50 protein-coding genes, 1 tRNA gene, 4 pseudogenes and 1 riboswitch (1 of these 56 running past the window's edge) are annotated in these 56456 nt (G+C 70.9%); of the genes and pseudogenes, 33 read left to right on the forward strand and 22 right to left on the reverse strand.

The features are described 5' to 3' along the window. The 5 genes from ACFVW8_RS09400 to ACFVW8_RS09420 all read left to right on the forward strand — a co-directional run. A partial coding sequence (locus ACFVW8_RS09400) for a flavodoxin-dependent (E)-4-hydroxy-3-methylbut-2-enyl-diphosphate synthase (protein ID WP_389687786.1) occupies positions 1-348 on the forward strand: 348 nt, incomplete at its 5' end. 26 nt (positions 349-374) lie between these two features. Continuing rightward, positions 375-2336 (forward strand): 1-deoxy-D-xylulose-5-phosphate synthase, encoded by a 1962-nt coding sequence (gene dxs / locus ACFVW8_RS09405; RefSeq protein WP_389687787.1) that lies wholly within the window; start codon positions 375-377, stop codon positions 2334-2336. Next, positions 2333-3727 (forward strand): aspartate aminotransferase family protein, encoded by a 1395-nt coding sequence (locus ACFVW8_RS09410; protein WP_389687788.1) that lies wholly within the window; start codon positions 2333-2335, stop codon positions 3725-3727. Before dxs ends, ACFVW8_RS09410 begins: the two co-directional genes overlap by 4 nt. Before the next feature lie 67 nt (positions 3728-3794). Next, entirely contained in the window at positions 3795-4403 is a 609-nt protein-coding gene (locus ACFVW8_RS09415) for a helix-turn-helix domain-containing protein (RefSeq protein WP_389687789.1), read from the forward strand. Positions 4404-4450: 47 nt separating this feature from the next. Next, positions 4451-4627 carry a DUF6126 family protein gene (locus ACFVW8_RS09420; RefSeq protein ID WP_389687791.1) on the forward strand — a complete coding sequence of 59 codons (177 nt, stop codon included), beginning with the start codon at positions 4451-4453 and terminating at the stop codon, positions 4625-4627. A 21-nt stretch (positions 4628-4648) separates the two neighbouring features. Here the strand turns inward: ACFVW8_RS09420 and ACFVW8_RS09425 are convergent, their stop codons facing one another. After that, positions 4649-5461 carry a tyrosine-protein phosphatase gene (locus tag ACFVW8_RS09425; RefSeq protein ID WP_389687792.1) on the reverse strand — a complete coding sequence of 271 codons (813 nt, stop codon included), beginning with the start codon at positions 5459-5461 and terminating at the stop codon, positions 4649-4651. A gap of 460 nt (positions 5462-5921) precedes the next feature. After that, a riboswitch (cyclic di-AMP (ydaO/yuaA leader) is annotated at positions 5922-6111 on the forward strand. Positions 6112-6114: 3 nt separating this feature from the next. Here ACFVW8_RS09425 and ACFVW8_RS09430 point away from each other — a divergent pair. After that, a complete protein-coding gene (locus ACFVW8_RS09430; RefSeq protein WP_389687793.1) occupies positions 6115-7062 on the forward strand; it encodes a peptidoglycan DD-metalloendopeptidase family protein in 948 nt (315 codons plus the stop codon). 217 nt (positions 7063-7279) lie between these two features. Next, entirely contained in the window at positions 7280-8122 is an 843-nt protein-coding gene (locus ACFVW8_RS09435) for an SGNH/GDSL hydrolase family protein (protein ID WP_389687794.1), read from the forward strand. Positions 8123-8223: 101 nt separating this feature from the next. Here ACFVW8_RS09435 and ACFVW8_RS09440 read toward each other — a convergent pair. Further along, positions 8224-8853 (reverse strand): annotated as a pseudogene (locus tag ACFVW8_RS09440) (STM4011 family radical SAM protein); the annotation flags it as partial. Between the two features lie 40 nt (positions 8854-8893). Between ACFVW8_RS09440 and ACFVW8_RS09445 the strand changes: the two are divergent. Then, positions 8894-9382 (forward strand): annotated as a pseudogene (locus ACFVW8_RS09445) (DUF6745 domain-containing protein); the annotation flags it as partial. A gap of 46 nt (positions 9383-9428) precedes the next feature. Here the strand turns inward: ACFVW8_RS09445 and ACFVW8_RS09450 are convergent. Further along, entirely contained in the window at positions 9429-10019 is a 591-nt protein-coding gene (locus ACFVW8_RS09450; RefSeq protein WP_389687796.1) for a TetR/AcrR family transcriptional regulator, read from the reverse strand. 99 nt (positions 10020-10118) lie between these two features. Beyond that, positions 10119-11327: a Glu/Leu/Phe/Val dehydrogenase dimerization domain-containing protein gene (locus ACFVW8_RS09455; protein WP_389687798.1), complete on the reverse strand. Its 1209-nt coding sequence runs from the start codon at positions 11325-11327 to the stop codon at positions 10119-10121. A gap of 301 nt (positions 11328-11628) precedes the next feature. Between ACFVW8_RS09455 and ACFVW8_RS09460 the strand changes: the two genes are divergently transcribed. Next, positions 11629-12069, forward strand: coding sequence for a PPOX class F420-dependent oxidoreductase (locus tag ACFVW8_RS09460; protein WP_389687800.1), 441 nt, complete (start codon positions 11629-11631; stop codon positions 12067-12069). Between the two features lie 99 nt (positions 12070-12168). Continuing rightward, positions 12169-13425 carry an MBL fold metallo-hydrolase gene (locus tag ACFVW8_RS09465; protein WP_389687802.1) on the forward strand — a complete coding sequence of 419 codons (1257 nt, stop codon included), beginning with the start codon at positions 12169-12171 and terminating at the stop codon, positions 13423-13425. Between the two features lie 80 nt (positions 13426-13505). On the opposite strand, the pseudogene ACFVW8_RS09470 reads toward ACFVW8_RS09465, so the two are convergent. Both ACFVW8_RS09470 and ACFVW8_RS09475 read right to left on the reverse strand, forming a co-directional pair. Then, a pseudogene (locus ACFVW8_RS09470) lies at positions 13506-13811 on the reverse strand (hypothetical protein); the annotation flags it as partial. After that, the gene (locus ACFVW8_RS09475) at positions 13771-14349 is read right to left on the reverse strand and encodes a helix-turn-helix domain-containing protein (protein ID WP_389687804.1); all 579 of its coding nucleotides are present in this window, start codon (positions 14347-14349) and stop codon (positions 13771-13773) included. The gene ACFVW8_RS09475 and the pseudogene ACFVW8_RS09470, both read right to left, overlap by 41 nt. Before the next feature lie 47 nt (positions 14350-14396). On the opposite strand from ACFVW8_RS09475, the gene ACFVW8_RS09480 reads away from it, so the two are divergent. The 9 genes from ACFVW8_RS09480 to ACFVW8_RS09520 all read left to right on the forward strand — a co-directional run bounded on the left by ACFVW8_RS09480 (position 14397) and on the right by ACFVW8_RS09520 (position 22835). Beyond that, positions 14397-15242 carry a class I SAM-dependent methyltransferase gene (locus tag ACFVW8_RS09480; RefSeq protein WP_389687806.1) on the forward strand — a complete coding sequence of 282 codons (846 nt, stop codon included), beginning with the start codon at positions 14397-14399 and terminating at the stop codon, positions 15240-15242. A gap of 240 nt (positions 15243-15482) precedes the next feature. Further along, positions 15483-16475, forward strand: coding sequence for an ArsR/SmtB family transcription factor (locus ACFVW8_RS09485; protein WP_389687808.1), 993 nt, complete (start codon positions 15483-15485; stop codon positions 16473-16475). Positions 16476-16662: 187 nt separating this feature from the next. Further along, complete coding sequence (locus ACFVW8_RS09490; RefSeq protein WP_389687810.1) at positions 16663-17376, forward strand: C39 family peptidase; 714 nt, start codon at positions 16663-16665, stop codon at positions 17374-17376. A gap of 43 nt (positions 17377-17419) precedes the next feature. Next, a complete protein-coding gene (locus tag ACFVW8_RS09495; RefSeq protein ID WP_389687812.1) occupies positions 17420-18409 on the forward strand; it encodes an alpha/beta hydrolase in 990 nt (329 codons plus the stop codon). 334 nt (positions 18410-18743) lie between these two features. Beyond that, positions 18744-20681 (forward strand): sensor histidine kinase, encoded by a 1938-nt coding sequence (locus ACFVW8_RS09500; protein WP_389687814.1) that lies wholly within the window; start codon positions 18744-18746, stop codon positions 20679-20681. Positions 20682-20688: 7 nt separating this feature from the next. Continuing rightward, a complete protein-coding gene (locus ACFVW8_RS09505; protein ID WP_389687816.1) occupies positions 20689-21123 on the forward strand; it encodes a roadblock/LC7 domain-containing protein in 435 nt (144 codons plus the stop codon). A 2-nt stretch (positions 21124-21125) separates the two neighbouring features. After that, entirely contained in the window at positions 21126-21497 is a 372-nt protein-coding gene (locus tag ACFVW8_RS09510; RefSeq protein WP_389687818.1) for a DUF742 domain-containing protein, read from the forward strand. Continuing rightward, complete coding sequence (locus ACFVW8_RS09515; RefSeq protein ID WP_389687820.1) at positions 21475-22251, forward strand: ATP/GTP-binding protein; 777 nt, start codon at positions 21475-21477, stop codon at positions 22249-22251. Before ACFVW8_RS09510 ends, ACFVW8_RS09515 begins: the two co-directional genes overlap by 23 nt. 20 nt (positions 22252-22271) lie before the next feature. Further along, entirely contained in the window at positions 22272-22835 is a 564-nt protein-coding gene (locus tag ACFVW8_RS09520; RefSeq protein ID WP_389687903.1) for a GAF domain-containing protein, read from the forward strand. A 40-nt stretch (positions 22836-22875) separates the two neighbouring features. Here ACFVW8_RS09520 and ACFVW8_RS09525 read toward each other — a convergent pair whose 3' ends face one another. The 5 genes from ACFVW8_RS09525 to ACFVW8_RS09545 form a co-directional block, all read right to left on the reverse strand. After that, on the reverse strand, positions 22876-24807 hold the full coding sequence (locus tag ACFVW8_RS09525) for a DUF2264 domain-containing protein (RefSeq protein WP_389687822.1): 1932 nt from the start codon (positions 24805-24807) through the stop codon (positions 22876-22878). 39 nt (positions 24808-24846) lie between these two features. Further along, positions 24847-27255, reverse strand: coding sequence for a polysaccharide lyase 8 family protein (locus tag ACFVW8_RS09530; protein ID WP_389687824.1), 2409 nt, complete (start codon positions 27253-27255; stop codon positions 24847-24849). Between the two features lie 56 nt (positions 27256-27311). Further along, on the reverse strand, positions 27312-28676 hold the full coding sequence (locus ACFVW8_RS09535) for a M60 family metallopeptidase (protein WP_389687826.1): 1365 nt from the start codon (positions 28674-28676) through the stop codon (positions 27312-27314). A gap of 158 nt (positions 28677-28834) precedes the next feature. Further along, on the reverse strand, positions 28835-29929 hold the full coding sequence (locus ACFVW8_RS09540; protein ID WP_389687905.1) for a LacI family DNA-binding transcriptional regulator: 1095 nt from the start codon (positions 29927-29929) through the stop codon (positions 28835-28837). A 62-nt stretch (positions 29930-29991) separates the two neighbouring features. After that, positions 29992-30978, reverse strand: coding sequence for a hydroxyacid dehydrogenase (locus ACFVW8_RS09545; protein ID WP_389687827.1), 987 nt, complete (start codon positions 30976-30978; stop codon positions 29992-29994). A gap of 339 nt (positions 30979-31317) precedes the next feature. Between ACFVW8_RS09545 and ACFVW8_RS09550 the strand changes: the two genes are divergently transcribed. The 5 genes from ACFVW8_RS09550 to ACFVW8_RS09570 all read left to right on the forward strand — a co-directional run bounded on the left by ACFVW8_RS09550 (position 31318) and on the right by ACFVW8_RS09570 (position 38684). Next, the gene (locus ACFVW8_RS09550) at positions 31318-32331 is read left to right on the forward strand and encodes an ABC transporter permease (protein ID WP_389687828.1); all 1014 of its coding nucleotides are present in this window, start codon (positions 31318-31320) and stop codon (positions 32329-32331) included. 82 nt (positions 32332-32413) lie between these two features. Further along, positions 32414-33274: a carbohydrate ABC transporter permease gene (locus ACFVW8_RS09555; RefSeq protein WP_389687907.1), complete on the forward strand. Its 861-nt coding sequence runs from the start codon at positions 32414-32416 to the stop codon at positions 33272-33274. 51 nt (positions 33275-33325) lie between these two features. Further along, entirely contained in the window at positions 33326-34999 is a 1674-nt protein-coding gene (locus ACFVW8_RS09560; protein WP_389687830.1) for an extracellular solute-binding protein, read from the forward strand. Continuing rightward, the gene (locus ACFVW8_RS09565; protein WP_389687831.1) at positions 34999-36474 is read left to right on the forward strand and encodes a M1 family metallopeptidase; all 1476 of its coding nucleotides are present in this window, start codon (positions 34999-35001) and stop codon (positions 36472-36474) included. The genes ACFVW8_RS09560 and ACFVW8_RS09565 overlap by 1 nt, the downstream gene beginning before the upstream one ends. Further along, positions 36471-38684, forward strand: coding sequence for a right-handed parallel beta-helix repeat-containing protein (locus tag ACFVW8_RS09570; protein ID WP_389687833.1), 2214 nt, complete (start codon positions 36471-36473; stop codon positions 38682-38684). The genes ACFVW8_RS09565 and ACFVW8_RS09570 overlap by 4 nt, the downstream gene beginning before the upstream one ends. 87 nt (positions 38685-38771) lie before the next feature. Here the strand turns inward: ACFVW8_RS09570 and ACFVW8_RS09575 are convergent, their stop codons facing one another. Next, complete coding sequence (locus tag ACFVW8_RS09575) at positions 38772-39491, reverse strand: TetR/AcrR family transcriptional regulator (RefSeq protein ID WP_389687835.1); 720 nt, start codon at positions 39489-39491, stop codon at positions 38772-38774. Between the two features lie 165 nt (positions 39492-39656). Between ACFVW8_RS09575 and ACFVW8_RS09580 the strand changes: the two genes are divergently transcribed. Then, positions 39657-40604 (forward strand): NAD-dependent epimerase/dehydratase family protein, encoded by a 948-nt coding sequence (locus tag ACFVW8_RS09580; protein ID WP_389687837.1) that lies wholly within the window; start codon positions 39657-39659, stop codon positions 40602-40604. 340 nt (positions 40605-40944) lie between these two features. Here the strand turns inward: ACFVW8_RS09580 and ACFVW8_RS09585 are convergent, their stop codons facing one another. Continuing rightward, positions 40945-41847, reverse strand: coding sequence for a transketolase family protein (locus ACFVW8_RS09585; RefSeq protein WP_389687839.1), 903 nt, complete (start codon positions 41845-41847; stop codon positions 40945-40947). A 56-nt stretch (positions 41848-41903) separates the two neighbouring features. Continuing rightward, entirely contained in the window at positions 41904-42605 is a 702-nt protein-coding gene (locus tag ACFVW8_RS09590) for a transketolase (protein ID WP_389687841.1), read from the reverse strand. Positions 42606-42733: 128 nt separating this feature from the next. Between ACFVW8_RS09590 and ACFVW8_RS09595 the strand changes: the two genes are divergently transcribed. Continuing rightward, positions 42734-42807, forward strand: a tRNA-Pro gene (locus ACFVW8_RS09595). Between the two features lie 116 nt (positions 42808-42923). On the opposite strand, the gene ACFVW8_RS09600 is transcribed toward ACFVW8_RS09595, so the two are convergent. Continuing rightward, on the reverse strand, positions 42924-43310 hold the full coding sequence (locus ACFVW8_RS09600; RefSeq protein WP_389687843.1) for a VOC family protein: 387 nt from the start codon (positions 43308-43310) through the stop codon (positions 42924-42926). After that, on the reverse strand, positions 43307-43600 hold the full coding sequence (locus ACFVW8_RS09605) for an ArsR/SmtB family transcription factor (protein ID WP_389687845.1): 294 nt from the start codon (positions 43598-43600) through the stop codon (positions 43307-43309). The genes ACFVW8_RS09600 and ACFVW8_RS09605 overlap by 4 nt, the downstream gene beginning before the upstream one ends. Before the next feature lie 211 nt (positions 43601-43811). Between ACFVW8_RS09605 and ACFVW8_RS09610 the strand changes: the two are divergent. Next, positions 43812-44220, forward strand: a pseudogene (locus ACFVW8_RS09610) (YciI family protein). 8 nt (positions 44221-44228) lie between these two features. Further along, positions 44229-45374, forward strand: coding sequence for an RNA polymerase sigma factor (locus tag ACFVW8_RS09615; RefSeq protein WP_389687909.1), 1146 nt, complete (start codon positions 44229-44231; stop codon positions 45372-45374). Positions 45375-45399: 25 nt separating this feature from the next. Here ACFVW8_RS09615 and ACFVW8_RS09620 read toward each other — a convergent pair whose 3' ends face one another. Continuing rightward, positions 45400-46125: an alpha/beta fold hydrolase gene (locus tag ACFVW8_RS09620; protein ID WP_389687847.1), complete on the reverse strand. Its 726-nt coding sequence runs from the start codon at positions 46123-46125 to the stop codon at positions 45400-45402. A gap of 232 nt (positions 46126-46357) precedes the next feature. Between ACFVW8_RS09620 and ACFVW8_RS09625 the strand changes: the two genes are divergently transcribed. Further along, positions 46358-46948, forward strand: coding sequence for a TetR/AcrR family transcriptional regulator (locus ACFVW8_RS09625; protein ID WP_389687849.1), 591 nt, complete (start codon positions 46358-46360; stop codon positions 46946-46948). 36 nt (positions 46949-46984) lie between these two features. Here the strand turns inward: ACFVW8_RS09625 and ACFVW8_RS09630 are convergent, their stop codons facing one another. Both ACFVW8_RS09630 and ACFVW8_RS09635 read right to left on the reverse strand, forming a co-directional pair. After that, positions 46985-47728, reverse strand: coding sequence for a GntR family transcriptional regulator (locus ACFVW8_RS09630; RefSeq protein ID WP_389687911.1), 744 nt, complete (start codon positions 47726-47728; stop codon positions 46985-46987). Positions 47729-47861: 133 nt separating this feature from the next. Then, positions 47862-48785, reverse strand: coding sequence for an LLM class F420-dependent oxidoreductase (locus ACFVW8_RS09635; protein WP_389687851.1), 924 nt, complete (start codon positions 48783-48785; stop codon positions 47862-47864). Positions 48786-48957: 172 nt separating this feature from the next. Here ACFVW8_RS09635 and ACFVW8_RS09640 point away from each other — a divergent pair, with 172 nt between their 5' ends. After that, the gene (locus tag ACFVW8_RS09640; RefSeq protein WP_389687853.1) at positions 48958-50403 is read left to right on the forward strand and encodes a glyceraldehyde-3-phosphate dehydrogenase; all 1446 of its coding nucleotides are present in this window, start codon (positions 48958-48960) and stop codon (positions 50401-50403) included. Positions 50404-50457: 54 nt separating this feature from the next. Here ACFVW8_RS09640 and fusA read toward each other — a convergent pair whose 3' ends face one another. The 3 genes from fusA to ACFVW8_RS09655 all read right to left on the reverse strand — a co-directional run bounded on the left by fusA (position 50458) and on the right by ACFVW8_RS09655 (position 54303). Then, positions 50458-52545 (reverse strand): elongation factor G, encoded by a 2088-nt coding sequence (gene fusA, locus ACFVW8_RS09645; protein WP_389687855.1) that lies wholly within the window; start codon positions 52543-52545, stop codon positions 50458-50460. Positions 52546-52955: 410 nt separating this feature from the next. After that, complete coding sequence (locus ACFVW8_RS09650) at positions 52956-53276, reverse strand: hypothetical protein (RefSeq protein ID WP_389687857.1); 321 nt, start codon at positions 53274-53276, stop codon at positions 52956-52958. 124 nt (positions 53277-53400) lie between these two features. Beyond that, a complete protein-coding gene (locus ACFVW8_RS09655) occupies positions 53401-54303 on the reverse strand; it encodes a DUF2510 domain-containing protein (protein ID WP_389687859.1) in 903 nt (300 codons plus the stop codon). A gap of 187 nt (positions 54304-54490) precedes the next feature. Here ACFVW8_RS09655 and ACFVW8_RS09660 point away from each other — a divergent pair, with 187 nt between their 5' ends. The 3 genes from ACFVW8_RS09660 to ACFVW8_RS09670 all read left to right on the forward strand — a co-directional run. Then, on the forward strand, positions 54491-55231 hold the full coding sequence (locus ACFVW8_RS09660) for a class I SAM-dependent methyltransferase (protein WP_389687861.1): 741 nt from the start codon (positions 54491-54493) through the stop codon (positions 55229-55231). A 99-nt stretch (positions 55232-55330) separates the two neighbouring features. Next, positions 55331-55708 carry a DUF4440 domain-containing protein gene (locus ACFVW8_RS09665; RefSeq protein WP_389687863.1) on the forward strand — a complete coding sequence of 126 codons (378 nt, stop codon included), beginning with the start codon at positions 55331-55333 and terminating at the stop codon, positions 55706-55708. 60 nt (positions 55709-55768) lie between these two features. Further along, on the forward strand, positions 55769-56456 hold the 5' portion of the coding sequence (locus ACFVW8_RS09670) for a S66 peptidase family protein (RefSeq protein WP_389687865.1). It continues 356 nt past the right edge of the window; only the first 688 of its 1044 coding nucleotides appear in the window; it begins with the start codon at positions 55769-55771; the stop codon falls past the right edge of the window.

Consider the following 56456-nt stretch of genomic DNA (forward strand, 5'->3'; position numbering starts at 1 on the left):
CTGAAGCAGCGCCGGCTGGAGATCGTGTCCTGCCCGTCGTGCGGTCGTGCGCAGGTGGATGTGTACAAGCTCGCGGACCAGGTCAGCGCCGGTCTTGAGGGCATGGAGGTGCCGTTGCGGGTGGCCGTGATGGGCTGTGTCGTCAACGGCCCGGGCGAGGCGCGCGAGGCCGACCTGGGTGTGGCGTCGGGTAATGGCAAGGGTCAGATCTTCGTCAAGGGCGAGATCATCAAGACGGTGCCCGAGTCGAAGATCGTCGAGACCCTCATCGAGGAAGCCCTGAAGATCGCCGAGGGCATGGACGACGCCGGGACACCATCGGGGGTCCCCGCCGTCACCGTGAGCTGAAACAGGACCAGAGAGGGGGCCCGGGCATGACGCTTCTGCAGAGCATCCGGGGGCCGCAGGATCTCAAGGCGCTCAACGAACCACAACTCGGCGAACTCGCCGAGGACATCAGGAAGTTCCTGGTCCAGGCCGTGGCCAGGACCGGCGGACATCTGGGGCCGAACCTCGGTGTGGTGGAACTCTCCATCGCTCTGCACCGGGTCTTCGACTCGCCCGTGGACCGCATTCTGTGGGACACCGGTCACCAGAGCTACGTACACAAACTCCTGACCGGGCGGCAGGACTTCTCGAAGCTGCGCGGCAAGGGGGGCCTCTCCGGCTACCCCTCCCGCGAGGAGTCCGAGCACGACGTCATCGAGAACTCGCACGCCTCCACGGTGCTCGGCTGGGCCGACGGCCTCGCCAAGGCCAACGAGGTGCTGGGCCGCCCCGACCACGTCGTCGCGGTCATCGGCGACGGAGCGCTCACCGGCGGCATGGCCTGGGAGGCGCTGAACAACATCGCCGCCGCCAGGGACCGGCCACTGATCATCGTCGTCAACGACAACGAGCGCTCCTACGCGCCGACGATCGGCGGCCTGGCCAACCACCTCGCCACGCTCCGCACCACCGACGGCTACGAACGCTTCCTCTCCTGGGGCAAGGGCGTCCTCCAGCAGACGCCCGTCATCGGACAGCCGCTCTACGAGTCCCTGCACGGTGCCAAGAAGGGGTTCAAGGACGCCTTCGCCCCGCAGGGCATGTTCGAGGACCTCGGACTGAAGTACGTCGGACCGATCGACGGGCACGACACCGCCGCCGTCGAGTCGGCGCTGCACCGGGCGAAGCGCTTCCACGGCCCGGTGCTCGTGCACTGCCTCACCGAGAAGGGCCGTGGCTATCAGCCGGCCCTCCAGGACGAGGCCGACCGCTTTCACACCGTCGGCGCCATGGACCCACTGACCTGCGCCCCGCTCGCCCCGGCTGCCGGTCCCTCCTGGACGTCGGTCTTCGGGGACGAGATCGCCGCGATCGGGGCGGAGCGGCCGGACGTCGTCGCCATCACGGCCGCGATGCTCCACCCGGTGGGGCTGACGAAGTTCGCCGAAGCGTTCCCCGACCGGGTCTGGGACGTCGGGATCGCGGAGCAGCACGCGACGGTCTCCGCGGCGGGGCTGGCGACCGGCGGGCTGCATCCCGTCGTGGCTGTCTACGCCACCTTCCTCAACCGGGCCTTCGACCAGCTGCTGATGGATGTCGCGCTGCACCGGTGCGGTGTGACCTTCGTCCTCGACCGGGCCGGGGTCACCGGTCCCGACGGGGCGTCCCACAACGGCATGTGGGACATGTCCATGCTCCAGGTCGTACCGGGCCTCCGGATCGCGGCACCGCGTGACGCGGGGCAGCTGCGGGCCCAGCTGCGCGAGGCCGTCGCCGTCGACGACGCGCCGACCATGATCCGGTTCCCCAAGGAGTCGGTGGGCGAACCCCTCCCCGCCATCGGCCGGATCGGCGGCATGGACGTACTGCACCGCGCCGAGGACGCCGATGTGCTGCTGGTCGCGGTCGGCGTCATGGCTCCCGTCTGCCTGCAGGCCGCAGAACTGCTCGCGGGCGCCGGTATCCGCTGCACCGTGGTCGACCCGCGCTGGGTCAAGCCGGTCGACGAGGAGCTGGCCCCGCTCGCCGCACGGCACCGGCTCGTAGCCGTCGTCGAGGACAACAGCAGGGCGGGCGGCGTCGGTTCGGCGGTCGGGCAGGCCCTGCGGGACGCCGGGACCGACGTACCGCTGCGGACGTTCGGCATTCCCGAGCAGTTCCTCGCTCACGGGAAGCGCGCCGAGGTGCTGGCCGACATCGGACTCACACCGGTCGAGATCGCGGGCCGGATCAGCACCACCCTCGCCGCGCGGGCGAAGTCCGCGGGCGACGGGCACGGACCGGCCGTCGACGACGTACACAACGAGCGCAACGCCCTGGGCAACGGGCACAAGGAGAGCGGGGCATGAAGGACGACGGGCCCAAGGCCTTCGATCTGGCGCAGCTCCTCGCGGAGCGCGGCGCCGAACGCTACGAGCTGCACACGAAGTACCTCAACCACCAGCTCCCGCGCATGCTGCACACCATCGGCTTCGACAAGGTCTACGAACGGGCCGAAGGCGCGCACTTCTGGGACGCGGAGGGCAACGACTACCTGGACATGCTCGCCGGGTTCGGGGTGATGGGGCTCGGGCGGCACCACCCCGTCGTACGCAAGGCGCTGCACGACGTGCTGGACGCCTCGCTCGCCGACCTCACCCGGTTCGACTGCCAGCCGCTGCCGGGTCTGCTCGCCGAGAAGCTGCTCACGCACAGCCCGCACCTGGACCGGGTGTTCTTCGGCAACAGCGGTACGGAGGCCGTCGAGACGGCGCTCAAATTCGCCCGGTACGCCACGGGGAAGCCGAGGATCCTGTACTGCACGCACGCCTTCCACGGGCTGACCACCGGTTCGCTCTCGGTCAACGGCGAGGACGGCTTCCGGGACGGCTTCGCCCCGCTGCTGCCCGACACGGCCATCGAACTCGGCGACCTCGACGCGCTGCGGCGCGAGCTGAAGCGCGGCGATGTGGCCGGCCTGGTCGTCGAGCCGATCCAGGGCAAGGGTGTGCACGCCGCACCGCCAGGCTTCCTGCGCGCCGCGCAGGAGCTGCTGCACAAACACAAGGCCCTGCTCATCGCCGACGAGGTGCAGACCGGTCTGGGCCGCACCGGTGACTTCTACGCCTACCAGCACGAGGAGGGCGTCGAACCGGATCTGGTCTGCGTGGCCAAGGCGCTCTCCGGCGGCTATGTGCCCGTCGGGGCGACGCTCGGCAAGGACTGGATCTTCAAACGGGTCTACTCGTCGATGGACCGGGTGCTGGTCCACTCGGCCAGCTTCGGCTCCAACGCCCAGGCGATGGCGGCCGGACTCTCGGTCCTCGCTGTGATGGAGGACGAGGAGACCGTGGCGAACGCCCGCCGCACCGGTGATCTGCTGCGCGAACGGCTGGCCGCACTGGTCGACCGCTACGAGCTGCTGCACGAGGTGCGGGGGCGCGGGCTGATGATCGGTATCGAGTTCGGCCGGCCGTCCTCGCTGAAGCTGCGCAGCCGCTGGACCATGCTCCAGGCGGCCCGCAAGGGGCTCTTCGCACAGATGGTGGTCGTACCGCTGCTCCAGAAGCACCGGATCCTCACCCAGGTCTCCGGGGACCACCTCGAAGTGATCAAGCTGATTCCGCCGCTCGTCATCGACGAGGCGGATGTCGACCGGTTCGTGACCGCGTTCACTGCGGTGATGGACGACGCGCACAACGGCGGACTCATGTGGGACTTCGGCCGGACCCTGGTGAAGCAGGCCGTGGCCAACCGCTGATCAGCAGGGGTTTTGCCTCGGAGGCAAGAAATTTGCCTCCGAGGAAAGATCCTGGCCCAATGGAGACATGAATCCTCCAGAGGGAGGGGTGGCCGACGAGCTGCCCGGTGTCGCACCGCGCCTGCGCGATCTGCGCCGCGGCCGCGGGCTCACCCTGGAGACCGCCGCCCAACGCGCCGGGCTCTCGCCCGCCCATCTGTCCAGGCTCGAAACGGGCCGGCGGCAGCCTTCGCTGCCGATGCTGCTCGGACTTGCCAGGATCTACGGTACGACGGTCTCCGAGCTGCTCGGCGAGATCCCGCCGGAACGTGACGCGATCGTCCGTGGCCGGAAGTTCGAGGGGGCCGAGGCGGACGGCTGGATGTACCAGCAGGCCGGCGGTTCCGGCCGGGCGATGCAGGCGCTGCGTGTCCGGGTCCCGTACGGCGCCCAGGGCGATCTGGTGCGCGTCCATCCCGGTGAGGAATGGCTGTACGTCCTGGCCGGGCGGCTCCGGGTGACGCTCGGGGAGATCGTGCACGACCTGGCTCCCGGCGACAGCGCGCACTTCGACTCGCTCACCCCGCACCGGATCGAGGCACCGGACCGCGAGGGCGCCGAACTGCTCTTCGTCCACACCCTGCTGCAGAGCCCCGCCGCCGAGCTGTGCCTCGGCAGCGGGATCCACCGTCGCTGAGACGTTTTCCCCGCCGCCGGCCCGTCCGGTCGCCAGAGAGGACTGTCATGTCCGATTCCGAGAACTACGACCCGCTCACCCCGGCCAGGCGCAAGAAGTCCGACTCGCAGGAGAGCAGGATGCCGCGCGGGCTCGTCATCAGGCTGTTCGCCTATCTGGTGGCCGGGCACGTCATCGCCGGTTTTCTCTACCTGCTGTTCGCGGTGGGGATGCACAACCAGTAGCCGGCGGCGTCCCCGGGCCCGTCACGCGTCGTCGAGGAGCCGCTCGCGCAGCCGCTCCCGCGTCTCGGGCGTGATCTTCAGCCCTTCCGAGAGGTAGCGGTCGGTGCCGCCCCACGTCTCGTCGATCGTGGCGAAGGCCGCGGCGAGATATTCGCTGTGGGCGCCGAAGAGCGGGCTGAGCAGCTCCATCACCTCCGGCGACATCCCGGCCGCCGAGGTGTCGCTGCGGCGCACCCGGTAGCGGCGGTGGGCGTCGTTGGACTTGAGGTAGTCGGCCTCGATGGTCTCGCGCCCGACGCCGACCGCGAGCAGTGAGACCGCGATCGAGAGTCCCGCCCGGTCCTTGCCGGCCGCGCAGTGCATCAGGGCGGGAACGCTGTCCTCGGCCAGGGCGTGCAGCACGCGGCTGTGCTCGGCCGTGCGCTCCAGGATGATCGTGCGGTAGGAGGCGACCATGCGATGGGTCCCCTTGCCGTCGGCGAGAAGGCTGCGCAGCTCGTCCATGTTGCCGTCGCGCACCATCCGCCAGAACTCGCTGCCGTCGGCGGGGTCGGTGAGCGGGATGTTCACATTGCGCACTCCGGGCAGTTCCACGTCCAGCCCGTCCAGCTTGAGGTCGGCGGCGTTGCGGAAGTCGAAGACGGTGTGCAGACCGAGCCCGCCGAGGAACGCGGCGTCCTCGGCCGTGGCGCCGGCGAGGTGACCGCTGCGGAAGAGCCGCCCGTACCGCACGCGGCGGCCGTCCGAGGTGGGCAGCCCGCCCACATCACGGAAATTTCGGACTCCCGCCAGCTCCGGTTCCGTCGACGGGGTCTGCGGCAGCTGCTGCGTCACGGTCACTCCTGGAGGCTCTGCCGCCGACGCGTGTCGCCGGCGGGTCCACTCTCGGACGATACGACATCGATGACCCGGGCAATCATCTCGGTGACCACCCCTGTGCGGGCCGCCGGACCACCACGGTTCGGGGCCGTGGCGGCACGGGCTGCGACGGCGGTGGTCACGCGGGACGGCAAGGCCCCCCGGTGTGAACGACGGACATGACATGTCCGTATTGAGGCTTTTAGTCGAACATGCCCTGCTTATGCGGGAGATGGTCACCCGCTCGTGAGCGGGATCATATCCGTGACGGTGTGTGGCGGCGGCCCGGCCGGGTAATCCGTACGCCGCGCGGAAAGCCAAGATCCGTAATCCACGGAGTGTGACCGGAATTCCAGGTCGAATTTCCGGTGCGGAATCCGGTGTGGAACCTGTGGCTTGTTTCCGCCGTCCCGGCTCGCTTACGTTCCATGTCAATCCGGATGGAACGCCTAATCCTGCCGCCGTCCGGAATTCGCACCCACTCACCGTGTGGCAGGAGCGGGGGAACCAGGTAAGCCGCCGACCGGAGTGATCCGGCCGGCTCGGGGTGAAGTCGCGCCAGGCGCGGCCGGGCATCTCCAGCCCGAACCCGACAGCTCACCTCGTAGGCGCCGGAGAGGAAATTCTTCATGCCCACACCGGGTAAGCACCGCCGTCCGAAGTCCAGCACCATTGCCCGTGGCGTCGTCGTCGCGAGTGCCGGCGGAGCCGTCATCGCGCTTCCGCTGCTCGGCGCCACCGGTGCCAACGCCGCGGAGCAGGCCGCTCCCGCCACCGCGAAGTCGGCCGCCGCCACGCACGCCTCCCCGGCCAAGCCGGTCGCCGACAAGCAGTCCGGCACCAAGACGTACTCCGTGGTCTCCGGCGACTACCTGTCGAAGATCGCCGCCCAGCACAAGCTCAAGGGTGGCTGGGAGAAGCTGTACCAGGACAACCGCAAGGTCGTCGGCGACGACCCGAGCCTGATCTTCCCGGGCATGAAGCTGACGCTCGGCGGCAAGGCCACCGGCGACGCCCCGACCACCGGCTCGCACACCTCCGCGGGTGCCACCACCCCGTCGAAGGCCCCGTCCAAGGCTCCTGCCAAGACCGAGTCGAAGGCCTCCACGGCCTCCAACTCCTCCTCCGACACCCAGTCGTCCGACGAGTCCTCGGCGGACCAGAGCGCCGCCTCCGGCTACGTCCACCCGGTGCCCGGCAACCACACCACGGCCTACCGCGCCTCCGGCGCCAGCTGGTCCAGCGGCAGCCACACCGGCATCGACTTCCCGGTCTCCACCGGCACCAGCGTGAAGGCGGTCACCTCCGGCACCGTCGTCACCGCCGGATGGGGCGGCGCGTACGGCAACGAGGTCGTCATCAAGCACGCCGACGGTCACTACTCCCAGTACGGCCACATGTCCTCGCTCTCCGTCTCGGCGGGCCAGGCCGTGACCGCGGGCCAGCAGGTCGGCCTCTCGGGCGCGACCGGCAACGCGACCGGCCCGCACCTGCACTTCGAGGTCCGCACGGGCCCGGCGTACGGCTCGGACATCGACCCGATCGCCTACCTGGCGTCGCACGGGATCAACGTCTGATCCAGCAACACCGGTCCGGTAACCAGGACCTGAGCAATGCATAGAGGGACGGTGTGCGGCGGCGCACCGTCCCTCTGCTGTGAAGTGCGCCCGGCATCTGGTGCCGGGCGCACTTATTCCCCCTTTACCAAAACCTGACCAGGTGGTCTATCTCACCACCCGTCAACCCCGTATTACGGTCGCGTAGGTCACATTCGAAGGTGCAGGATATGCCCTTGTGGCAGACGATTCGAGAAACATCCGACAGGGCGTCATCAACCGACAGGGCGCCATCGAGTCGTACGCGGCGATTGGCGACAGCTTCACCGAGGGAGTCGGCGACCTCGGCCCGGACGGAACATTCGTCGGCTGGGCGGACCGGTTCGCGGTACTCCTCGCCGACCAGCTCCCGGACCCCGGTACGGAGGGCATCACAGGTGCCGCGCACGGGAACTTCAGATACGCCAATCTCGCCGTACGAGGACGCCTCCTCGACCAGATAGTCGAGGAGCAGGTGCCCCGCGCCAAGGAACTCGCCCCCGACCTGGTGAGCTTCTGCGCGGGCGGCAACGACATCATCCGGCCGGGCACCGACCCCGACGACGTGGCCGAGCGCTTCGAGCGCGCGGTCGCGGAGCTGACCGAATCGGTCGGCACCGTCATGGTCACCACCGGCTTCGACACCCGCGGCGTTCCCGTGCTGCGCCATCTGCGCGGCAAGATCGCCACCTACACCGCCCATGTGCGTTCCATCGCGGACCGCTACGGCTGCCCGGTGCTCGACCTCTGGTCGCTGCGCTCCGTGCAGGACCGGCGTGCGTGGGACGGCGACCGGCTGCACCTGTCGCCCGAAGGGCACACCCGGGTCGCGCTGCGCGCCGCCCAGGTCCTCGGCCTCGACGTGCCGGCGGACCCGGACCAGGAATGGCCGCCGCAGGCCCACCGGGGAACGCTGGAGGTCAGGCGCGACGACATCCACTGGGCGCGCGAGTACCTGGTGCCGTGGATCGGGCGCCGGCTGCGCGGTGAATCCTCGGGAGACCATGTGGAAGCGAAGCGGCCGGACCTGCTGCCGCTCTGAGGCCGGGGGCTCCCGGCGCCCGGGAGCCCGGTCGGAGTTCGCGGAACGGGTGCCGCTCGGCGAACTCCGGGGCGGTGTCGGCCGGCGACTCGTCCGGGGGGTTACGCGCGTCTCCGTCCGATGTCGTACAGCGGCCGGGCCGGTACGCGTTCCAGCACGCCGCCCGCGAAGACGTCGTACAGCGGCAGTGTCTCCAGGTGGACGTAGCCGATGTGGCAGTCGCAGACGGCGAGCGGGCAGGACCGCGGGCCCAACGCCCGCCGGTAGCTGCCGTCGTACAGATTGCCGAGCTCGGCCTTGACGAAGTGGCAGCGGCGCACCGTGCCGTCCCCGTCGACCGAGACCACCGACTCACCGGTGCGGCAGGGCAGCCCGGCCGACCGGTGCGGATGGCGGCTGTACGGGAACAACGGGTCGATCTCCGTCCACCGGCCGGCCTCCTCGTCCGTATAGCTGTGCCCCTCCGCGGCGTTGCCCCAGAGGCAGACCTCTTCTGGGAGCGCGGCCCGCAGCCGCCGCGCCTCGTCGAGGTGGTCGCCGAGACCGACCACACCGACGCTGTGGCGGATGCCGAGCGACGCCAGCTCTCCGCACCGGGCGAGGAAGCGCTCGGACGGCGTCTGCCCCGGGTGGCACGTGCACCAGAGCGCGATCTTGTCCCGGCCCGCGGTGCCCGCCGCGGCCAGCCACTGTGTACGGCCGCTGAGGTTCGTCTGGATCGCGACCCGGCGGCTCACTGACAACGGGACGACCGGGCCCGGTCGCCACGCGCTCGACGGACCGGCGGCGGTGGCCAGGAACGCCGGCTGGTGTTGGCCCTACGAGCGCACCGTGGTGATCAGCGAGCGCCCCGAGGTGCTGCACCGTGACGCGGCGGGCCGGCTGGACAGCGGCGACGGGCCCGCGCTCGCCTACCGGGACGGGTTCGGGCTGTACGCCTGGCGCGGCATGGCGGTGCCCGCGGACTTCCTCGCGGAGCCGCGCCGAGTGATGCTGGAGTTCTACGGATACGACCGCTGCCTCAGCGAGTCGGGTGCCGAACCGGTCCACCCGGACGGGACGGGCGTCCTCCGGCGGATCGCGCTCGACGGTGACGAGGACGTGGTGATGGTCGGGGTGGTCAACTCCACCCCGGAGCCGGACGGTACGCACCGCACGTACTGGCTGCGTGTACCGCCCGCGACGCGGACGGCGAAGGCCGGCTTCGCCTGGACCTTCGGTCTGCGGAGCGAGTCCTGCCGGCCCGTGCGCCAGACCTGACGGGGTGGTGGGAAAGGGAGGGAACGGAGGCGGTGGGGCGGGGCAGTCAGGCCGTCAGCGTCGCGTGGTCGACGCCGAGTTCACGGGCGAGGGCCTGTTCGACCCACTCCAGCATCGTGGCCCGGGACAGCGGACCCGCGTACGACGTCATCTGCACCGCCAGCCCGTCGAGCAGCGCGGTCAGCCGCCAGGCCACGGACATCGGGTCGTCGCAGTGGAACTCGCCCGCGGCCGCGCCCTCTTCGATGACCTCGGCCAGCTCGGCCTTCCACTGCTGGTCGAGATCGCCCGCCACATTGCGCAGCGCAGGATCACGCAGCGAGGCCGTCCAGCCCTCGATCCACAGCCGCCAGCCCTTGGCCTGGCCCGTCGGGGCGTACCAGCGGACGGCGGCGCGCAGCCTGCGCACCGCGGTGGTGCGGCGGCTCAACAGCTTGCGCAGGTGGGCGAGATCGGCCTCGGCCGCATGGGCGAAGGCGGCTGCGACCAGCTTCTCCTTGGTGGAGAAGTGGTAGAGCACGAGTGCGTTGCTCACACCGAGGACGGAGGCCACGTCGGCGATCCGTACCGCCGCGACACCTCGCACCTCGATCTGCTCGACGGCGGCGCGCAACAGCTCCTCGCGTCGCTCCGCCACACTCAACCGGACTCTTCCCACGGCGTCACCCTAACCAATGACCGTTCCGGGCCAGGCCGTGGGCGGGCCCGGGTCTGCTGACCGGGCGTCACCGTCCGGTCAGCGGTACCAGCCGAAGCGTTCGGCCATCACCGGCAGCCGGTCGGCGACGACGGCGTGTGCCGCCGCCCGCGGGGTGCAGCCGTCCGCCGTGGCCCGGGTCAGCACGAGGTCGATGAGGGCGCGCATCGAGCTCCGGGTGTGCGCGAAGGCCTCGTCCGCATCGGCGCCGATATCGCCGAACAGGGTCCACCACCACCAGGCGTTGGTGCCCGAGTTGACGACCACATCGGGCAGCACCGTGATCCCGCGTTCCGCGAGCAGCGCCTCGGCCGCGGCGAGCACCGGCATATTGGCCGCCTCGACCACCCAACGTGCTCTGATCCGGGCCTGGTTCGTCGCGTCGATCGCGTAGGAGACGGCCGCCGGTACGAGCATCTCCACATCCTGGGCCAGCCAGGCCTCGGCGGGCAGCTCCCGGTCGGCCTCGCGCAGCGCGCCGCGGTCCACCGTTCCGTAGGCGTCCCGGGCGGACAGCAGGGCGTCGACGTCGAGGCCGTCCGGGTTGGCGATCGTGCCCTTGACATCGGCGACGGCGACGACCCGCAGTCCGGCCCGTGCCAGGAACCGGGCGCTCGCCCCGCCCATGGTGCCGAGTCCCTGGACCGCGACCCGTGTCCCCTCGTACGGGACCCCGGCCCGGTCCAGTGCGGCCAGCGCCGACTCGGCGACCCCGCAGCCGCCGACCAGTTCGTCGAGACCGATGCCGTCGACCTCGACGGCGAAGGCGGCCGCCAGCCGCCGGCGGGCCGCATCCTCGTCGTCGACCAGCGGGTAGACGGCCTGGACGCAGGAGACGAGTCCGGCTTCCGCGGCTGCGCGGTCGACCAGGTCCTGGCTGAGTCCCAGGTCCTCACCGGTGGTCCAGATGTTCTCGACGTATGGGCGCATGGCCCGCAGATAGCGCACCAGGACGCCGTACGCGGCGGGGTCGCGCGGGTCGCAGTCGATGCCGCCCTTGGCGCCGCCGAGCGGGACGTAGCGGGCCCCGGGACGGTCCGCGTCGAAGTGGAGGGCTTCCTTCATCGTCATGCCGCGCGCCAGTCCGGCGACCTCGTCGAGCGTGCAGCCCGCCCGCATCCGCAGCCCGCCGCTGGACACTCCGCGCACCAGCCGGTCCACGACCAGGTGTCCCCGGCGGCCGGTGACGTGGTCCGTCCAGGTCAGTGAGATCAGCGGGGCGGGCAGGGGCACCGGGGGCGTCGTCATCGGGGTTCTCCTCGGTCGCTGTCGTCGGGCCGGCCCGGGGCGAGGCCGTGGAACCCTGTGCGCGACCGGGCGCCCCCGTCCTCCCGGCGATCTCGCTTGAGATCCTTTACTGAATCGCGAGTCAGTATCGAGAAACGGGGGAGCCGATGTCAATGCGGCCGGTGGCCCGTGACGGGCGAGTGGCCGGAGCGCGCCGGTCGGCGGCAGCGGGCGGGGCGGGTCCTGTGGGGCTCCCGATACGGCAGGGGAAGCGGTGGGCCGGGTGCGGAATCCTGTGCGGGGTCCGGACGTTGGATTCGGCATGACGGGATTCGATGTACAGCAGGACGCGCTTCTTCGCCTGTTCTCCGAAGGCAACAGCGGCGTACTGGTCACGCTCAAGCGGGACGGCAGGCCGCAGCTGTCCAATGTCAATCACTTCTACTACCCCGATGAGCGCATCATCCGCGTCTCGGTCACCGAGGACCGTGCCAAGACCCGGAACCTGCGCCGGGACTCCCGGGCGAGCTACCACGTCACCAGCGAGGACCGCTGGGCCTGGACGGTCGCGGACGGCACCGCCGATCTCACTCCGGTGGCGGCGGCCCCCGCGGACGCCACCGTGGCAGAGCTTGTCACGCTCTACCGCGACGTCCAGGGCGAGCACCCCGACTGGGACGACTACCGCCGGGCCATGGTCAGGGACCGCCGGGTCGTGCTGCGGCTCCACGTCGAGCACGTGTACGGGCAGCCGCGTGGCTGAGGCCGGGAGCGCGGTCGGCCATCCCGTTGGGTGTTCCGGTCTCGCACTGTCGTGCCCCCCGACCATAATGAGACGATCCCGACTCCCTCAGGAGATCTTGTGACCGGCGCTGACTCGAAGCTTCCGCTCCGCTCCCGGCTGCGTGCGCTGCGGCCCGCCGACTTCGGGGCGGACCCGGCCGGCGCCCGCATGGAGCGCATTCGCCGTTCCCCCAACTTCGTCGACGGAGTGTTCCAGAACCCGGTGGGTGCACGGATCAGACCGTCCGGCTCCGCTCTGGAGTTCGCGAAGACGTACTTCCGCAAGGAGGAGCGGGCGCTCAGATCGCCGACCGGTGATGTGCCCGTCCATGCCACCACCCTGGCCGACCTTGCCCAGCCGCCCGTCTCGGGGCTGCGGCTCACCTGGATGGGGCATTCCAGTGTGCTCGCCGAGATCGACGGCCGGCGGGTGCTGTTCGACCCGGTCTGGGGGGACCGCTGCTCACCCTTCGCGTTCGCCGGACCCAAGCGTCTGCATCCCGCGCCGCTGCCGCTCGGCGCGCTCGGACCGGTCGATGTGGTGGTGATCTCCCACGACCACTACGACCACCTCGACCTGCCGACCATCCGGGCCCTGGCGGGCACGGACACGGCCTTCGCGGTGCCGCTCGGCGTCGGGGCGCACCTGGAGCGCTGGGGCGTGCCCCCGGACCGGATCCGTGAGCTCGACTGGAACGAGGCCACCGAGGTCGCCGGGATCAGGCTCACGGCGACCCCTGCCCGGCACTTCTGCGGCCGGGGCCTGCGCAACCAGCAGCACACCCTCTGGGCCTCATGGGCTGTCGCTGGACCCGAGCACCGGATCTACCACAGCGGTGACACGGGCTATTTCCCCGGCTTCAAGGAGATCGGCGCCGAGCACGGGCCGTTCGACGCCACCATGATCCAGATCGGTGCGTACAGCCAGTACTGGCCCAGGGACCACACGAACGGCAGACCCGAGCCCGGTGCGTGGCCGGACATCCACATGAGCCCCGACGAGGGGGTCCAGGCCCATCTCGACCTTCAGGGCGGCGACCCGGCTGCGGGCATCATGCTCCCGATCCACTGGGGGACGTTCAACCTCGCGCTGCACCCGTGGGCCGAACCCGCCGAGTGGTCGATGCGCGCCACGCAGTTCGCCGGGGTGACGATGGCGGCCCCGCACCCTGGCCGGCCGTTCGAGCCCGCCGATCCGCCGGCGGTCGAACCGTGGTGGCGCGCGGTGGCTGCCGAGCCCGCACCCGGATGGGGCAACTGGCCCCCGGTGCACGTACAGCTTCCCGGCGGCGCCGTAACGCCCGTACCCGAACGGGACCGGGCCGCCCAGGCCTGACCCGCGGGCTGGGTGGGTCCAGCCGGGTCTTCCCGGTGTTTCAGGGAAGGAAGGCGCGGCGCACGGCCGGTGCGGCGGCGGTCGTGGTCGGCGTCCGGGTCGGCCGTCGCCGCCGTGCAGGTGAGACTGCCCGGTGACCAGGTCATGGCCATGGAGATCACCATGGAGTGCACATCGGCCGCCGGCAGGACCGGATCGATGTGCCCGGAGTCCTGTGCCCCGTTGACGGCCTCCGTCTTGGGGCTCTCGTCGGCCTCGGAGAACAGATGGCCGGTGGAAGTGCCCTCCAGCCGCCCCCGCTCCGTGGGTGCGGCCGACGCGGGTGCGGGCGGCCGGCGAGGGGCGTCACGCCGGGGGATGGAGATGGGCGCGCTGTCCGTCGTGATCGAGGATGCACAGGATCTCCGCCGGCCCGCCGTGCGCCTTGATGGCGTGCGGGACCATGGTGGAGAACTCCGCCGCCTGGCCCGTCTCGACCCGGACGGCGCGCTCGCCGAGGATCAGCGTGACGGTTCCCGACAGGACGGTGAACCAGTCCTTGCCGGGGTGGACCCCGAGCCGGTCGGCTCCCGGGCCGCGCGCCTCCTCGGTGATGCGCATCTTGGCGACGGTGGCGCCGGCCGGTCCGGACCCGCGGTTCAGCACCCAGGTGGTCAGCCCCCGCTGTTCGTCGCGCTGCGGTCTGATCACGACGTCGTCGTCGTTGACCGATTCCACCAGCTGGTCGAGCGAGATTCCCAGGGCGCGGGCCAGGGCCGAGAGCTGATCGAGGCTGATGCGCCGGTGACCGGTCTCGATGCGGCTCAGGGTGGAGGGGCTCAGGAAGGCGCGCTCGGCGAGGCTGTCGAGTGACCAGCCGTGCGCCTGCCGCAGACTCCTGATGCGCATGCGCACGGCACTGTCCACGTCGCTTTCTTGCGTCATGCGCAAGAGAGTACTCGTCAAGCGCAAGGCCGGATTATCGTCGGGGTATGAACACCGCAGACACCGACGTCTCCCGCCCGAACCACACCGGGGCCGATGCCGGCACCGCCGCCATGGCCGAGATCCTGGAGCTCGACGCCGAGGTCCTGCACAGCCATCTGTCGGAGCTGACCGCGTGGCTGGGTGAACTTTCGGACCGGGAACCCGGCCGCATCGTCGACCTGGGAAGCGGCACCGGCACCGGCGCCGTCGCCCTGGCCAGCCGCTTCCCGCGTGCCGAGGTCACGGCCCTGGACCTCTCCCCGCAGATGCTCCACCGGCTGGCGGAGAAGGCGGCCGCACTCGGCCTCGCCGACCGGGTCCGCGGCGTCCGGGCCGATCTGGACGAGGGCCGGCCGGTGATCCACACCAGCGACCTGGTCTGGGCGGCCGCTTCCCTGCATCACATGGGGGACCCCGACCGGGTGCTGTCCGACGTGTTCGGCGCCCTGCGGCCGGGCGCCCTCCTGGCCGTCACCGAGATGGACTTCTTCCCCCGCTTCCTGCCCGACGACATCGGCGTGGGCCGGCCGGGTCTGGAGGCCCGACTGCACGCCGCCCTCAACGGGGAGCCGGCCGCCGACTGGACGGAGCACCTGATCCGCGCGGGTTTCGTGGCGGAAGCCGTTCGCCCCTTCGTGATCGACCTGCCCGCACCGCTGCCGGCCGCCACCGCCCGCTACGCGCAGGCGTGTCTGCGCAAGCTGCGCTCGCACCTCGACGGGCAGCTGTCCGCCGAGGACCTGGCCGCCCTCGACGCCGTGACCGACGGCGAAGGCCCCGGCAGCATCCTGCGGCGCGACGATCTGACGGTCCGGACCACCCGGACCACCTGGGTGGGCCGCCGCCCCTGACCGGGCAGCAGGCAGCCGGTCCGTTCGGCCCCGGTGGCACGCGCACGTGGCACGCGCCGGTGCCGGGCCGACGGGTCCAGGAACACGCACGGCTCGACAGGTGCACGGCGGTACGCTGCCGGGAGGAAGCAGGTGCGGCGGTGCGGCGGCTTCCGGGTGCAACTCCCTTCCACCGGCCCGCGATCCGATGGTCGCGGCCGCGGTCCGGAGCGGTACATCTTCATGTTCGGGGGAGCGGCCATGCTGCGGGTGCACTTCACGTCCGAGGACCTGGCGCGGGTCCGGGTGGCCCCCGGGCCCGACTTCCTCTGGGAGATCAGCAACAGCGTCCAGACCCTGCAACGACGTGACGGCGAGAGGGTGTTCGGCGACTGGCGCCGCTGGGTGCGGCCGCGGCTCTCCGCGAGCCCACGGCTGCTCTCCGCTCTGCTGCCCCCACGTGGGTACTCACCGGACTTCCTCACCCCCACCTCCGGTGACCGGGCCACCCTGCAGGCAGCCGTCGACACCCTGATGAGCACCCCGCGCCCACGGCTGCGGACCGATCTGACCCAGCTTGCCGCGTCGCTCCAACTTCCCGGCTGGGTACGGTCATTGGCCGGAGGTGACGCCGAGACCCTCCAGCAGCTGGGCGAGGCCCTGCGCACCTATCAGCTGGAGGCGCTCGCCCCGTACTGGCAACGGGTCCACGCCCATATAGACGCCGACCGCGCCCTTCGCCTGCGCAGTCTCCTCGACGGTGGCACCGAGGGGCTGCTGGCCGGCCTCGGACCGCAGTTCCGCTGGAGACCGCCCGTACTGGAGGTGACGTACCCCGTCGACCAGCAACTGCGGCTGCGCGGCCGGGGGCTCGTGCTGCAGCCGTCGTTCTTCTGCTGGCCCACGCCGATCACGCTGGCCGACGGAGATCTGCCGCCCGTGCTCGTGTACCCCATCCACCACACCACGGACTGGGCCGGCCCCGCACCCGCCCGGCCGGCGGAGGGGGCCGGACCGCTGGGACCGCTGCTCGGTCATACCCGCGCCGGCCTTCTGCGTGCGACCCGCACCGGCTGCTCCACCGTCGAGGCCGCACGCCTCCTGGACGTGACCCACCCCGCCGTCAGCCAGCACCTGAACGTGCTGCGAGCGGCGGGTCTGGTCACCACCGTTCGCAAGGCCGGGCGGTCCTTCCATGTCGCGACCGCCGAAGGGCGGGCACTGCTCGCGGCCGAGGAGCGGGCGCGACGGTAGCCGGAGCTCGCGGGCCCCGCCGACTCCACCGGTAAGCCTGAGCTTTCGTTCCTTGCGCCCCTCGCGGACGAGGAACCACGCTGACTTCCGCATCCGGTCGTGCGCGCAGCGTCGTGGCGCTCACGGCCGGGTGCTGCCCGAAGGCGTTTCTTCACGCAAGGCCCGTCCCCCACCCTCAGGAGCCTTTATGCGCAGGAGACTTGTGTCCTCAGCGATAGCCGTCGCCACCGTCGGGGTGCTTCTCCACCCCGGCATGGCACAGGCCTCGCCCGCACCGCACGTTCCGTCCGTGTCCGTGCTCGCCCACGGAACGAAGGCGGGTACGGCCGTCGTCAGCGGGCACAGCCGCCCCGGCACCCGGCTGAAGGTCGACGCGGGCAGCACCAGCAGCGGGCACTGGCTGGAGATCGACTACCAGGTCCAGGAGACCGGATACTGGTGCGGTCCGGCCGCCACCCGCATCGCGCTCTCCGCCCGGATCGCCCCGCCCAGCCAGGGCGCCCTCGCCGGGCAGCTCGGCACGACCGAGGCCGGCACCGACCACATCGGCCAGGTCACCGGCGTGCTCAACGCCAACCTCGGCGGGGGCTGGTACGAGACCAAGGAGATGCCGAACGACCCGCCCACCCAGGCCCAGCGGGACCTGCTGTGGAACGACATCGTCTTCGACATCGACCGCAACTACCCCTTGGTCACCAACATCGTGGCGCCGCCCGGCAATCAGCCGCCCGGCTACCCCTCGGACCAGACGATCTACCACTACTTCACCGTCTTCGGCTACGACGACGTGGACCGGACCGTGCTCATAGCCGACCCCGCCTCCTTCAGCGGCAACCAGATCTACTGGATCTCCTTCGACCAGCTCGCGACGCTGATCCCGCCGAAGGGCTACTCGGCATGACGCGTCCCGTCCGTACCTGTCCCGTCCCCGCCAGGAGGCCGTGTTGAGCAGCTACCGTCCCACCCGCAGAAACGTCATCAAGGCCGCAGGCGGCATCTCCGCCGCACTGGCTCTGGGCGCCGGGGGCGTCCTCGCGGCCGCGTCGCCCGCCGGCGCGGCGGGCGACGGCTTCGGGCTGAGCATCGTGGACCGGGGCGAGACCGATCCGCGTATGTGGTTCTACCGGTTCGCGACCGACGCGATCGGCTGGAACCCCGGCGTCAACGTCCTGCTCCCCGACGACTACCACACCGGCGGACGCACCTACCCGGTCCTCTACCTCTTCCACGGAGGCGGCACGGACCAGGACTTCATCACCTTCGACCGCGCGGGCATCCGCGACTGGACTGCGGGCAAGCCGGTCATCGTCGTGATGCCCGACGGCGGGCACGCGGGCTGGTACTCCAATCCGGTCAGCTCCAACACCGGTGCCCGGAACTGGGAGACCTTCCACATCAACCAGCTGATTCCCTGGGTCGACGCCAATTTCCGTACCTACGCCGAGTACGACGGCCGTGCCGTGTCCGGATTCTCGATGGGCGGCTTCGGCGCCCTGAAGTACGCGGCCAAGTACTACGGCCACTTCGCCTCGGTGAGCGCCCACTCGGGCCCGGCAAGCCTGCGCCGCGACTCCGGGCTGGTCGCCCACTGGGCCAACGCGTCATCGGCCGCGCTGGACCTGGGCGGCGGCACGGTCTACGGCGTCCCGCTGTGGGACGAGGCCAGGGTCAGCGCCGACAATCCGGTCGAGCGGATCGAGAGCTTCCGGAACAAGCGCGTCTTCCTCGTCGCCGGCACCAGCCCGGATCCGGTCAACTGGTTCGACACGGTCAACGAGAACCAGGTGCTGGCCGGCCAGCGGGAGTTCCGGGCCCGCCTCGGTGACGCCGGCATCGCGCACGAATGGTACGAGGAGCCCGGCGGTCACATGATCCGCCCCGCCATGGTCCGCCGCGACCTCGACGGCATCATCGCCCGGCTCCGCAAGGCGTAGCCCGAGGACAACGAGACACCACGGCAAGCCCCCTCGACGGAATCGAGGGGGCTTGTCGTGTGCCGGGCGCCGTCCGGCAGCCGGCGCCGCTCTCTGCCGGACGCCCTTATTCGGTCGCCCGTGCGAGGACTCATACCAGAGCGGGACGGATGGCGGGCAACTTCCACAACTGCCCGCCGCGGCCTCGCCCGGGGCGACTACCGTGTGTGTCCGGTGATCAACGGTGGGCTCATGTTTCCCGGGCCCGCCCGGCCGATGATCCGAGAACGACCGACCACCGTAGGTGCCACCACATGAATACCGATTCCTGGGGCCCCACGTACCGAGGACGCTGATGTCTCAACTTCGCGCACCCGACGCGCGACCGGAACGCCGAGAGGGCGGGCGGCACGGCCGACCGGGTGCCCGTTCCCACTCGGCCGCGGCCAGGCCGCGCGCTGCCCAGCCGTCCCCCGAGGCCCGTATACGCCCCCAACTCCTGCGCACCGCGGTGCTGCCGGCCGTCGCTGTCCTGCTGACCGGCGCAGCGGCCGTCATCCTCACGGTCCGCGCCACCGGCACCGCACCGTCCGCCCAGCTCTGGACGGCGCTCGGCGCGGCCGGGGCACTGGCGGCCGCCGCCGTGGCAGCGGCCTTCCTCGCGGCCAACCGCGCCGCCACCACCGTTCTCGGCCGCTGCCTCGCGCTGCGCAGGGCCAGCGCCCAGGGCCAGGCCGAACTGCAACGGGTGGTGGAACAGCTCCGCAACGGCGAACCCGTGTCCGCGCGTCGGCCCCCGCAGCCCACCGCCCCCGGCAGCGACGCCTTCGAGCTGCTGGCACAGGAGCTCGGCCGTCAACAGGAGGCCGCCGTGGCCGCCGTCGTCCAGGCGTCGCGGCTCTCCGAGCACACCGGCGAGGACCAGAAGGTCGAGGTCTTCGTCAATCTCGCCCGCCGGCTGCAGTCGCTCGTGCACCGCGAGATCCAGCTGCTCGACGAGCTGGAACACGAGGTCGAGGACCCCGATCTGCTCAAGGGCCTCTTCCACGTCGACCACCTGGCCACCCGCATCCGCCGCCACGCCGAGAACCTCGCCGTCCTCGGCGGGGCCGTCTCCCGGCGCCAGTGGAGCAACCCGGTCACCATGACGGAGGTGCTGCGCTCGGCGATCGCCGAGGTCGAACAGTATCCGCGGGTCAAGCTCGTGCCCCCGATCGACGGCACCCTGCGCGGGCACGCCGTGGCCGACGTCATCCACCTCCTGGCCGAACTGGTCGAGAACGCCACGGTGTTCTCCGCCCCGCACACCCAGGTGCTGCTGCGGGCCCAGCACGTGACCGCCGGTCTCGCGCTGGAGGTGGAGGACCGTGGTCTCGGCATGCCGGGCGACGAGCAGAAGCGGATGAACGCCCTGCTCGCCGACCCGGACCAGGTCAACGTGGCCCGGCTGCTCCAGGACGGCAGGATCGGGCTGTTCGTGGTGGCCTCGCTGGCCCGCAGACACGGCATCGCCGTACGGCTGCAGAGCAACATCTACGGCGGTACGCAGGCAGTGCTCGTGCTTCCGCAGTCCCTGCTCGGCGTCGAGGGCGAGGCCCCCGCCGAGGCAGGCGGCGCACCGGCCCCGCCGCCCGGGCCCGTACACCGTCCGCCGCCCCTGGACGAGGCCACCGCACGCCGGGACCTCGACCGGGGCCCGGCCCCCGCCCCCGAGCCGGAGCCGGAGCGCCGGCCGTACGTACCGAACCAGCAGTTGCGGATGCACCAGCCGCCCCAGCAGACACGGCGTCAGGGCGAGGCCCCGCCGCTCCCGCTGCGTGCCGAACGGCTCGACCGGCCCGCACCCGCCGAGGCTCACCCCGGCAGCCGGACCGCGGACGAAGCGGTACCTGCACCGGCACCGGCACTTACCCCGGAGCCAGGAGTCGTGCGCGGCACGATGGGCCGACCGCAGCTTCCCCGGCGCGCCAATCAGGAGCACCTCGTCCCACAACTCAGGGACGCTCCCGCCCCGCGCATCGACGAGGAGCCCGCCCTGCACGACCCGGGGCTGGTGGCGGCCTTCCGGCGCGGCATCGACCTCGCCGAGGCGCGTGCCGAATCGGAGTCCGAGCCGGGGACGGATACCGGACAGGGTTCCGGGTCCGGGACGGATCCCGCGGCCGTCAAGGCTGCCCGGACGCCGCTGGATCCGCTCCCGGTCCGCGGTGCCACCGCCTCGGGGGAACTCCTCCGGGCCGGCTCGTACCACAGCGATCAAGAACCACTCGAAGCGAACACCTCCAAGGAGTAGATGCACCATGGCGACCGATATGCCGTCCGGTCAGGTCTCGGACCTCGACTGGCTGCTGAGCGGGCTGGTACAGCGCGTGCCCTACACGCGCAGCGCGGTCCTGCTCTCCGCCGACGGGCTGGTGAAATCCCTCCATGGCATGGACGCCGACAGCGCCGACCACATGGCGGCGCTGGCCGCCGGCCTGTACTCCCTCGGCCGCAGCGCCGGAGCACGGTTCGGGGACAACGGGGAGGTCCGCCAGGTGGTGGTGGAGCTCGACTCGACGCTGCTCTTCGTCGCCACCGCCGGTTCCGGCACCTGTCTGGCCGTACTCGCCGGGCGGAGCGCCGATGCCGCCGTGCTGGGCTACGAGATGACCATGCTGGTCAAGAGTGTGCGGCCCTATCTGATGACCCCGACCAGACAAGCGGCCGGGGTGCCGGGCGCCACGGGGCTGTGAGCGTGTCGGCCACGCGGGACGCGCCGTTGCTCGACGATGCGGCAGGCCGCCTCATCCGCCCGTACACGGTGAGCAACGGCCGCACCCGGCCCACGACCGTGCTGGACCTGCTGTCCCTGGTGATGGCCACCGGAACCGTTCCGCAGGTCCACCTCGGTCCCGAGCACTCGGTGGCACTGGGACTGTGCGGCGGCCCCACCTCGGTCGCCGAGATCGCGGCACATCTGCGGCTGCCCGCGGTCGTCACCAAGGTGCTCCTCTCCGATCTGGTCGACTGCGGCGCGGTCACCGCACACCCGCCCGCCTTCCACGACATGCCCACCGACCGATCCCTGCTGGAGGCAGTGCTCGATGGCTTACGACGACAGCTCTGACGGTTTCGACAGCTCCGCCCCGTACGCGGGGACCGCGAGCCCCGGAAACGTCGGCTATGCGGAGGGCCCCGGGAGCGGCGGGTACGAGGAGCCGCCGGGGCACATCGGGTACGCGGACGCCCCCGTCAGCACCGGCTACGAGGAGCCGGCCGCCACCCCGGAGGGCTTCCCCGTCGCGCTCAAGGTACTGGTGGCGGGCGGGTTCGGCGTCGGCAAGACGACCTTCGTCGGAGCGGTCAGCGAGATCGCGCCGCTGAGCACGGAGGAGCTGCTGACCCAGGTCAGCGCCGCGACCGACAGCCTCGAAGGCATCGAGTCCAAGACCTCCACCACGGTCGCCATGGACTTCGGCCGCATCACACTGGACGAGCAGCATGTGCTCTACCTGTTCGGCACACCCGGACAGGAACGCTTCTGGTTCATGTGGGACGAACTCTCCCAGGGCGCACTGGGAGCGGTGGTCATCGCCGACACCCGCAGACTCGAGGAGTGCTTCGCGGCCGTCGACTTCTTCGAGCGGCGGGGCATCGGATTCATCGTCGCCGTCAACGAGTTCGACGGCGCCTTCCGCTACGGCCCCGACGAGGTGCGGGCCGCGCTCGACCTGACACCCGAGGTACCGGTCGTCCTGTGCGACGCCCGGATCGCCAGCTCGGGCACCGGGGCGCTGGTCACCCTCGTCCAGCACCTCATCAACGCCACCGCGGAACCGGCCCCGCTCTCCGCCCACGGAAGTCTCGGAGTCCCCACGTGATCCCGCACGCCATCGGCCGGATGCTGCTGACCCCCGTCGACAGCGACGCCCCCGTCCGGACCCAGCGGCTGCGCAGCCTCGGCCTGGGGGAGCGGTCCGACGCCTCCTTCGACAACTTCGACGCCTTCGCCGACCGGGTGGCCGAAGTGACCGAAGTGCCCTTCTCCATGGTCAACTTCATCGACGGGAACCGGCAGTTCTACGCCGGGCTGCACACCCCGGCAGGCACCCGCAAGGGCGCCGACCTGGGCGCCACGGCGGCCGGCAGCGGCCGAAGCGGCCGGTATGTGGCCCTCGATCACGGCTACTGCCCGCACGTCGTGGTCCGGCGCAGGGCACTGGTCCTGGAGGACGTCTGCGACTACCCGCGGTTCGCCGGCAACCCGGTCGTCGACGACATAGGCATCCGCTCCTACCTCGGGGCACCGCTCATCGACCGTACGGGGATCGCCCTGGGCGCCGTCTGCGCCGTGGACACCGTGCCCCGGCCGTGGGGCCGGGCCGGGCTCGACACGATCAAGTCCCTGGCTCAGGAACTGGTCGGCCACATCCACCGGCGGGAGGACAACACCCTCGGCATCTGAGTCCCGGCCCGCCGTCCGGGCCAGGGAGCCCTGCGCCGGATCAGACCTCGACCCGGGTCCCGTCCAGGAAGGTCAGCACCACGGCGTCGCCGTTCACCCGCACGCGCACCGCCGTACGGAGCGCCTCCGGATGGACACGGTCCCGGGAGAGCACCACGAGCGAGACATGAACGCCCGTGCCGCCCGGACGGGGCGCGCTGCGCAGATACGGGACCGCCGAGTGAGGTCCGTACGCGTTGGACTCGACATCGCGCGCCACCGCGGCCCCGTCGGCGCCGCCGTCCCACCCGTACAGCGCGACCACCGCGCTGGTCAGCCCGTCGGCCGTGCGGGCGAGCGCCCAGTCAGGCCCCGTCGAGGCGAACGGGCTCGTCCCGTCGGCTACCGCGTGGCCGCCCTCCCGGACCACCGCGCCCTCGGGGGACTCGACCCGGTGAACCCGGATCTCCCACGGACCGTGCAGCACGCTCGTCGTCCCGATCCGGTACCCGCGTTCGTCGCCGGGCAGCCGCGCCACCGACCAGGAGGCGGCGATCCGGCCCTCACAGCGCAGCGGATGGATCCGGCGGCGCCGGGACGGGGTGCCGTCCGGGGCGATCAGCGCCAGATGGCTGTCCATGTTGCGCGCCAGGGCGTGCGGCGCGGATTCCGGTGCGGTCGCCGTCGAGTACGCGAGCTTCGCGTAGTGCGGATCGTCCTCGCCCGCACCCCGGTCCGGATCGGCGTCGGACGCGTCGGATTCAGGGGCCGGCGGGTTGTGGTCGCTGCCGTGGTTGACCAGCCGCACGATCCCGTCGTGCCGCGTGCCGTGCAGCAGCCAACCCGGGGCGGGCAGTGCACTGTAGGTGTCCGACTCATCGACGGGAAGCGGGAGTTCACGCGCTGTCCACACCGCGTGGTCCGCCGGGAGCAGCAGCCCGAGGAAGCCCTTGCTCGCCCAGTACGGGGAGGCCGGACCGGAGTACGGCTGGGTCGACGGCAGGAAGGTGTCGTACCAGCCGAGCGTCAGCAGTCCCCGCTCGTCCGGCACTCCGCGCTCCACGAAGTGCCGCAGCGTACCCGAGGCGAGCCGGCGGGTGAGGCCGGGCGCAAGCGGTGTGCAGTCGGCGAGCGCGCCCATCCAGACCGGTGCGAGCGCGGCGAAGCGGTACGTGAGCGAACGGCCCTGGTGGACCGGTGTGCCGTCCGCCCCGAAGAAGTGCGGGTAGTCCTCCAGGAACCGGCTGAGCCGCTGACGGTAGATGGTGGACCGGCCGCCGTCGCCGTCCGGCCCGGCGATCCGCGCCCACAGCAGCGGGTACAGATGCATGGCCCAGCCGATGTAGTAGTCGAAATTGCGCCCGTCCCCGTCGGTGTACCAGCCGTCGCCGACGTACCAGTCCTCGATCCTGTCCAGCCCGCCCTCGATGTCGGAGCGGCTGTACGGGGCACCCACCGATGCGAGGAACTGCTCCGAAACCACCTGGAAGAGGCGCCAGTTGTTGTCCCAGGTGCGTCCGCCGACGAACCCGGAGAACCAGTCGACGACCCGCTCCTGCACTCCGGCGTCCAGCCGGTCCCAGATCCACGGCCGGGTCTCGTGCAGCGCGACCGCGATCGACGCCGCCTCCACCATCTGCTGCGAACAGTCCGTCAGACGCGGCCAAGACTCCCCGCTCCGGGGGTCGGTGCCGGCCGCGAGACCCACCGCGTAGCGCTCCGTCAGCGCGGGGTCGACCGCCCCGCCCGCTCCCGCGATCCGGCAGGCGGCGAGCAGGAACGAACGGGCGAAGCCCTCCAGCCCGTCCGAGACGACCCCCGACCAACTGCCGCGACCGGGCAGCCGGTACTGGGCGAAGCCCGGGGTCGCGTACGGGGTCAGCGCGTCCAGCATCCGGTCGGCGGTCGCCTCCCAGTGCGCCCGGGTCCAGCCGGTGCGTGACGACAGGACCCGGTCGGTCGGCGGCAGTTGCAGATGCGGGGCGACGGACATGGTGGCGCTGCTCCTCGGATTCGAAGCCAGGGGGTCGGGTTACTGAACGAGTTCGGCGTGGTGGGTATGGCCCCGGGAGCCGCCCACCTCGACGGTGAGGACGGTCCTGCTGCCCGGAACGACAGTCACGGTGTCATCGGCTTCCGCCACCGACCGCACCCGGAAGGGGAGTTCGACCGTGAGGGAGGTCTGTGTCCGGCCCGGATCTGCGACCGCGACGCCGACGTGCGGGCCCCGCCGCGTGACCAGCACCGAAGCCGGGCCGGAGGAGGTGATCCCGGCAGCTGAGCCGGCGCCCCAGAAGTGCACGGCGGTCAGTCCGGTCCGGCGGTCCTCGACGGCCTGCGCGGTGGAGTCGTTCGCGATGATCCGCACCGGCCGGGAGTGCGACCAGACCGAGGTGGCGGCGGCCGAAGCGCCGGGCAGCAGCACATACGCGTAGCCGCCGTCGGTGGGTGAGATCCCGTGATCCACCCAGAGCGTGAGATAGCGACGGGTGACGGGATCGGTGCTGCCGGCGGTGTCGGCCCCCGTGTCGATGGCACGCCAGGTGCCGGTGCGCTCTTCACGCAGGGCGTGCAGCGCTGCGCCCTCGGGGAACACATAGCCGCCGACACCGTCCAGATGGGCCCACCGGGCCCGGCCGAACGCACCGGCCCTGCCCTGGTCGACGGGCTGCGGAATCCCGTCGACCAGCAGCCGGCCCTGCCCCCGTGCGCCGAGGTTGCGGTTCTCGACGATCGTCTCGACGGGCCGGCCGTCGGTCGCGGTGATGCCGGCGCCGAGCGCCACCACCGCGTTGTTCAGCAGGAACCACGCTTTCCTCGTCCGGAGCGTGCTGCCCGGGGCGCCTGTCACCTCCATCGCGGCCACCGCGAAGCGGTCGTCCAGGACAGCCCCGCCGGCGACGGTGTTCGCCGGCCGATAGGTGGACGTACCGGCGTCGGAGCCGAGATCGTCACGGCGCCGGGTGTCGACCGTGGTGCCGGGGAGCCGGTAGGGATCGACGGTCGGCCAGAAGCCGTCGTTGAACTGCCCCAGGTCGTCTCCGGAGTACAGATACGTCATGCCGTCGCCGGTGTACCAGCCGTGCAGATTCTCCCCGTTGCCCGCCTCGTAGGCGGAGATCCGCTTCGACGACAGCGACAGTGCGAGGGCCCAGCCGGGGCGACGGTGCACCACCCGGTCCATGCCGGCGAGGACGAAGCTGCCTGTCGTGCGCGCCCCGGCGTGCACGGTCCGGTCGTTCAGCACGCCCTTGGCCAGAGCGAGTTGGGGAAGCGTGGCGAGGGCGGCGAACGGTGTGGTGCGGTTGCGCGTCAGCCAGCCCTTGGCCAGTGCCCGCCAGCGGTCCGCGTAGGAGGCGGGTGCGCCGGACGCGAGAAGGAGGATCGCCGCGACGGCCGCCGCACCGTCCCGGTGGTCACCCGCGCGTTCCCGGGAGACGGCCCGCCCGCGCACCGCGTCCATGATCAGCCCGTCGAAGACCACCGGTGCGAAACTCCGCTCCACGGCCTCGTACATCACCGAGACCAACGGATCGTCGACCGCCCATGGCGAGCCGGCGAGGAGCGCGAGCAGCCAGGCCGCACCGCCGAGCAGCACCGTGCCGTACGAGCCGGTGTACGCGACCACGTCGTGCTGGACGAACGAGCCGTCCTCGTAGAAACCGTCACCCGAACTCGTGTACTGGAAAAGGCTGTTGCGCCCCGAGTCACGCACATCAAAGAGCGCGTCACGGGCGGACGCCACCTTGGCGGCGTCCTTGCCCAGCAGTCCGCGCAGCGCCACGATCACGGCCTTGTCCGTGCGGTTGGCCCCCGTCTCGGACAGCGTAGGGGAGTTGGTGCGGCGGTCCGCGTCCGGGCAGAACCGGTCGACGACGCCCAGATAGTCCGTGAGATCAGCGGTGGACAGTGTGCCGCGGAGCAGTACGCAGCAGTCCATCAGTGCACGCGGCGCACCGATCTCCCAGAACCACCAGTTGCCGCTCTCCTTCGCCTCCGGGTGGTAGGCAGCGTCGTAAGCGAACCGCAGTGCGCCGAGCAGGGCGTCGGCGATGGCGGCGTCTCCCGCCAGGGCGGCGCCCGGCGTGGCCCATGCGGTGGCGAGGGTGCGCAGGCGTGTGTAGCTCTGCCCGAAGTTCCCCGGATCGGTGACGGGGGAGAGATCGGCCCACAGTGCGGTGCGTCCGGCGCTGCGGTCCAGGGTGTCCCACAGCTCCTCCGCCTCGCTGTCCAGGGTCGCGAGGGCGGCGGCGAAATCGGGATCGGCCGTGTCGAAACCGCCCCCGGTGGTGAGGCTCTCGGCCCGCAGGAGAAGCGCGTCGAAGTCCTGGCCGGCCGCCCGCTCCGCACCGGCGGCCTGTGCGGGGCCCGCCGGGACGAGCGCCGCACCGACGGCCGTGGCGCCACTCGCGGCGAGAAGGGTCCTTCTGGTCAGGTGCACGATGACTCCTTGTCCTGCGTTCCCTGGGATCTCTGCGTTCCTCGCGGCGCTCGGGCTCAGTCGGTGAGTGTGCTCGGGTCGACATCCGGCTGGGGAAGACGGAGAGCCGCCAGCTCGGCCCTGCCGACGGCGTCGACCGGGAACGCCCACGTGTTGACGAAGAAGTCCGTGAGGTCGTGTCCCGCGATGCGGCTGGAGTAGGTGGCCAGCGCCCGGTAGCGCTTCGCGTCCTCCGTGGAGCCGGACTGCGGGTTCTCCTCCCGCACCAGCTTGTGCAGCCGGGGCCAGAAGTCGTCCCCGAAGGCGAGCTCCAGCTGGCGCAGCGGCACGAGCTTCTCGTAGGCGCCGAAGGACTTCTCGTACGTCAGCCCGTCCGTGCCGAATTTGGCCCGTGAGGTCTGGAAGGCGGTGAGGCCGGTCTCCGGATCCACCGTGAGCAGGTTGGACGGCTGCTCCAGCGTACGCTGCGCGGCCAGCGAGTAGATGTTCACCGTGACCTCGGTCAGGCCGCCCGGCTTGTACGCCATCTGCTGGTGCAGGTGGCCGAGTTCGTGGTACAGCCCCCAGCCGCGGGTCCGCAGCCCCTCGACGGTCGTGGCCCGGTCGAGATAGGCGCGCGGGAAGCCGTTGTAGCCGTGCGTGGCGTACGCACCCACTCCGTCCGGCACCTTGCTGACCTCGGTGAAGTGGTACGGCCCCGCCTTGCGCCTGTGCACCGGCTTCGAACCGTCGAGGCCACTGATCCGGGCGTGCGAGTCGATGATCGTCCCGACCAGTCGGAGCAGTGCGGCGTGGTCCTCGTCGCGGTACTGCAGCGCGCCGTCGCGGGTCAGGGTCATGATCGTGTCCGGCCCGTGGAGTTCCACCCAGGGCGAGGCGGTGAGGGTGTCGAGCTGCCGTTGGTAGTCCGTCTCGGTGGTGCGGCCCAGGGCGAAGACCGGCATCGGGACCGCGCCGGAGCGGATGAGCACGTCTGCCTTCTCGCCGTTCCCGGTGAGGCTCAGATAGACGGGGCCGCCGTGCGGGTCGGTCACGGTGTTGGCGCCCGCCGCCAGCGGGTAGCTGCGCGGTTCGGTGATCTCGCCGTAGTAGTCCCAGGCGCCGATCCACAGGGTGGGCAGCAGACCGTCGTGCGGCCGGACGGTCACGGAGAGCGGTGTGGCCGTGGGTACGTACAGGCCCGTCGGCTGGAACTCGGAGCCGCGCAGGGCCTGTGCGAGCCGCAGCCGCTCGGCCTCGGCCGCGGGGCGGGCGGTCACGGTCAGGGTGACCGGCCGGCTGTGCGGCCTGCCGGCGGCGGCCCGGGCGGGCGGTGCGGTGGCGCCGAGCGCGGCCACCGCCGCGGCACCGGCCGCCGCGGTGAGCACGGAGCGGCGGCCGACCTGGGTGGGGAACGAGGCGGAGGGGGTGTGCTGACGCATGCGGAACTCTCCCTGCAGAAACGAATGAGGGGCGGAAGCGTGCGGAACGGGGTGGGGCGTGCCGTCAGCATGTAAGCGGTTGCTGTCGAGCCGCAAGGGGAGTCGAGAAGTTACTGTGATTTTCTATGGCCAACTGTGGACAGGCAGGAAGTAACCGGTCACATGAGCGTAGGCCGGTCCGCCCGTGGCCCGACGGAATCGCGTACCACGATGTGGGTGCCGAGCCGCAGCGCACCGGTGGTCGGCTCCCGCCAGTCGTCCTCGTCGCCGCCGGAGACGGCCAGCCGCACCGCCTGGCGCCCCATCTCCTCCAGTGGCACATGGACCGTGGTCAGCCGGGGGCGCAGCTCCTGGGCGACCGGGATGTCGTCGTACCCCACCAGTGAGATGTCCTTCGGCACGCGTAGGCCGGCCTCCTCCAGCGCCTGGGCCGCACCGGCCGCGACCACGTCGTTGGCGGCGAAGACGGCCGTGAACTCCAGCCCGTCCCGGAGTAGTTCGGTCAGCCGTCGGTAGCCGAAGTTACGGCTGAAGGCGCCGGGCTGGACCAGCTCGGGACCGGCGGCCACGCCGCGCAGCTCCAGGGCCCGCCGGTGTCCGGCCAGCCGGTCGCGGGTGGTGGAGAGCTTGGGCGGGCCGCCGAGGTAGAGGATGCGTTCGTGGCCCTGCATCAGCAGATGGTCGGTGATGGCGAAGGCGCCGCCCTCGTTGTCGTACTCGACGGCCGCTGTCGGGGCGGTGTCGCCCAGCGGCGGCCTGCCGCACAGCACCAGCTTGGATCCGCCCGCGTCCAGCTCGCGTGCCCGGCGGGCCAGCTCGGAGGTGTAGCCGCGGTCGGCGATGGAGCCGCCGACGACCACCACCGCGTCCGCCCGCCGCTCGTGCATCAGGTCGATGAACGCCAGCTCGCGCTGCGGGTCGCCCTGGGTGCAGCAGACCAGGCAGAGCCGTCCGCCGAGCGCGGCCTCGCGTTCCACGCCCCGCGCGATATAGGCGTAGAACGGGTCGATGACCTCGTTGACGATGATGCCGACGGTGCGGTTGGAGACACCGGCCAGCGCGCGGGCGTGCGCGTTGACCACGTAGCCGAGCTCGCGCATGGCCGACTCGACGCGTTCCCGGGTCGCCTCGGCGACGGGGTAGTTGCGGTTCAGGACACGCGAGACGGTGGCCGTCGAAACGCCTGCGCGCCGTGCGACATCGGTGACCGTCGCCCGCCGCTGTCCGTCCGCGGCCGTGCTCTGCCGGCGCATCCGGCTCACCCCCTGGTGGCTGTTGTGTGACGCCGAGCCTAGAGCCTGCGGCGGGTCGGGGTTCATGCGATCCTCCCCAGGTCGGCCCGGTGCACCGGGTGGCCGAAGGGCTCGGCCCGCGCGTACCGGGCCAGCTCCTCGACGGCGAGCGCCCCCAGCCGCCCGACCTCGTTGCCCTGGGCGCCCGCGAGATGCGGCGTGAGGAAGACGTTGGGCAGATCCCACAGCGGGTGGCCGGCCGGCAGCGGCTCGGGCGATGTCACGTCCAGGACCGCGTCGAGCCGGCCGCTGACCAGGTGTCCGGTCAGCGCCTCGGTGTCCACCAGCGGGCCGCGGGCCGTGTTGACGAGCAGCGTGCCGGGGCGCATCAGCCCGATCCGGCGGGCGTCGATGATCCCCCGGGTCTCGGGCGTGTCCGGGGCGTGCACGGTCACCACGTCGCTGGTGGCCACGAGCGTGTCCAGATCGGCAGGTGTGACACCGAGGAGCGCCGCCTCGGCGCCGCTCACGTACGGGTCGTACAGCAGCACCTCCGCGTCCAGGACCCGCAGCAGCTCGATGACCCGGCGGCCGATCCGGGAGGCGCCGACGACGCCCACGGTCAGCCCGTGGGTGCCCAGCCAGTGGTGCCGGTCGAGGTCGGCCCCGGTGCGGTGGGTGCGGCGGGCGCGGTAGAGCCCCGCCAGCGGGAACACCCGCTTCGCTCCCATGATGATCGCCGCCAGCGTGAACTCCGCCACCGGTACGGCATTGGCCGACGCGGCCGAGGAGACGACGATCCCGCGGTCGAAGGCCTCCGGGGACAGAAACGGTTTCACCGTGCCGGCCGCATGGATCACGGCCCGCAGCGCGGGTGCCCGGTCCAGCAGTGCGGCGTCCACGCGCGGGCAGCCCCAGCCGGTGAGCAGCACCTCGGCCTCGGCCAGTGCCGCGGTGGCGGCGGGGGAGTCGAACTCGCTGATCACGGACGGGGCGAGGAGGTCCGCGGTGTCCTCCAGCCGGGCCCGGACGGGAGGCGGGAAGACCTCGTCCAGCAGTCCGGGGCTCATGGCCAGGACCGTGCGCGGCCGCCTTGCGGGCGGGGTCGCGGCATCGGTACCGGATCGAGCCGGTGCCTCTTCGGTGGTTCGCACCCTGCCTCCGGACAGTAATCGCGTTCTATGGAATGACCGGCACGCTAAGGACCACGGCGGTCGACCGTCAAGGGCTATCCGCGTGCAACTGCCTGCTTTCATGCAGTATCTAGCTATTTTCTGGCATGGAATTCCCCTGGGGAGCAGCACGAAACAAAGACGTTCGCTCGGATCTCTTGACGCTGGGGTTAACCGCTTACTAACTTGCCGCCGCAGAAGGCTCACCACGCGCCACCCGGCCGAACAGGACGCACCATGGCTGACACAGCACCCCCGCTGCCGCGGGAAAAGCGGCGGCAGCGGGCCGACGAACCCGCTCCGCCCGATGCCCCGGCCGCAGCCGCGCCACACCGGCTGACGCTCGGTCAGCGGATCAAGCGCGACCGGGTGATGCTGCTGCTCACCCTGCCCGGCCTGCTCTACTTCGTCGTCTTCCACTACGTGCCGCTGCTCGGCTACGTGGTGGCGTTCCAGGACTACCAGCCGTACCTCGGATACATGCACAGCGTCTGGGTCGGCTTCGCCAACTTCTCCGCGGCGTTCGGCGAACCGGCCTTCTGGAGCGCGACGTTCAACACCCTGGAGATCGCCCTCATCCAGCTGGTGTTCTTCTTCCCGGTCCCGGTCGCCCTGGCTCTGCTGCTCAACAGCATCGCCAGCGACCGCATCAGGCGCTTCGTGCAGAGCGTCGTCTATCTGCCGCACTTCATCGGCTGGGTCATCATCGTCTCGATCTTCCAGCAGATCCTGGGCGGCGCCGGACTGCTGCCCGACGTGCTGGGAGGTCTGGGGCTGCCGCGCTACGACATGATGAGCGACCCGGACGCCTTCCCCTGGCTGCTGACCCTCCAAGTGGCCTGGAAGGACGCCGGCTGGGGCACGATCATCATCCTCGCCGCGCTGCTCAACATCGACCGGCAGAGTTACGAGGCCGCCGCGATCGACGGGGCGGGGCCCCGGCGCCGGCTCTGGCACGTGACGCTGCCGGGCATCGCCCCCGTACTCATCCTGCTGCTGATCCTCAACCTCGGGCAGATCCTCTCCGTCGGTTTCGAGCAGATCCTGCTCCAGCGTGACGCGGTCGGCCCGGACTCCGGTGAGGTCCTCGACACCTACGTCTACTACCACGGCATCAAGGACAACGACTGGGGCGTCGCCGCCGCCGTCGGACTCGTCAAGGCAGTCATCGGCACCGGACTCGTGCTGGGCGCGAACAAGCTCGCCCACCGACTCGGCCACGAAGGGGTGTACCGCGGTGCTGACCGCTGAGAAGACACGCGCCACATCCGGGACGACCGCGCCCGCGCCCCGGCCCGCCCGGCAGCGCAGGACCGACGGCAGACCGCCGTGGATGGAACGGCCGACCCGCATGGGCACGACCGCCAAAGCCGTGGCCGTCGTCGTGGTCGTCCTCGCCGTCGCCTATCCGCTGGTCGGCGTCATCGGCACGAGCTTCGCCTCGCAGACCGACATCATCAAGGCCTCCGGCCTCGTCCTGTGGCCCGACCACCCGAGCCTGGACGCCTACCGCACGATCTTCACGGGCGGCGTCGTCACCCGGGCGCTGCTCGTCTCCGTGGGCATCACCGTGTTCGGCACCCTGGCCAGCCTGCTCGTCACGGTCGGTATGGCCTACGGACTCTCCCGCCGCGAGGTCACCGGCTCTCGCCCCATCCTGATGATCGCCCTCTTCACCATGCTGTTCAACGCGGGCATCATCCCGAACTTCCTGCTGGTCAAGGGGCTCGGGCTGTACGACACCTACGCGGCGCTCGTCATGCCCACCCTGGTCAGCGCCTTCAACCTGGTCGTCCTGAGGTCCTTCTTCATGAGCCTGCCGGAGGAGCTCTACGACGCGGCGAAGGTCGACGGCGCGGGCGACTTCCGCATCCTGGTGCGCATCGTCCTGCCGCTCTCCAAGGCCGTCCTCGCTGTGATCAGCCTCTTCTACGCGGTGACGTACTGGAACGCCTTCTTCAACTCGCTCCTGTACCTCAACGACTCCGACAAATGGCCGCTGCCCATGGTGCTGCGGACGTACGTCCTCCAGGGCCAGAGCCTCAACTCGGCCTCGGCCGGCGAAGTGCTCGCCCCGCAGCAGGCCGTACAGATGGCGGTCCTGGTGATCGCCGTCGTCCCGATCCTCTGTGTCTACCCGTTCCTCCAGCGCTACTTCACCAAGGGCGTGCTCACCGGCGCGGTCAAGGGCTGAGCGCAGCCACCGCCCCCCACTCCTTCCCTCCCCTCTTCCAAGGAGATCCAGGTGCCGAGCTCAACCCCCATCAACCGCAGAGCCCTGTTCCGCATGGGTGCCGGCGTCGGTCTGGGACTTGCCGCCGCCCCGCTGCTCGCCGCCTGCGGTGACGGCGGCACGACCGCGACGGCCGAGGCCAAGAGCGCCTCGCTGCTCCCCGACACCGCGATCCGCAACATCGGTCTCAAGCCCGATCTGGCCGGCACCGCGGCCGGTGTCCCGCAGGGCTTCTTCAGCTACCCGGCCAAGCCGTTGCGGGCCACGAAGGCCACCCCGCTCAAGGGGGCGAAGCCGATCAGCGCGACGATGGAGACCTTCTCGCCGCCGCCGCCCTCGCGCGGCAAGAACGTCGCCTGGCAGGAGATCGAGAAGCTGCTCGGCGGCCAGGTGAGCATCACCGCCGTCCCTGCCGACGACTACGGCACCAAGTTCTCCACCATGATCGCCAGCGACAGCCTGCCGGACCTGTTCATGTACCCGGAGGTCGGCGGCGTCGACAACAAGTCCGCTTTCCTGCAGGCCAAGTGCGCCGACCTGACCCCGTACCTCGCCGGGGACAAGGCCAGGGACTACCCGAACCTGGCCGCGATTGCGAAGGGTGCCTGGCAGTCCGCCATCTTCGGCGGAAAGCTCTACGGCATCCCGATCGCGCGCACCGGGACGGGCGGCGCCGGTGTCTACCGTCACGACCTGTTCGAAGAGGCCGGCGTCACGAGTCTCGACCAGATCACCGGCCTCGACCGGTTCGTCGAGATCTGCAAGGAACTCACCCGCCCCAAGAAGGACCAGTACGCGATCATCGCGGGCGCCACCAGCATGCTCGCCATGTCCGCGGGCGCGCCGTACTACTGGCGGCTGGACGAGAAGACCGGCAAGTTCACCACCGACCTGGAGACTCCGGAGTTCCGCAAGGCGGTGGAGACGGCCCGGCTGCTGTACAGGGCGGGCTGCTTCTACCCGGGCACCCTCCAGATGTCCGGGGCGCAGAAGGCCCAGTACACGGACATGTTCAAGAACGGCAAGGGTGCCTACGTCTACGACGGGATGCCCACCTACCTGGCGCCCGGCGTCGGCTACGTCGCAGCGATGAAGGCGGTCGACAAGAAGTACGACCCGCGCCCGTTCGTACCGGTCGGCAAGGACGCCATCGCCTGGATGGACAACGTCGAGCTGCAGAACACCCACATCAAGAAGGCATCCGGGGACCGCGTCAAGGAGATCCTGGCGTTCGCCGACTTCGCCGCCTCGCCGTTCGGCAGCCTGGAGTACACGCTCATCAACTACGGGGTCGAGGGCAAGGACTTCACCCGTGACGCCCAGGGCAACCCGGCGCTGACCAAGCAGGGCACCCAGGACGTCACCGTGCCCTGGAAGTTCGTGGCCTCCGCCGTACCCGCGATCTTCAGCGCCGACTCCGAGCAGGGTGTGCGCCACGTCCACGACACGTTCACCAGGATGATCCCGATCATGGAGCAGGACCCGACGCTCCAGTATTCCTCGCCCACCTGGGACTCGAAGGGCTCCGGCAGCCTCAACACGCTGAAGGGGGACGCCCTGAAGGACATCATCTCCGGCCGCAAGCCGATGTCGGCCTACGACCAGCTGGTCAAGGACTACCTGGCCAAGGGTGGCGAGAAGGCCCGCGGCGAGTTCGAGGAAGCCTTCCAGAAGGGCAAGAAGTGATGACGGCTCCCACCAGCAGGCGAACCGCCCTGAGGCTCGGCGGGGCCGCGCTCACCGCAGCCGTCGCCGTACCGGCCCTCGGCGCGCCGGCCGCCGCGCTACCGCACCGCTTCGACCCGAAGCCGGGTTCCGACGGAGTCGGCGACCCGCTCTTCCCGACACTCGGCAACGGCGGCTACCAGGTCCTCCACTACGACCTGACCTTCGACTTCACCCCGGTGACGTACGACTTCACCGCGACAGTGAAGATCAACGCCAAGGCCACCCAGGACCTTTCGGCCTTCAACCTGGACACCGACGGCCACACCATCGACTCCGTCACCGTCACAGGCCGCCCCGCCACTTGGGAACTGACACCCGGTCAGAGCGGCCAGGAGTTCACCGTCACCCCGGCCCGCCCGCTCCACGACGGGCAGGCGTTCACCACCGAGATCCGCTACCGGGGCAACGGCAAGGCGCCCCGGCTCGGTCTCACCGGCTGGGCGTTCGGTGCCGACGGCGGCTTCGCCTCGGCCGCCCAGTCCTCGCGCGCCGACACCTTCCTGCCGTGCAACGACACCCCGTCCGACAAGGCGACGTGGACCTTCCACATCAGCGCCCCCGAGGGTTTCGTCGCCACCGCCAACGGCGAGCTGACCCACCGGACTCCGCGCGCCGACGGTTCCACGGTCTGGCACTTCGCCCTGCGCGAGCGGATGGCCACCGAACTGATCGGCATCGCCGTGGTCAAGGGCACCTACCTCTACGGCTCCAGCCACCGCGGCCTTCCGCTGCGGCACATCGTGCCGCAGGGCGAGGAGGAGAGGTACGGCCCGATCGTGGCCCGTACAGCCGACCATCTCGCCTGGCTGGAAGCGAAGTTCGGCCGCTACCCGTTCTCCGTCTACGGGCTCCACATCTACGGCGGCTACACCGACGCCCTGGAGAACCAGACCCTGTCCCTGTTCGCCACCAGCTGGTTCAAGCCCGACGCCAACGGCCGGCCCGGCTACGAGACCACCATGGTGCACGAGCTGGTCCACCAGTGGTTCGGCGACTCCGTCACCCCGGACGACTGGCAGCAGGCCTGGCTGAACGAGGGCCCGGCCGTGTACTACGCGGGTCTGTACGGCGAGGAGCGCGGCTGGTCCGTCCTCGCCGACAAGATGAAGGCGACATACGAGAAACTCGACGCCGTCCGCGCGGCCGACGGTCCGCCCGGACTGCCGAAGGCGCTCGGAGGCACGAACATCTACGACGGTGGCGCACTCGTCCTCTATGCCCTGAGCCTGCGGGCCGGGCAGCGGAAGTTCGACCACGTCATGCGCGAGTGGGCCAGGCGTTTCAGGGACTCCACGTACACCAGCGAGGACTTCATCCGGCACACCGTCGGCGTCACCGGCGACAGAGCCCTGGACCCGTTCCTGCGCGACTGGCTCTTCGGCGCCGTCAACCCGCCCATGCCCGGCCACCCCGACTGGAAGGCCACCGCGTGAACCGCACCGTGAACCTCGTACGAGGAACCGCCGCTGCCGCCACCGCCGCATTTCTGGCCGCGCTCCTCGCCGCCCCGGGCGCCCAGGCGGCACCCGGCGCCCGCACGCTGTACGCGGCCCCGGACGGCCGGGGATCCTCCTGCACCGTCGCCCGCCCCTGCAGCCCGGAAGGCGCCCGGGACCAGGCCCGGACGGAGACCGGGCGTGCTGTCCGGATCCTCCTCAAGGACGGCACGTACAAGCGCGACCAGCCCCTGACGCTGGGCGCGGCCGACTCCGGCGGGAACGGCCGCACGGTCACCTGGAGCGCCGCCCCGGGAGCCCACCCCGTCCTCTCCGGCGGACAGGACATCACCGGCTGGCGGAAGAACACCGACGGCACCTGGAGCGCCGACGTCCCCACCGGTGTCACCCCGCGCCAGCTCTTCGTCGACGGCAGACGGGCCACCCGCGCCCGCGGCGAGGCCTGCGCCGCGAGCACCTGCGACGCGACCTCCACCGGCATGACCGGGGCCACCGCGACCGGAATCGACCACTGGCAGCGGCCCACCGATGCCGAGGCCGTCATCCGGGTCCGCTGGCGCAACTACCACTGCCGCATCGCGGGCGTCAGCGGCGACACCATGTCCTTCGTCCAGCCCTGCTGGACCAACTCGGCGAGCGGCACCGACCGCACCGGACCCGCCTGGGACTCCACCGCCGTCGACTCCACCCGCTACAGCGGTGTCGCCTTCTTCGAGAACGCACCCGAACTCCTCGACCAGCCGGGCGAGTTCGTCTGGGACTCGGAGGGCCGCACGGTCACCTACCTGCCGCGCAAGGGCGAGAACATGCGCCGGGCGCGGGCCGTCACCCCGCACACCGAACAGCTGCTCGTCGTCGACGGCGCCCACGACGTCACCGTCAGCGGGATCGGCTTCGCCTACGCGGCGTACCGGCAGCCCGGCACCGACGAGGGCTATGCGGGCATGCAGGCCGGCCTCACCCTGACCGGAGCCACCGGCCCCGTCGACCACGCGGGCCGCTTCTACACGAAGCCGTCCGCCGCGGTCACCGTCCGGGGCGGACGGCAAGTGAGCATCGACAGCGGCCGGTTCAGCCATCTCGGTGGAGCCGGAGCGATCCTGGAGGCCGGCACCAAGGACAGCTCGCTGACCCGGTCGGTCTTCACCGACCTGTCATCGGGCGCCGTGTACGTCGGCGACACCGAACCGATGCCGGAAGCCTCGCTGTCGGGGGAGGGCAACACCATCGCCCACAACACCATCACGCACTCCGGCGTCGAGTACACCGACTCGGTGGGCATCTGGGCCGGTTACGAGTCCGGGCTGAGCATCGACCACAACAGCCTGGACCACCTTCCGTACTCCGCGATCTCGGTCGGCTGGGGCTGGAACCAGCCCGAGGCCCAGAAGTCCGTACTGCGCGACAACAAGGTGACGGCCAACCGCATCACCGATGTCATGGAGGTCGCACAGCAGCAGCACGACGGCGGCGCGATCTACACCCAGGGCTCCCAGCCCGGCACGGTGCTCAGCGGCAACTACATCAACCGCTCCGCGTACGGCAACACCGAGCGCGACGGCAACGGCATCTACCTCGACGAGCAGTCGTCGCACATCACCGTCGAGCGCAACGTCATCACCCGCATCGGCTACAAGTGGGTGTCCAACTGGGCGGATTACGGAGTGCGGAACACCGCCCGCGGCAACTGGACGGACACCGCCGCCCCCGCCCTCGGCGGCACCGGATCCGTCATGACGGACAACCACACCGGCCTGGACCGGCTGCCCGCCGAAGCCCTCGCCGTCGCCGCACGGGCGGGCGCCCACGGCAGCCCGGCCGAGCAACTGCGCACCGATCTGGCCCGCACCGGCACGGCCACCCAGTCCTCGACCGAGGGAACGGCGACGGCGGAGCTGGCCCTGGACGCCGACACCAACACGGACACCCGCACGCTCTCCGAGGCGGGCGCCCGGTGGCAGGTGGACCTCGGCGCCGTCCGGCACGTCCGGCAGGTCGAGATCTGGAACGACGCCTCCTCCACGACGGCCGACTTCGACGTCGTCACGGACGACGGCACCGTGCACGTCAGCGGGAAGGCGCTGCGTCCCACGCTGGTGAACCTCGACAGCCGGACCCGCACGGTGAGGATCGTGACGTCCGGGACGGGCCGGGTGGCCCTTTCCCAGGTGCTCGTCCACTCCTGACACCCCGCACATCCACACACACCGATCGCCGGACCGGCCCCCGGGGCCCGCCCGGCGATCCGCGTCGTGCGCCCGCGGCCGGGGCACTCACTCCAGCCCGAACGCGTCCGCCAGCATCCCTGCCTGCGCGTCCAGCAGGGTGTCCCCGCCGTGCCCCATCCCGTCGAACTGGCCCGCCGCCTCCAGCCCCACCGATCCGTGCAGCTGCGCCCACGCGAGGAGCGCACCGGCCAGCGCCACGGCAGCGATCACCGTGTCGGCGTCGGCCGCGTACTCGGCCACCCAGCCGCCCACGGACGGGTCGGCGTCCAGCCAGGCCCGCATCTGCGCCACCACCGGCGCCACACCCGACCCGGGCGACCCGCCGGCGAACACCGGGAGGAACGGCCCGAGTACCGCGCGGGCCCGGTCCAGGGTGTCGGCGGGTGCGACATACCCCGGCACCGGAGCGCCCTGGATCAGGAGATAGCGGTGCGGCTCCCCGACGGCCCAGGCGCGGTAGGCCGCCGCGAGCGCGTGCAGCCGCTCGCGCGGGCTCTGCGAAGCGGTCACCGACCGGGCGGCCGCTGCCCCGATGGCCGTGGCGGCGTCGTCGTACGCATCCCTGATCAGCGCGTGCAGCAGATCGTCGCGGCCGGCGAAGTAGCGATAGAGCGCCGGCCCGGACAGGCCCATGTCCTTGGCGATCCGGGTGAGCGCGAGTGCCGCCACACCCCCGTCGGCCAGCTGCCGCAGGGCCGCTTCCTTGATCTCCGCCCGGGTCCGCTCCCGGTACCGGGCCCGCGGTCCCTGTTGCGCCTCGGCCATTTCAGGCCCCTTCCGCTAGGCAAGCTCACTTCAGTTACGGAGTCTAACAGTCGACCTTGCGAGGATGCATTGCGAGAGTTACTGTCTCTAACAGAAGTGAAAAGCCATAGCGATCCGGTGCGCAGAGGCGAGCCGGGAAGCCGTACGCATCACAGGGAGTACGCCATGACCGCAGCACGCGACCTTCAGGTGGTTCTCGGGGCAGGCCCCGCCGGAACCGCCCTCGCCGTCGAACTCGCCCGCCGCGGCCACCCGGTCCGGCTCGTCGACCGGGCGGGCGGCGGACCGGCGATCGAGGGCGTCGACCGGTTCGCCGCCGATGTCGCCGACGCGGAGGGGGCGCGGGCGGCGGTCGAGGGGGCGGCCGTCGTCTACCACTGCGTGAATGTGGGCTACCACCTCCAGGTCGAGGTCATGCCGCGGATCCAGCAGGCCGTGCTGGCGGCGGCAGAGGCGGAAGGGGCCCGCCTCGTCGTGCTCGACACGCTCTACCCGTACGGCGAGACGCACGGCGCGGTCATGACCGAGGACACCCCGTGGAACGCGACCACCCGCAAGGGGCTGATGCGCGCCGAGCTCGACGCCCGCTACCTCGCCGCGCACGCCGAGGGCAGGCTGCGGGTCGTGCTGGGCCGGTCGGCCGACTTCGTGGGGCCCGGTGTCCTCAACTCCACCCTGGGCGGTGCGGTGTTCCCGGCCGCACTGACCGGGGGAGAGGTCCCGGCGTTCGGCGACATAGACCTGCCGCACAGCTACACGTACATCGGTGATGTCGCCGCGGGCCTCGCGACGCTGGGTGAGAATCCGAACGGTGACGGCCGGGTCTGGCACCTCCCGACGGCCCCGGCGCTCACCACCCGCCGGATCCTGTCCATGGTCGAGGAGCGGGTCGGCCGTCCGCTGGACCTGACCGTCGTCGCCGAACCGCGGCCCTTCGGACCGTTCGACGAGGTGTTCATGGCCGAGTACGCCGAGATGTTCTACCAGCACACGGAGGCGCAGATCGTCGACTCCTCGGCCATCGAGAAGGCGTACGGCCTCGTCCCGAGCCCGATCCCGGCGACCCTCGACGCCACGCTCGCGTGGTACGGAGAACTGCTCGCCGCGCACTGAGTGAGGGCGGCCGCGGCCGTCACGGGTGGCTGCCCGCCGGCCCTGCGCGTCCGCAGGGTCGGGCCGCGGCCCCCCGAGAGGTTGAAGCGGAGCCAGTCCAGTGCGAACAGATCGGCGCAGGCGACCTGTCGGGCGTCAGCCGTCCGGCTCCCGGCGTCGCTCCGGGGTCTCCGTAAGGCGCGGCGGATCGAGGGGCGGCGGCTCATGGGCGCTCCCTGCGCGGGAGATGCCGGCACGGGGGTTGGGAAGCGCTTTCTGAAGTATGCCGTCAGATCAGGTTCACGTCTTCCGCGCGGTCAATGGGTCCGGTGCCCGGCTCCGTGCCCCCGCCGCCCGCCACTCAACGGCCCAGAAACGCGCCGATCCGCTGCTGCAGCCCTCGCGGATCCAGGCCGTGGGCGGCGAGATGCTCGTCCATCTGCCCGTACCGGCGCAGTTCCTCGCGGGCCACGCCGAGCCCCAGGACCCGGTGGGGGAGCGCGGCGAGTGCGTCGTTGGCCGCGGTCGTGGAGGTGCCCGCCAGGTACGGCTCGACGATCACGACGTCGGCGGCCTGCTGCTCACCCACCGCCCGGCGCAGGCCGTCCCCGTCGAACGGCCGGACGGTCGTCGCGTACAGCACGGTCGCGTCGAGTCCTTCGGTCGCGGCGAGCACGTTGTCGAGCATCGGACCGACGGCGATCACCACGCCGCCCGTCCCCTCACGCACGGTGGTGAATCCGGCCGTCCCGCCGACCGGGCGCGCCCGGTCGTTGGACTGCAGTGACAGCCGCACGTAGACGCGGCCGTCCCCGGCGGCGGCTTCCCGCAGCAGCGCCTCGGCCTCGTCGGGGTGCCCCGGCACGTGCACCGTCCAGTCGTCGAGAGTGTCCAGGAGGGCGACGTCCCCCGGCGACATATGGGTGAAGCCGCCGGCCGGCCAGTCGTACGAGGCGCCGGCGCTGACCAGTACTCCGCCCACACCCTGGTGGCCGAAGTCCAGCTTCACCTGTTCGAAGGGGCGCTCCACCAGGAAGCTCGCGAAGGTGTGCACGATCGGCCGCAGTCCGGTGAGCGCCATTCCGGCCCCCGCACCGATGAGCAGCTGTTCCCGGATGCCGACGTTGACGACGCGGTCGGGATGGGTCTGCTGGGCGCGCTCGAAGCCGTCCCGGCTGATCTCGGCCAGCACGAGCGCCAGCCGCGGGTCCTCGTGGAGCAGGCGTGAGGCGGTCGAGATGAATCGGTCCCGCATCGTGTCCATGGGAGGTCTTCCTCTGCTTTCTGTTCGAACATTCCGTCGGATGGATGGCGCGGAGCTCAGCGCTTGGGGGCGACCCGGGCGATCACGGCCCGCGGCTGTCCGGGGTGCGGTGCGGTGAAGGCGGCGTACAGCTCTTCGTGGTCCCGCCCGTCCACGGATGCGGTCGACCAGCCCGCGGTCGCGAAGCGGTCGGCGATGCCGCCGGGGCGGCCGTACGATGCCGACGCGTTGTCGATCACGACGGTGTGCAGCCGGTCGAGGCCCGCGGGGCCCGCGTAGGCGATCGCCTCGTGGTTGCTTCCTTCGTCCAGCTCGGCGTCCCCGGTCAGCACCCACACCCGGGGGCCGGTCAGCCCCTGGGCGCGCAGCCCCAGCGCGGTCCCCACGGCCAGCGGCAGCCCGTGTCCGAGCGAGCCGCTGCCGATCTCGGCGCCGGGCACCAGCATCCGGTCGGGATGGTGACCGAGCGGTGAGTCGTACGAGCCGAAGCCGGCCAGCAGCTCCTCGTCGAAGAATCCGTGCGCGGCGAGGACGGCGTAGTACGCCATCGGCCCGTGCCCCTTCGACAGCAGGAAGCGGTCGCGGTCGGGTGCGTCCACTGATTCCGGGGTCACCCGGAGCACTCGGGCGTACAGCACCCACAGGGCGTCGAGCGTCGAGGTGGCGGCGGGGCCGTGCTTCTCGTCGCCGGTCATCAGGCTCATCAGCCGGTTCAGATCGCGGTACGCGGGCGCGGGGGCTGTGGTCGTCTTCGTCATGTGCCACAGCGTTCAACATCAAGCGCGGTTGAGGTCAAGGACCAAAGGCGTTCGTAAGTACCGGTTGAAGTGCGGTATTGTTCTCATGCGCGTTCGGCCAGGGGGAAACCCCCAGGTCAGGCGGGTATCGGGACGTGGCGCAGCTTGGTAGCGCACTTGACTGGGGGTCAAGGGGTCGCAGGTTCAAATCCTGTCGTCCCGACGATGCACGAGGGCTTCGAGCCCGGATCAGGGCCTTGCTCCACTTCGGTGGAGCAAGGCCCTTGATCGTTTTAGGGGGCATCGCCTCCGAGGGGAGGCGGAGGGCCCCTGGGAGGCTTACCTGCTGTGCAGGATCTGGATCAGGTTGCCGCAGGTGTCGTCAAGGACCGCAGTGGTGACCGGACCCATCTCCAGCGGCTCCTGGGTGAAGTGCACCCCGAGCCCGCGCAGCCGGTCGAACTCCGCCGGCACGTCGTCCACGGCGAAGGCGGCGAGAGGAATGCCGTCCTTGGCCAGCCCGTCCCGGTATGCCTTCACCACGGGGTGTTCGCAGGGCTCCAGCAGCAGTTCGGTGCCTTCGGGCGCCTCCGGTGAGACCACGGTCAGCCACCGTGCCTCGCCCAGCGGAACATCATCCTTCTTCACGAAGCCGAGAGCCTCGGTGTAGAAGCGCAGGGCCTTTTCCTGGTCGTCGACGAAGACGCTGGTCCGGTGGATCTTCATGGGGTGCTCTCCGGGGTGCCGGGCCTGAGCCACCGGGTCACGATGTGCTCAAGGGGTTCGGTGTTGAGGTCGTGGAACTTGTAGCGGCCCTGACGCCGTGAAACGACCAGTCCCGCGGACTCCAGTACGGCCAGATGCTGGCTGATCGCCTGCCGGGACAGCCCCAGGCCGTACTTGGTCACCAGTCGTGCACAGATCTCGAACAGGGTCTGGCTGTCCCGTTCCCGCAGCTCGTCGAGGATGTGCCGGCGGGTGGGGTCGGCCAGCGCCTTGAAAACATCATCCGCCATGCCGGTCAGAATAGGCAAGTGCTGGCTTGCCTATCAAGTCGGGTGTTTCGGAGAGGGCCGGGCGTGACACCACATGCAGGGTGATGCTCGCGAGCCCCGTCCGAAGAATCCGTGCGGAAGACGCGGACTCGGATGTCGAGAAGCCGTGACCGGCTCCGTCCCCGCAGTGAATGCGACCAGAATGGTCCGCACCAGCACCGAGGAGAAGACGATGGCCAAGTACCTGCTGCTGAAGCACTACCGCGGCGCCCCTGAAGCGGTGAACTGCGTTCCCATGGACCAGTGGACGCCACAGGAGATCTCGGACCACGTGCAGTACATGAACGACTTCGCGGGGCGGCTGGAGAAGACCGGCGAGTTCGTCGACAGCCAGGCGCTCGCCCCCGGGGGGAGCGTGGGTCCGCTACGACGGTGAGGGACGCCCGCCGGTCACCGACGGACCGTTCGCGGAGACCAAGGACGTCATCGCGGGATGGATGGTCATCGACGTCGACAGCTACGAGCGCGCCGTCGAGCTGGCCGGGGAGCTGTCGGCCGCCCCCGGCGCGGGCGGGGAGCCGATTCATGAATGGCTTGAGTTGCGCCCGTTCCTGACCGAGATGCCCACCGTCACGGAGTGACCTCTCAGGTGAACGAGACTCTGCTCCGGAGCCTCACGCCGAGCGTGCTCGGGATCCTCGTCCGCCGCGGAGCAGACTTCGCGGCGGCCGAGGACGCCGTGCAGGACGCGCTGCTGGAGGCGGTCCGAGTCTGGCCGGCCGAACAGCCGCGGGACCCGAAGGGCTGGCTGGTCACCGTGGCGTGGCGGCGGTTCCTCGACGCGACCCGGGCGGAATCGGCCCGCCGCCGGCGTGAGGGCCGCTTCGACGAGGAGCCGGAGCCCGGGCCCGCCCGCGCGGTCGACGACACGCTGCAGCTCTACTTCCTGTGCGCCCATCCGAGCCTGACGCCGTCGTCCGCCGTCGCGCTCACCCTGCGGGCCGTCGGCGGGCTCACCACCCGCCAGATCGCCCGGGCCTACCTGGTGCCCGAGGCGACCATGGCGCAGCGCATCAGCCGGGCCAAGCGCACCGTCTCCGGCGTGCGGTTCGACCGTCCCGGCGACGTCGCGACCGTGGTGCGCGTCCTCTACCTGGTCTTCAACGAGGGCTACTCGGGCGACGTCGACCTCGCCGCCGAGGCGATCCGGCTCACCCGGCAGCTCGCGGCCGTGATCGATCACCCCGAGGTGGCGGGGCTGCTCGCGCTCATGCTGCTGCATCACGCCCGGCGTGCGGCCCGGACCGGACCCGACGGCGCCCTGGTGCCGCTGGCCGACCAGGACCGGAGCCGGTGGGACACGGGGGCGATCGCCGAGGGGGTCGAGATCCTGCAGGCGGCCCTGGCGCGCGACCGGCTGGGGGAGTTCCAGGCGCAGGCCGCCATCGCGGCACTCCACGCCGACGCGCCCGCGGCCGAGGAGACCGACTGGGTGCAGATCGTCGAGTGGTACGACGAGCTCGCACGCCTGACCGACAGCCCGGTCGTCCGGCTGAACCGGGCGGTCGCCGTGGGGGAGGCCGACGGTCCGCGCGCCGGCCTGGCGGCGCTCGCGGTGCTGGACGACTCTCTGCCCCGCCATGCCGCCGTGGCGGCATACCTCCACGAACGCGACGGCGATCCGGTGACGGCGGCACGGCTGTACGCGGAGGCGGCCCGAAAGGCACCCAACCTCGCCGAGCGCGACCACCTGACGCGACAGGCCGCCCGGCTCAACGCCGGTCGCGGCGGCTGACGGCTCGTGTCCGGATGGGCGACGGTCAGCCCACCTTGAGCAGCAGATTCGTGAGGTCGGCCGGCAGGGTGATCATGCAGTCGTGGCCGGTGGGCAGTTCCCACACCTGTGCGGGCGAACCGTTGGGCTGTACCGGCGGGACGGGGCGGCGGGTGATCCCTTCCGGCACGCCGACCGTGCAGTGGATGTGTGTCCGCTCGATCGTGTCGGCCGCCGGATTGTCCAGCTGGACAGGTTGCTGGAGGCAGAGCACCGGCTGGTCGGACAGCGTCGCGCGCAGCCAGGCGACGTCCGCCGGGTCGGTGACTCCGAAGAGCCCGCCGGGCGGCGGCATCTCGGGCAGCGGCGGAATCCGCCAAGGGGCGTCCGTCTTTGCGGCGTTGTCGATCAGAACCTGGGTGATCGGCTGGGCGTCGACCGCGGTCTCGCCGTGCGCGGGGACCATCGCGTCCAGGTAGACGAGGTGCGCGATCCGGTCCGGGACCCGGTTGGCGACGGACGAGATGACCAGCCCGGCGTAGCTGTGTCCCACGAGCACCACGTCGGTGAGGTCTTCCTCGACGATCAGCCCGACGACGTCCTCGACGTGGGTTTCGAGCCCCACATCGGGGCTGAGCAGATGTGCTCGGTCGCCGTAGCCGGTCAGTGACGGTGCACGTACCCGGTGCCCGGCCGCGGTCAGCAGAGGTACCACCCGCTCCCAGGACTGCCCGCTGTGCCAGGCGCCGTGCACCAGTAGATATGTTGACATTTTTTCGCTCCTTGCTGTGCTTGTCCGCGTCGAGGAGGCGCGGGAGAGGGCAGGGGAGGGGCGGCGGGGTTGCCCGCCGGAACGGTCGGCGGTGTCCGGACGGGTTCAGGGCAGGCGTCGGCGCCGCCGAAGGCTCCCCGGTCTGCCATCATGGTTAAACGGGACGATGTCCCGATTCGAAAATACGGGACACTGTCCCGTTTAGCAATCCCGGCAAGGAAGGGACGATGCGGTGAACGACGCCGATCGGGACACGGGGCCTGCGCCCCGGCCCAAGCGCGCGGACGCGCGACGCAACGAGGAGGTACTGCTCGGTTCTGCCGCCGCGGTCTTCGTCGAGTCGGGCGTGGAGGCGCCGATCCGCGACATCGCGGCCAGGGCCGGCGTCGGGACGGCCACGATCTACCGCCACTTCCCGACGCGAGCGGATCTCATCGTCGCGGTCTACCGGCACCAGGTCGAGGCGCTCGCCGAGGCCGGACCCGCCCTTCTGGCGAGCAGTGCGACGCCGCATGCCGCGCTGGGGCAGTGGGTCGATCTCTTTGTCGACTTCCTGGTCACCAAGCAGGGGCTCGCCAGGGTGCTGCAGTCCGACGACCCCTGTTTCGACCCCCTGCACTCCTACTTCGTCGAGCGTCTTGTCCCGGTCTGCGCCGAGCTGCTCGACGCCGCGGACCGGGCGGGCGAGATTCGCTCCGGCCTGGATGCCCAGGCGTTCATGCGCGGTGTCGGGGGCCTCTGCGCGGGCGCGGGAAACGATCCCCGCTACGACGCACGCGGGCTGGTCGAGATCCTCGTCGCGGGGCTGCGCCGCCCGCAGTAGTGCGGTGCGGCGACCGGGGTCGGCGGTTCGACCGGCTCAGTGCGCGGTCAGCGTCATCTCGAACGAGTACCGGGACGCCCGGTACAGGTGGGAGCCGAACTCCACCGGGCGACCCGCGTCGCCGAACACCGTGCGCTCCATGGTGAGCAGGGTGCCGCCGCGGGACTCTCCCAGCAGCCGGGACTCCACCGCGGTGGCCCGGCGTGCCCCGATCGTCTGGTCGGCGGTCCGCAGGGAGATGCCGGCCCGCCTGAGCAGTTCGTAGAGGCCGTGCTCGGCGAGGTCCTCCCCGGTCAGTGTCAGCAGGTCCGCAGGCAGGTGGTTCTCCATGACCGCTATGGGTGCGTCGTCCGCGTAACGCAGCCTGCGCACAGCCAGGGTGTCCACGCCGGGTTCGAGCTTGAGGGCCGCCGCGACCTTGGCGGGAGCGGGCACGGTCTGCATCGACAGCACCTCGGTGCGCGGTTGCCGGCCGTCGCGTTTGAGGTCCTCGAAGAGGCTGGTCAGCTCGATCTGCCTGCGTACCCGGTTGTTGACGACCTGGGTGCCCACACCGCGCTTTCGCGCGAGCAGCCCCTTGTCCACGAGGTGTTGCATGGCCTGGCGCATGGTGGGACGGGACAGCCCGAACTGGTCCGCCAGGGCGATCTCGTTCTCCAGCCGCGTCCCGGGCGCCAGTGTGCCGGACTCGATGAGTTGTTGAAGCTGCTGAGCGACCTGGAAGTACAGCGGCACCGGGCTGCTCCGGTCGATGGTGATCAGCCTGGTGATCGACTCCATGTCGGGCTCCTCAGAACGTTGCGCCACGGGATCAGTATGCCGCACGTTCGACTCAAGCTCTGTACGTATATACGTCAGGACAATGAGTACGGTCCTGAACCCGCTCATCGGACCCGGCGCCGCCGGCGGCTCCTCAGCCGGCCAGCTCTCCCAGGAGCGCCCAGGTCCGGCGCCGGTCGGCGTCGCCGGCGAGGTCCGTCCCCGAGAACACCACCTCCGTGGCCCCGGCGTCCCGGTAGCGCTGTACCTCGGCGGCGACCGCCCGCTCGTCGCCGATCACGGCCACGTCGGCGGCGCGTTTCCCGCCGGACAGCTCCACGACCCGTGCGTAGGAGGGGATCTGCTCGTAGAACGCGAGCTGTTCGGTGGCCGTCGCGCGTGCGGCGTCGGGGTCGCTGGTGACCACGCCGTGCACGAGCGCCACGATCCGGGGCGCGGGCCGGCCCGCGCTCTCGGCCGCCGCGGTGACCGCCGGGACGATGTGCTCGGCCAGGGCCCGGGGGCCGGCGAGATAGGGCAGGATCCCGTCCGCCAGCTCGCCGCTGACGCGCAACGCCTGCGGGCCCATCGCGGCGACGAGCAGCGGCACACCGGCCTCCGCTCCGGGCACGCGTGCGGGGACCGGTGTGGCCGCGGTGAGCAGCTCGCCGTGGAAGTCGGCGGCGCCGGTCTCGGTGAGCTGCCGCAGAGCGGTGAGGAACTCCCGCAGTCGGGCGATGGGTCGCTCGTACGGGAGGCCGAAGCCGCCTTCGGTCAGCAGTCTGGTGCCGAGGGCGAGCCCCAGGTGGTAGCGGCCGTGCGTGGCCGCCTGCGCGGTCTGGGCCTGGCTGGACACGATCAGCGGGTGGCGGCCGAAGACGGGAATCGCGGACGTTCCCACGTCGATACCGGGCACCTCCCGCCCGACGAGTGCCGCAAGCTGCGGGGAGTCGGCGCCGAAGGTCTGCCCGAACCAGGCGGACCGCAGCCCCGCGGCCGCTGCCTCGGCGGCAAGACGCACGCTCGTGTCGATCTGGTTGCCGGTGCCGGTCGCACCGATAGCTACTCCAACAGTCATAACAGTGGGGAACCAAGGGAGTTGGGCGCGCATTCCGCCGCCTCTGTGACAACTTCATGTCCGCTTTGTGTACGAGGGTGAGGGTGGGCCGGAGGGGCCGGCGGCACCCTTTCGATGATCAAAAGAACAGCGGGTTACCATATGAGCGCCTCCTAGCTCGAAAGATAAACCTGTGACTGTCAATGACGACTCGTTCACCAACTGGAAGAACCGCGAGGAGATCGCGGAGTCGATGATCCCGATCATCGGGAAGCTGCACCGGGAGCGGGACGTCACCGTCCTGCTGCACAGCCGCTCCCTGGTGAACAAGTCGGTGGTCAGCATCCTCAAGACCCACCGGTTCGCCCGGCAGATCGCCGGTGAGGAACTCTCGGTCACCGAGACGCTGCCGTTCCTGCAGGCGCTCACCACCCTCGATCTCGGCCCTTCCCAGATCGACATCGGCATGCTCGCCGCGACATACCGGGCCGACGACCGCGGACTCTCCGCTGCGGAGTTCACCGCCGGTGCCGTGGCGGGCGCCACGGGCGCGGACAAGATCGAGCGCCGTGAGCCGCGCGATGTCGTCCTCTACGGATTCGGCCGCATCGGCCGTCTCCTGGCCCGGCTGCTCATCGAGAAGGCGGGTTCCGGCAACGGTCTGCGGCTGCGCGCCATCGTCGTCCGCAAGGCAGCCGGTCAGGACATCGTGAAGCGCGCCTCGCTGCTGCGCCGCGACTCCATCCACGGCCAGTTCCAGGGCACGATCACCGTCGACGAGGCGAACAACAAGATCATCGCCAACGGCAACGAGATCAAGGTGATCTACTCCGACGACCCGACGACGGTGGACTACACGGAGTACGGGATCAGGGACGCCGTCCTCATCGACAACACCGGCAGATGGCGCGACCGCGAGGGGCTGTCGCAGCACCTGCGCCCCGGCGTCGCCAAGGTCGTGCTCACCGCTCCGGGCAAGGGCGACGTCCCCAACGTCGTCCACGGGGTCAACCACGACATGATCAAGCCGGACGAGCAGATCATCTCCTGCGCCTCGTGCACCACCAACGCGATCGTCCCGCCGCTGAAGGCGATGGCGGACGAGTACGGCGTCCTGCGCGGTCACGTGGAGACGATCCACTCGTTCACCAACGACCAGAACCTGCTGGACAATTACCACAGCTCGGACCGCCGCGGCCGGTCCGCGCCGCTCAACATGGTCATCACCGAGACCGGTGCGGCATCCGCCGTGGCCAAGGCGCTGCCCGACCTGGACGCGACGATCACCGGCAGCTCGATCAGGGTCCCGGTGCCGGACGTCTCGATCGCGATCCTCAGTCTGAAGCTCGGGCGCGAGACCACCCGCACCGAGGTCCTCGACCACCTCCGCGAGGTGTCGCTGACCTCGCCGCTCAAGCGCCAGATCGACTTCACCACCGCCCCGGACGCGGTCTCCAGCGACTTCATCGGCTCGCGCCACGCCTCCATCGTGGACGCCGGCCCCACCCAGGTCGACGGCGACAACGCGATCCTCTACCTCTGGTACGACAACGAGTTCGGCTACTCCTGCCAGGTCGTCCGGGTCGTCCAGCATGTCTCCGGGGTGGAGTACCCGACCTTCCCCGTCCCCGTGCTCTGACCCCGGCCTCCCCCCCCGTGTGCGGGCTGCCCGCACACGGGGAGGGACCGGTCACTACCGTCCCGGAACCGTGCTCGGCGCCGGGGCGTAGCCCGTGGCGCGGGTGGTGAACGTTCCCCGGCCCTGCGTCCGGCTGCGCAGCCGCGTCGCGTAGCCGAACAGCTCGGCCAGTGGCACGGTCGCCGTGATCACCGCCGTGCCGGGCCGCGCGGTGGAACCGGACACCTGGCCACGCCGTGCGGCCAGGTCGCCCAGCACGCCGCCCACGGCGTCGTCGGGCACGGTGACCGTGACCTCGGCCACCGGTTCCAGCAGCACCATCGCGCACGAGCGCAGCGCCTCGCGGAGCGCGAACCGCCCGGCGGTGCGGAACGCCAGCTCCGAGGAGTCCTTGGGATGGGTGGCGCCGTCGGTCAGCGTCACCCGCACCCCGGTCACCGGGTGTCCGCCGAGCGGGCCCTCGATCAGAGCGTCCCGGCATCCGGCCTCGACCGCCCGGACGTACTCCTGCGGCACCCGGCCGCCCACGACGGCGGAACGGAACACGAATTCCGCCCCGCCGTCCCCGTCCTGACCATCGTTTGCCTTCAACGGCTCGACGTTCAGGACGACATGGGCGAACTGCCCGGCGCCGCCGTCCTGCTTGACGTGCCGGTACACCAGCCCGGACACCCCGCGTACGAGCGTCTCCCGGTAGGCGACCTGCGGCCGGCCGACCCGGAGCTCCAGACCGTGGGCGCGGCGGATCTTCTCGGCCGCCACCTCCAGATGGAGTTCGCCCATGCCCGAGAGCACCGTCTGACCCGTCTCGGGGTCGGTCCGCACGACGAGCGACGGATCCTCCTCGGCCAGCCGCACCAGGGCCGACATCAGCCGTTCCGTGTCGGTGCGCCGGCAGGCCTCGACCGCCACCGACACGACCGGGTCGGCCACGGTGGGCGGTTCGAGGACCATCGGAGCGCCCGGCGCGCACAGAGTGGCCCCGGCCCGGGTGGCCTTGAGCCCGATCACCGCGACGATGTCACCGGCCACCGCGGCATCGACATCGACATGGCGGTCCGCCTGGACCCGCAGGATCCGGCCGACCCGCTCGTTGCGCCGCGCACCCACGTCCAGCACCGTCTCCCCCTTCCCGATCGTGCCCGAGTACACCCGCAGATAGGTCAGCCGGCCCGTCGCCGTCGCGTTCACCTTGAACGCCAGTGCGGCGAACGGAGCCGCCGGATCCGCGGCCCGCTCCTGCACCGTGTCGCCGAGCACGCCGCGTACGGGCGGCACGTCCAGCGGGGACGGCAGATAGGCCACGACGGCCTCCAGCAGCGGCTCGATACCGCGGTTGCGGTAGGCCGAACCGCACAGCACGACGACGCCCTCACCCGTGCGGGTCAGGTCGCGCAGTGCCTCGGCCAGGGTGCGCGCGGAGAGCGTGGACCGCGCACAGAACTCCTCCAGGGCGACCGGGTGGAGTTCGGCCACCGTCTCCTCCAGCACCCGCCGGCGCCGCTGTGCCTCCTCCCGCAGTGCGCCGGGCACCTCCGCCTCCTCGTAGGTGTCACAGCCGTCGGCCCACACCAGTGCCCGCATGCGCAGCAGATCCACCACGCCGGTGAACCGCTCCTCGTTCCCGATCGGAAGCTGGACCACCAACGGGACCGTGTGCAGCCGCTCCCGGATGGAAGCGACCGCGGCGTCGAGATCGGCGCCGACGCGGTCGAGCTTGTTGACGAAGGCGATACGCGGCACGCCGTGCCGGTCGGCCTGGCGCCACACGGACTCGCTCTGCGGTTCCACCCCCGCGACCGCGTCGAACACCGCGACCGCGCCGTCGAGCACCCGCAGCGAACGCTCCACCTCGTCGGCGAAGTCGACATGGCCCGGGGTGTCGATCAGGTTGATCCGGTGGTCGGCCCAGGTACAACTGACCGCAGCGGCGAAGATGGTGATCCCTCGATCGCGTTCCTGCGGGTCGAAGTCGGTGATGGTCGTGCCGTCGTGGACCTCGCCGCGCTTGTGGGTCGTGCCGGTGGCGTAGAGGATCCGTTCGGTGACGGTGGTCTTGCCGGCGTCGACGTGGGCCAGGATGCCCAGATTGCGAACGCCGGTGAGCGTGCTGGTGAGATGACGGTGCAGTTCGGTGCGCACGGTCCGTGGCCCTTCGGGGTGATCCGGAAGAAGACAGCGCGATCCTCGGACGAACACGGCCTGTCCGCAGGCCTGCAGAACCCTGGGCCGCGGTGCGCCGCACGGGGCGTCACCGCGATGACGGTCAGTCAATGGAGAGACGGGGCTCAGGTGTTCGTCGCGGGTGTCCGGGGCCGGCCGCGCAGCCGGCGCCGGGCGGAGGTAGACACCAGGATCACCTCGAACCGCGACAGGGGGACGACGGCATCGGTGCGGTAGCGCACGGCAGGTCTCCCCTCACTGGTCACGGTGCGCGCCGGGACGTGGCGGCGGCGCGCGATCTCGTGACGATTCTAGGGAGGTGGACGCGGCGGGGGAACCGGTTTTCCGCGCAGGACCGGCGTTGTCGCCGGTCCATGGCCCACGTTCGTCTACCGGTTCGGCTGAATGCGACGGCGGGTGGGACGCCCGTCGGGCGACGCCTCGGTGCCGCGCCCCAGAAGGCGGGCGCGGGGCTTCAAGGTCCTGCGGCAGCGCCGGAGCGCGTTCCGGCCGCAGCCGCGCCACTCGGCGGGCGAGACGCCCGCACCCCGGCCGCCACGGGTGATCAGCGCGTTCACCGGTGTGTGGGGGTCCATGGCCATCGTCCGGGCCAGCAGGACGCCGATCACCAACGGGGCCAGGGTGACGGCCAGCGTGGTGCCGGCACTGGTGACGTGCTGCATGCGGGGGCGCGGTGCGTCGGGAGCCATGGCCCCATTCGAGCAGGGGCACGCCCCGCGCGGGATCGGGCGATGTACTCAGTACGGGCGGCCCGGATACTCAGCCCGGGCCGCGCGGCGCCCCCGCAGGAAGCAAGGCCCACGACTACGAGGACTACGCCGTGGTGCCCGGGCCGGATCCGGCCCCCGTGCCCTCGGCGGCCTTGATGCCCTTGGTGATGTCGTCCAGGACGGACAGGGCGGGGGCCTTGGCGTTGATGTCGAAGCCCGAGCGGACGACGATCAGCATGTTCTCGGCGTGGGGGGAGGGGAAGGCCAGCGATTCGACGTACCCGTCGTCACCGTTCTTCGTCACCACCTTCCAGCGCACCCGGTAGCCCTTCTGACCGGCCACCGTGACCGCTTCGGACTTCAGCTCCTCGTGCGAGGTGATGCCGCCGTAGATCTTCTCGCCGTACGAGTCCTTCGCGTTGGTCGCGATGTCCTTCTCGGCCGTGGCCTTGGCCGTCTTGGCGCTCAGCTTCAGCGCCTCGGCAGGGGCGGAGAACACCCCGCCGCGGACGCACTGTTGGGAGGTGTCCCCGGGGCACGCGTACGTACCGGTGGTCACCCCCGCACCCATGCCCGACTCGCCCTTCCAGCCGTCGGGGACGGGGATGCTGATTCCGCTCGCCAGGTCCGTGGCGTAACCGTCCTCGGTCTGCGGCTGCTGCTGCTCGGGGTTCTCGCTCCCGCCGTCGCCACCGCCGCTGCCGCCCGGCGCGCCGGGTTGCCGGCTGGAGGGCGGGGAGGGAGAGGTGGACGGGGCGGTGGCCGTGCTGTGCGTCTTCTTGCCGGAGTCGTCGGTCAGCAGATAGATGCCGCCTCCGATGGCGGCGAGTACCACCACGCCGGCGGTTATCCCGGCACCGATGCGTATCCGGCGGCTGCGGACGGCCGCGGGTGGCACGCGGAGATGATCGGTCCACTGACTCCCGTCCCACCAGCGTTCCTGGATGGGGCCAAATCCTGTGTACCCGGGGTCTGGATGCCAGCCGGGCGGGCTCGTCTGCGTCACGGCAGCCACCGTAGTCGGCTTGCCTGAGAATCCTATGAATCGGTGAACGGCATCGGTTCGTGATATCCGTTCCGCTTGTGGTCTAGACAATTGATGGCCGGTGTCGCTAGCATCCGCGACGGATCGCGGCGGGCCCGGGGCAGCGGTTCGTCCGGCCCGTTGTCGACCGCGGCAGGATTGAGGGCTTATGGAAGCGGATGCTCCCGACCGTCGGTTCGCCGAGGACTACCGCCTCGCCCGGGAGATTCCGCGCGACGGACTCACCGCGTGGCGCGCGGCCGTCGCGGCCGAGGTGGAACTCGTGCCGGGAGCCGTCGTTCTGGACATCGGGGCCGGGACCGGAGCCTTCTCCGCCGCGTTCGCCGACTGGTTCGGGGTGCGGGTGCTCGCGGTGGAGCCGTCCGGTGCCATGCGCGCGCTGATCTCGCGGACCGCGGACATCGAGGCACTGGAAGGCCGCGCCGAGGCACTGCCCGTGCCGGACGCATGCGCGGACGCGGCCTGGCTCGGTTCGGTCGTCCACCACATCAGTGATCTGCCCGCCGCGGCACGCGAGATACGCAGGGCTCTGAAGCCGGGGGCGCCGGTGCTCATCCGCAACTCGTTTCCCGGCCGGTGCACGCGTGATCTGCGGGTGCGGTTCTTCCCCGGTGCCGCGCGCATCGTCGACGGCTATCCGACCGTCGAGGAGACCTGCGCGGCGTTCGGCGCCGCCGGTTTCACCCGGGTCGCACTGCACGCCGTGCCGCAGGAGAGCGCGCCGAACCTGGGCGACTTCGCCGACCGGATCCGGCGGGACACCGACGCGAAACTCCGGGGCCTCACCGACGAGGAGTTCGAGAGCGGGATGCGGCGGCTCCGGCGGGCCGCGGCACAGGAGCCGGACCGGCCGGCCGTCAGCTGGATGGACCTGCTGGTCCTGGCCTGACCGTACGGAAAACGGCCGTGCGGGCCCGGCGCGATCCGGACGGGAGGGACCGGTGGGTGTTCCGGCCCTGACCGACCGGAGGCCGCCTAAGGTCTCCGTATGAGCGGAGACGATGAGGAGCAGCGGGCCGTGCGGGCCGCCGTCGAGGGGGAGCTGCGGCTGCTCGATCCGGACGTGCGGGCGCGGCCCGACGCGGTGACCGAACTCCTCGACCCGGATTTCACCGAGTTCGGGGCGTCCGGCCGGCGTTATGACAGGGCGTCGATCCTCGTCGTCACCTCCGCCGATGCCGGGGGACCGTCCGAGCCGACCGCCGCCACCGATATGTCCGGCGCGCTGCTGGCTCCCGGGCTCGTCCATCTGACGTTCACGACGGAGAGCAACGGCCGCCGGGTGAGGCGCAATTCGATCTGGCGGCGGACCGGGTCGCTGTGGCGGCTCTACTTCCACCAGGGCACGCCGGTCAACTGCCCCTGAAGCGCGGGCACCGGCGGATATTCGGCGGCCGATGGCCGGGGCACGATCTACGCTCCCGGCATGACGACCCCGAGATATCCCGCCAAGCCCCGGCCCGGTGACCGCATTGCCGTGCTGTCTCCCGCTTCCGGTCTTCCCGGCATCCTCCCGCTCCCGTACGAGCTGGGGTTGCGCAGGCTCCGTGACGACTTCGGGCTGGAGCCCGTGGAGTACCCCAGCACCCGGAAGATGGGCTCCACCCCTCAGGCGCGTGCCGCCGACATCAACGCGGCCTTCGGGGACCCCACGATCAAGGCCGTCATCGCCAGCATCGGCGGTGACGACCAGATCACCGTGCTGCCCTTCCTGGACCGGGAATTGCTGCGTGCACACCCCAAGCCCTTCTTCGGCTACAGCGACAACACCAACCTGCTGGTGTTCCTCGACCGCCTCGGCATCGTCGGTTACCACGGCGGATCGGTGATGGTCGAGCTGGGCCGTCCCGGGGCGATGCAGCCTCGGACCGTCGAATCGCTGCGGGCGGCGCTGTTCACCCGTGACGCGTACGAGCTCGTCCCGGCGAAGGAGAGCGGCAGTGTCGACCGGCCGTGGGACGACCCGCGGACCTTCGACAGCGAACCCGGTCTGCTGCCCGCCGACGGCTGGACCTGGCACAACGCGGGCCGGGTGGTCGAGGGGGCGAGCTGGGGCGGCAACCTGGAGATCCTGTCCTGGCTGCTGATGGCCGACCGGGAGATGCGGCCGGCCG

This window comes from Streptomyces sp. NPDC058221 (assembly GCF_042882365.1).
In the GTDB taxonomy this organism is placed as follows: Bacteria; Actinomycetota; Actinomycetes; order Streptomycetales; family Streptomycetaceae; genus Streptomyces.

Bases quoted from the DNA above. Each gene is read 5' to 3' on its own strand.
- ACFVW8_RS09535 (WP_389687826.1), bottom strand. From the start codon at position 28,676: ATGCGTCAGCACACCCCCTCCGCCTCGTTCCCCACCCAGGTCGGCCGC.
- ACFVW8_RS09480 (WP_389687806.1), top strand. From the start codon at position 14,397: ATGAACACCGCAGACACCGACGTCTCCCGCCCGAACCACACCGGGGCC.
- ACFVW8_RS09460 (WP_389687800.1), top strand. From the start codon at position 11,629: ATGACGGGATTCGATGTACAGCAGGACGCGCTTCTTCGCCTGTTCTCC.
- ACFVW8_RS09620 (WP_389687847.1), bottom strand. From the start codon at position 46,125: ATGTCAACATATCTACTGGTGCACGGCGCCTGGCACAGCGGGCAGTCC.
- ACFVW8_RS09590 (WP_389687841.1), bottom strand. From the start codon at position 42,605: ATGACGAAGACGACCACAGCCCCCGCGCCCGCGTACCGCGATCTGAAC.
- ACFVW8_RS09485 (WP_389687808.1), top strand. From the start codon at position 15,483: ATGCTGCGGGTGCACTTCACGTCCGAGGACCTGGCGCGGGTCCGGGTG.
- ACFVW8_RS09520 (WP_389687903.1), top strand. From the start codon at position 22,272: ATGCTGCTGACCCCCGTCGACAGCGACGCCCCCGTCCGGACCCAGCGG.
- ACFVW8_RS09430 (WP_389687793.1), top strand. From the start codon at position 6,115: ATGCCCACACCGGGTAAGCACCGCCGTCCGAAGTCCAGCACCATTGCC.
- ACFVW8_RS09600 (WP_389687843.1), bottom strand. From the start codon at position 43,310: ATGAAGATCCACCGGACCAGCGTCTTCGTCGACGACCAGGAAAAGGCC.
- ACFVW8_RS09650 (WP_389687857.1), bottom strand. From the start codon at position 53,276: ATGGCTCCCGACGCACCGCGCCCCCGCATGCAGCACGTCACCAGTGCC.
- ACFVW8_RS09515 (WP_389687820.1), top strand. From the start codon at position 21,475: ATGGCTTACGACGACAGCTCTGACGGTTTCGACAGCTCCGCCCCGTAC.
- ACFVW8_RS09605 (WP_389687845.1), bottom strand. From the start codon at position 43,600: ATGGCGGATGATGTTTTCAAGGCGCTGGCCGACCCCACCCGCCGGCAC.
- ACFVW8_RS09630 (WP_389687911.1), bottom strand. From the start codon at position 47,728: ATGGAGTCGATCACCAGGCTGATCACCATCGACCGGAGCAGCCCGGTG.
- ACFVW8_RS09505 (WP_389687816.1), top strand. From the start codon at position 20,689: ATGGCGACCGATATGCCGTCCGGTCAGGTCTCGGACCTCGACTGGCTG.
- ACFVW8_RS09580 (WP_389687837.1), top strand. From the start codon at position 39,657: ATGACCGCAGCACGCGACCTTCAGGTGGTTCTCGGGGCAGGCCCCGCC.
- ACFVW8_RS09455 (WP_389687798.1), bottom strand. From the start codon at position 11,327: ATGACGACGCCCCCGGTGCCCCTGCCCGCCCCGCTGATCTCACTGACC.
- ACFVW8_RS09475 (WP_389687804.1), bottom strand. From the start codon at position 14,349: ATGACGCAAGAAAGCGACGTGGACAGTGCCGTGCGCATGCGCATCAGG.
- ACFVW8_RS09525 (WP_389687822.1), bottom strand. From the start codon at position 24,807: ATGTCCGTCGCCCCGCATCTGCAACTGCCGCCGACCGACCGGGTCCTG.
- ACFVW8_RS09490 (WP_389687810.1), top strand. From the start codon at position 16,663: ATGCGCAGGAGACTTGTGTCCTCAGCGATAGCCGTCGCCACCGTCGGG.
- ACFVW8_RS09585 (WP_389687839.1), bottom strand. From the start codon at position 41,847: ATGGACACGATGCGGGACCGATTCATCTCGACCGCCTCACGCCTGCTC.
- ACFVW8_RS09500 (WP_389687814.1), top strand. From the start codon at position 18,744: ATGTCTCAACTTCGCGCACCCGACGCGCGACCGGAACGCCGAGAGGGC.
- ACFVW8_RS09540 (WP_389687905.1), bottom strand. From the start codon at position 29,929: ATGCGCCGGCAGAGCACGGCCGCGGACGGACAGCGGCGGGCGACGGTC.
- ACFVW8_RS09415 (WP_389687789.1), top strand. From the start codon at position 3,795: ATGAATCCTCCAGAGGGAGGGGTGGCCGACGAGCTGCCCGGTGTCGCA.
- ACFVW8_RS09555 (WP_389687907.1), top strand. From the start codon at position 32,414: ATGGAACGGCCGACCCGCATGGGCACGACCGCCAAAGCCGTGGCCGTC.
- ACFVW8_RS09575 (WP_389687835.1), bottom strand. From the start codon at position 39,491: ATGGCCGAGGCGCAACAGGGACCGCGGGCCCGGTACCGGGAGCGGACC.
- ACFVW8_RS09565 (WP_389687831.1), top strand. From the start codon at position 34,999: ATGACGGCTCCCACCAGCAGGCGAACCGCCCTGAGGCTCGGCGGGGCC.
- ACFVW8_RS09545 (WP_389687827.1), bottom strand. From the start codon at position 30,978: ATGAGCCCCGGACTGCTGGACGAGGTCTTCCCGCCTCCCGTCCGGGCC.
- ACFVW8_RS09665 (WP_389687863.1), top strand. From the start codon at position 55,331: ATGAGCGGAGACGATGAGGAGCAGCGGGCCGTGCGGGCCGCCGTCGAG.
- ACFVW8_RS09660 (WP_389687861.1), top strand. From the start codon at position 54,491: ATGGAAGCGGATGCTCCCGACCGTCGGTTCGCCGAGGACTACCGCCTC.
- ACFVW8_RS09410 (WP_389687788.1), top strand. From the start codon at position 2,333: ATGAAGGACGACGGGCCCAAGGCCTTCGATCTGGCGCAGCTCCTCGCG.
- ACFVW8_RS09420 (WP_389687791.1), top strand. From the start codon at position 4,451: ATGTCCGATTCCGAGAACTACGACCCGCTCACCCCGGCCAGGCGCAAG.
- ACFVW8_RS09635 (WP_389687851.1), bottom strand. From the start codon at position 48,785: ATGACTGTTGGAGTAGCTATCGGTGCGACCGGCACCGGCAACCAGATC.
- ACFVW8_RS09550 (WP_389687828.1), top strand. From the start codon at position 31,318: ATGGCTGACACAGCACCCCCGCTGCCGCGGGAAAAGCGGCGGCAGCGG.
- dxs (WP_389687787.1), top strand. From the start codon at position 375: ATGACGCTTCTGCAGAGCATCCGGGGGCCGCAGGATCTCAAGGCGCTC.